Origin of the sequence: Mesorhizobium sp. ES1-6 (genome assembly GCF_020164775.1) — a bacterium.
GTDB lineage: Bacteria > Pseudomonadota > Alphaproteobacteria > Rhizobiales > Rhizobiaceae > Mesorhizobium.
In genome coordinates this window covers 169,080-224,575 of record NZ_JAIUGU010000008.1, presented here as the reverse complement: position 1 = coordinate 224,575, position 55,496 = coordinate 169,080, and the positions used below count along the sequence as shown (strand labels likewise).

At 64.2% G+C, this 55,496-nt stretch carries 55 protein-coding genes, 1 tRNA gene and 1 riboswitch (1 of these 57 only partly in view); of the genes, 33 read left to right on the top strand and 23 right to left on the bottom strand.

Features of this window, described 5'->3' with window-relative positions:
- Both LB564_RS20725 and LB564_RS20720 read left to right on the top strand, forming a co-directional pair.
- Positions 1–1,186: the 3' portion of a lipopolysaccharide biosynthesis protein gene (locus tag LB564_RS20725; protein ID WP_224540511.1), read on the top strand. It extends 215 nt beyond the left edge of the window; only the last 1,186 of its 1,401 coding nucleotides appear in the window; the start codon falls outside the window, past its left edge; the stop codon is at positions 1,184–1,186.
- On the top strand, positions 1,186–2,466 hold the full coding sequence (locus LB564_RS20720) for a GNAT family N-acetyltransferase (RefSeq protein WP_224540509.1): 1,281 nt from the start codon (positions 1,186–1,188) through the stop codon (positions 2,464–2,466). Before LB564_RS20725 ends, LB564_RS20720 begins: the two co-directional genes overlap by 1 nt.
- A gap of 216 nt (positions 2,467–2,682) precedes the next feature.
- Here LB564_RS20720 and LB564_RS20715 read toward each other — a convergent pair.
- Positions 2,683–2,767, bottom strand: a tRNA-Leu gene (locus LB564_RS20715).
- Between the two features lie 275 nt (positions 2,768–3,042).
- Here LB564_RS20715 and LB564_RS20710 point away from each other — a divergent pair.
- Complete coding sequence (locus LB564_RS20710; RefSeq protein WP_140710065.1) at positions 3,043–3,633, top strand: YqaA family protein; 591 nt, start codon at positions 3,043–3,045, stop codon at positions 3,631–3,633.
- Positions 3,634–3,658: 25 nt separating this feature from the next.
- Positions 3,659–4,177, top strand: a complete 519-nt coding sequence (locus LB564_RS20705; protein WP_140710063.1) for a disulfide bond formation protein B — start codon at positions 3,659–3,661, stop codon at positions 4,175–4,177.
- A gap of 260 nt (positions 4,178–4,437) precedes the next feature.
- On the opposite strand, the gene LB564_RS20700 is transcribed toward LB564_RS20705, so the two are convergent.
- Together LB564_RS20700 and LB564_RS20695 are read right to left on the bottom strand one after the other, a co-directional pair.
- Positions 4,438–4,995, bottom strand: coding sequence for an HNH endonuclease (locus LB564_RS20700; RefSeq protein ID WP_027031236.1), 558 nt, complete (start codon positions 4,993–4,995; stop codon positions 4,438–4,440).
- A 190-nt stretch (positions 4,996–5,185) separates the two neighbouring features.
- On the bottom strand, positions 5,186–5,827 hold the full coding sequence (locus LB564_RS20695) for a DNA-3-methyladenine glycosylase family protein (RefSeq protein WP_224540507.1): 642 nt from the start codon (positions 5,825–5,827) through the stop codon (positions 5,186–5,188).
- Positions 5,828–5,902: 75 nt separating this feature from the next.
- Here LB564_RS20695 and gluQRS point away from each other — a divergent pair, with 75 nt between their 5' ends.
- The gene (gene gluQRS, locus LB564_RS20690; protein ID WP_224540505.1) at positions 5,903–6,778 is read left to right on the top strand and encodes a tRNA glutamyl-Q(34) synthetase GluQRS; all 876 of its coding nucleotides are present in this window, start codon (positions 5,903–5,905) and stop codon (positions 6,776–6,778) included.
- A 143-nt stretch (positions 6,779–6,921) separates the two neighbouring features.
- Positions 6,922–7,818 carry a DMT family transporter gene (locus tag LB564_RS20685; protein ID WP_224540503.1) on the top strand — a complete coding sequence of 299 codons (897 nt, stop codon included), beginning with the start codon at positions 6,922–6,924 and terminating at the stop codon, positions 7,816–7,818.
- A 104-nt stretch (positions 7,819–7,922) separates the two neighbouring features.
- Here the strand turns inward: LB564_RS20685 and LB564_RS20680 are convergent, their stop codons facing one another.
- Positions 7,923–8,774, bottom strand: a complete 852-nt coding sequence (locus tag LB564_RS20680) for a YihY/virulence factor BrkB family protein (protein ID WP_027031240.1) — start codon at positions 8,772–8,774, stop codon at positions 7,923–7,925.
- Between the two features lie 59 nt (positions 8,775–8,833).
- Between LB564_RS20680 and LB564_RS20675 the strand changes: the two genes are divergently transcribed.
- The 7 genes from LB564_RS20675 to LB564_RS20645 all read left to right on the top strand — a co-directional run bounded on the left by LB564_RS20675 (position 8,834) and on the right by LB564_RS20645 (position 14,386).
- Positions 8,834–9,700, top strand: coding sequence for an SDR family oxidoreductase (locus LB564_RS20675; RefSeq protein WP_224540502.1), 867 nt, complete (start codon positions 8,834–8,836; stop codon positions 9,698–9,700).
- 26 nt (positions 9,701–9,726) lie between these two features.
- Positions 9,727–9,918 carry a twin transmembrane helix small protein gene (locus tag LB564_RS20670; protein WP_224540500.1) on the top strand — a complete coding sequence of 64 codons (192 nt, stop codon included), beginning with the start codon at positions 9,727–9,729 and terminating at the stop codon, positions 9,916–9,918.
- Positions 9,919–9,942: 24 nt separating this feature from the next.
- Positions 9,943–10,524, top strand: a complete 582-nt coding sequence (locus LB564_RS20665) for a cob(I)yrinic acid a,c-diamide adenosyltransferase (RefSeq protein WP_140708495.1) — start codon at positions 9,943–9,945, stop codon at positions 10,522–10,524.
- 32 nt (positions 10,525–10,556) lie between these two features.
- On the top strand, positions 10,557–11,357 hold the full coding sequence (locus LB564_RS20660) for a rhomboid family intramembrane serine protease (RefSeq protein ID WP_224540498.1): 801 nt from the start codon (positions 10,557–10,559) through the stop codon (positions 11,355–11,357).
- A gap of 234 nt (positions 11,358–11,591) precedes the next feature.
- Positions 11,592–12,341 (top strand): electron transfer flavoprotein subunit beta/FixA family protein, encoded by a 750-nt coding sequence (locus LB564_RS20655; protein WP_140708491.1) that lies wholly within the window; start codon positions 11,592–11,594, stop codon positions 12,339–12,341.
- A gap of 23 nt (positions 12,342–12,364) precedes the next feature.
- Positions 12,365–13,294, top strand: a complete 930-nt coding sequence (locus tag LB564_RS20650; protein ID WP_224540496.1) for an electron transfer flavoprotein subunit alpha/FixB family protein — start codon at positions 12,365–12,367, stop codon at positions 13,292–13,294.
- Between the two features lie 213 nt (positions 13,295–13,507).
- Entirely contained in the window at positions 13,508–14,386 is an 879-nt protein-coding gene (locus LB564_RS20645; RefSeq protein ID WP_140708488.1) for a 3-hydroxybutyryl-CoA dehydrogenase, read from the top strand.
- 64 nt (positions 14,387–14,450) lie between these two features.
- On the opposite strand, the gene LB564_RS20640 is transcribed toward LB564_RS20645, so the two are convergent.
- The 3 genes from LB564_RS20640 to LB564_RS20630 form a co-directional block, all read right to left on the bottom strand.
- Positions 14,451–16,370 (bottom strand): PAS domain S-box protein, encoded by a 1,920-nt coding sequence (locus LB564_RS20640; RefSeq protein ID WP_224540584.1) that lies wholly within the window; start codon positions 16,368–16,370, stop codon positions 14,451–14,453.
- Between the two features lie 217 nt (positions 16,371–16,587).
- Entirely contained in the window at positions 16,588–17,226 is a 639-nt protein-coding gene (locus LB564_RS20635; RefSeq protein WP_224540494.1) for an NrsF family protein, read from the bottom strand.
- Position 17,227: 1 nt separating this feature from the next.
- Positions 17,228–17,764, bottom strand: coding sequence for a sigma-70 family RNA polymerase sigma factor (locus tag LB564_RS20630; protein WP_224540492.1), 537 nt, complete (start codon positions 17,762–17,764; stop codon positions 17,228–17,230).
- 272 nt (positions 17,765–18,036) lie between these two features.
- Here LB564_RS20630 and LB564_RS20625 point away from each other — a divergent pair, with 272 nt between their 5' ends.
- The 3 genes from LB564_RS20625 (at position 18,037) to LB564_RS20615 (ending at position 21,895) form a co-directional block, all read left to right on the top strand.
- Positions 18,037–19,044, top strand: a complete 1,008-nt coding sequence (locus tag LB564_RS20625; RefSeq protein ID WP_224540490.1) for an iron ABC transporter substrate-binding protein — start codon at positions 18,037–18,039, stop codon at positions 19,042–19,044.
- Positions 19,045–19,235: 191 nt separating this feature from the next.
- On the top strand, positions 19,236–20,816 hold the full coding sequence (locus tag LB564_RS20620) for an ABC transporter permease (protein WP_224540488.1): 1,581 nt from the start codon (positions 19,236–19,238) through the stop codon (positions 20,814–20,816).
- Positions 20,813–21,895 carry an ABC transporter ATP-binding protein gene (locus LB564_RS20615; protein WP_224540486.1) on the top strand — a complete coding sequence of 361 codons (1,083 nt, stop codon included), beginning with the start codon at positions 20,813–20,815 and terminating at the stop codon, positions 21,893–21,895. Before LB564_RS20620 ends, LB564_RS20615 begins: the two co-directional genes overlap by 4 nt.
- Positions 21,896–21,992: 97 nt before the next feature.
- Here LB564_RS20615 and LB564_RS20610 read toward each other — a convergent pair whose 3' ends face one another.
- From LB564_RS20610 to LB564_RS20595, 4 genes are all read right to left on the bottom strand, one after another.
- A complete protein-coding gene (locus tag LB564_RS20610) occupies positions 21,993–23,093 on the bottom strand; it encodes a sn-glycerol-3-phosphate import ATP-binding protein UgpC (protein ID WP_224540484.1) in 1,101 nt (366 codons plus the stop codon).
- A gap of 15 nt (positions 23,094–23,108) precedes the next feature.
- Positions 23,109–24,023: an ABC transporter permease subunit gene (locus LB564_RS20605; RefSeq protein WP_140708474.1), complete on the bottom strand. Its 915-nt coding sequence runs from the start codon at positions 24,021–24,023 to the stop codon at positions 23,109–23,111.
- A 7-nt stretch (positions 24,024–24,030) separates the two neighbouring features.
- Positions 24,031–24,915 (bottom strand): carbohydrate ABC transporter permease, encoded by an 885-nt coding sequence (locus LB564_RS20600; RefSeq protein ID WP_140708472.1) that lies wholly within the window; start codon positions 24,913–24,915, stop codon positions 24,031–24,033.
- 106 nt (positions 24,916–25,021) lie between these two features.
- Positions 25,022–26,374, bottom strand: coding sequence for an extracellular solute-binding protein (locus LB564_RS20595; protein WP_224540482.1), 1,353 nt, complete (start codon positions 26,372–26,374; stop codon positions 25,022–25,024).
- 494 nt (positions 26,375–26,868) lie between these two features.
- Between LB564_RS20595 and LB564_RS20590 the strand changes: the two genes are divergently transcribed.
- A complete protein-coding gene (locus LB564_RS20590; protein WP_224540480.1) occupies positions 26,869–29,319 on the top strand; it encodes an EAL domain-containing protein in 2,451 nt (816 codons plus the stop codon).
- A gap of 57 nt (positions 29,320–29,376) precedes the next feature.
- Here the strand turns inward: LB564_RS20590 and tlpA are convergent, their stop codons facing one another.
- On the bottom strand, positions 29,377–30,057 hold the full coding sequence (gene tlpA / locus LB564_RS20585; RefSeq protein WP_140708466.1) for a thiol:disulfide interchange protein TlpA: 681 nt from the start codon (positions 30,055–30,057) through the stop codon (positions 29,377–29,379).
- A 35-nt stretch (positions 30,058–30,092) separates the two neighbouring features.
- On the opposite strand from tlpA, the gene argH reads away from it, so the two are divergent.
- From argH to LB564_RS20555, 6 genes are all read left to right on the top strand, one after another.
- Positions 30,093–31,493 (top strand): argininosuccinate lyase, encoded by a 1,401-nt coding sequence (gene argH / locus LB564_RS20580; RefSeq protein WP_140708464.1) that lies wholly within the window; start codon positions 30,093–30,095, stop codon positions 31,491–31,493.
- 93 nt (positions 31,494–31,586) lie between these two features.
- Positions 31,587–31,793, top strand: coding sequence for a hypothetical protein (locus LB564_RS20575; protein WP_140708462.1), 207 nt, complete (start codon positions 31,587–31,589; stop codon positions 31,791–31,793).
- A gap of 27 nt (positions 31,794–31,820) precedes the next feature.
- Entirely contained in the window at positions 31,821–33,089 is a 1,269-nt protein-coding gene (lysA, locus tag LB564_RS20570) for a diaminopimelate decarboxylase (RefSeq protein WP_224540478.1), read from the top strand.
- Between the two features lie 28 nt (positions 33,090–33,117).
- A complete protein-coding gene (locus LB564_RS20565) occupies positions 33,118–34,059 on the top strand; it encodes a threonine/serine dehydratase (RefSeq protein ID WP_224540476.1) in 942 nt (313 codons plus the stop codon).
- A 213-nt stretch (positions 34,060–34,272) separates the two neighbouring features.
- Positions 34,273–36,861 carry a TIGR02302 family protein gene (locus LB564_RS20560; RefSeq protein ID WP_224540474.1) on the top strand — a complete coding sequence of 863 codons (2,589 nt, stop codon included), beginning with the start codon at positions 34,273–34,275 and terminating at the stop codon, positions 36,859–36,861.
- A gap of 44 nt (positions 36,862–36,905) precedes the next feature.
- On the top strand, positions 36,906–37,277 hold the full coding sequence (locus tag LB564_RS20555) for a glyoxalase superfamily protein (RefSeq protein ID WP_140708454.1): 372 nt from the start codon (positions 36,906–36,908) through the stop codon (positions 37,275–37,277).
- A gap of 2 nt (positions 37,278–37,279) precedes the next feature.
- On the opposite strand, the gene LB564_RS20550 is transcribed toward LB564_RS20555, so the two are convergent.
- The gene (locus tag LB564_RS20550; RefSeq protein WP_224540471.1) at positions 37,280–38,137 is read right to left on the bottom strand and encodes a LysR family transcriptional regulator; all 858 of its coding nucleotides are present in this window, start codon (positions 38,135–38,137) and stop codon (positions 37,280–37,282) included.
- A gap of 219 nt (positions 38,138–38,356) precedes the next feature.
- Between LB564_RS20550 and LB564_RS20545 the strand changes: the two genes are divergently transcribed.
- Positions 38,357–39,304 (top strand): DMT family transporter, encoded by a 948-nt coding sequence (locus tag LB564_RS20545; protein WP_224540469.1) that lies wholly within the window; start codon positions 38,357–38,359, stop codon positions 39,302–39,304.
- On the opposite strand, the gene LB564_RS20540 is transcribed toward LB564_RS20545, so the two are convergent.
- From LB564_RS20540 to LB564_RS20530, 3 genes are all read right to left on the bottom strand, one after another.
- Entirely contained in the window at positions 39,305–39,676 is a 372-nt protein-coding gene (locus LB564_RS20540; RefSeq protein WP_181173781.1) for a response regulator, read from the bottom strand.
- 119 nt (positions 39,677–39,795) lie between these two features.
- Positions 39,796–40,338, bottom strand: coding sequence for a hypoxanthine phosphoribosyltransferase (gene hpt / locus LB564_RS20535; RefSeq protein ID WP_140708446.1), 543 nt, complete (start codon positions 40,336–40,338; stop codon positions 39,796–39,798).
- A gap of 23 nt (positions 40,339–40,361) precedes the next feature.
- Positions 40,362–41,006 (bottom strand): hypothetical protein, encoded by a 645-nt coding sequence (locus tag LB564_RS20530; RefSeq protein WP_224540582.1) that lies wholly within the window; start codon positions 41,004–41,006, stop codon positions 40,362–40,364.
- Positions 41,007–41,196: 190 nt separating this feature from the next.
- On the opposite strand from LB564_RS20530, the gene ftsE reads away from it, so the two are divergent.
- From ftsE to LB564_RS20515, 3 genes are all read left to right on the top strand, one after another.
- The gene (gene ftsE / locus LB564_RS20525; protein WP_027054078.1) at positions 41,197–41,856 is read left to right on the top strand and encodes a cell division ATP-binding protein FtsE; all 660 of its coding nucleotides are present in this window, start codon (positions 41,197–41,199) and stop codon (positions 41,854–41,856) included.
- Positions 41,849–42,835 (top strand): cell division protein FtsX, encoded by a 987-nt coding sequence (locus LB564_RS20520; RefSeq protein ID WP_224540467.1) that lies wholly within the window; start codon positions 41,849–41,851, stop codon positions 42,833–42,835. Before ftsE ends, LB564_RS20520 begins: the two co-directional genes overlap by 8 nt.
- 119 nt (positions 42,836–42,954) lie before the next feature.
- Entirely contained in the window at positions 42,955–43,680 is a 726-nt protein-coding gene (locus tag LB564_RS20515) for a YdcF family protein (protein WP_224540465.1), read from the top strand.
- Between the two features lie 7 nt (positions 43,681–43,687).
- Here the strand turns inward: LB564_RS20515 and LB564_RS20510 are convergent, their stop codons facing one another.
- A complete protein-coding gene (locus tag LB564_RS20510; RefSeq protein ID WP_224540463.1) occupies positions 43,688–44,320 on the bottom strand; it encodes a pyridoxamine 5'-phosphate oxidase family protein in 633 nt (210 codons plus the stop codon).
- A 160-nt stretch (positions 44,321–44,480) separates the two neighbouring features.
- Here LB564_RS20510 and LB564_RS20505 point away from each other — a divergent pair, with 160 nt between their 5' ends.
- Together LB564_RS20505 and LB564_RS20500 are read left to right on the top strand one after the other, a co-directional pair.
- The gene (locus tag LB564_RS20505) at positions 44,481–45,386 is read left to right on the top strand and encodes a LysR family transcriptional regulator (protein WP_224540461.1); all 906 of its coding nucleotides are present in this window, start codon (positions 44,481–44,483) and stop codon (positions 45,384–45,386) included.
- A gap of 77 nt (positions 45,387–45,463) precedes the next feature.
- Positions 45,464–46,252 carry a lysophospholipid acyltransferase family protein gene (locus LB564_RS20500; protein ID WP_224540458.1) on the top strand — a complete coding sequence of 263 codons (789 nt, stop codon included), beginning with the start codon at positions 45,464–45,466 and terminating at the stop codon, positions 46,250–46,252.
- Positions 46,253–46,264: 12 nt separating this feature from the next.
- Here LB564_RS20500 and LB564_RS20495 read toward each other — a convergent pair whose 3' ends face one another.
- The 3 genes from LB564_RS20495 to LB564_RS20485 form a co-directional block, all read right to left on the bottom strand.
- Positions 46,265–46,816 carry a LysE family translocator gene (locus LB564_RS20495; RefSeq protein ID WP_224540456.1) on the bottom strand — a complete coding sequence of 184 codons (552 nt, stop codon included), beginning with the start codon at positions 46,814–46,816 and terminating at the stop codon, positions 46,265–46,267.
- Positions 46,817–46,968: 152 nt separating this feature from the next.
- Positions 46,969–47,916: an aldo/keto reductase gene (locus LB564_RS20490; RefSeq protein ID WP_224540455.1), complete on the bottom strand. Its 948-nt coding sequence runs from the start codon at positions 47,914–47,916 to the stop codon at positions 46,969–46,971.
- Positions 47,917–48,038: 122 nt separating this feature from the next.
- Complete coding sequence (locus LB564_RS20485) at positions 48,039–48,560, bottom strand: gamma-glutamylcyclotransferase (RefSeq protein ID WP_224540453.1); 522 nt, start codon at positions 48,558–48,560, stop codon at positions 48,039–48,041.
- A gap of 153 nt (positions 48,561–48,713) precedes the next feature.
- Between LB564_RS20485 and LB564_RS20480 the strand changes: the two genes are divergently transcribed.
- Positions 48,714–49,712 carry a DUF2125 domain-containing protein gene (locus tag LB564_RS20480; RefSeq protein ID WP_140708426.1) on the top strand — a complete coding sequence of 333 codons (999 nt, stop codon included), beginning with the start codon at positions 48,714–48,716 and terminating at the stop codon, positions 49,710–49,712.
- A gap of 5 nt (positions 49,713–49,717) precedes the next feature.
- The gene (locus tag LB564_RS20475) at positions 49,718–50,644 is read left to right on the top strand and encodes a sugar kinase (RefSeq protein ID WP_140708425.1); all 927 of its coding nucleotides are present in this window, start codon (positions 49,718–49,720) and stop codon (positions 50,642–50,644) included.
- 137 nt (positions 50,645–50,781) lie between these two features.
- On the opposite strand, the gene LB564_RS20470 is transcribed toward LB564_RS20475, so the two are convergent.
- Positions 50,782–51,717, bottom strand: a complete 936-nt coding sequence (locus LB564_RS20470; RefSeq protein WP_224540451.1) for a prephenate/arogenate dehydrogenase family protein — start codon at positions 51,715–51,717, stop codon at positions 50,782–50,784.
- A 66-nt stretch (positions 51,718–51,783) separates the two neighbouring features.
- Positions 51,784–52,902, bottom strand: a complete 1,119-nt coding sequence (gene hisC, locus LB564_RS20465) for a histidinol-phosphate transaminase (protein ID WP_224540449.1) — start codon at positions 52,900–52,902, stop codon at positions 51,784–51,786.
- A 137-nt stretch (positions 52,903–53,039) separates the two neighbouring features.
- Positions 53,040–53,117: riboswitch (SAM riboswitch) on the top strand.
- A gap of 119 nt (positions 53,118–53,236) precedes the next feature.
- Here hisC and metX point away from each other — a divergent pair.
- Complete coding sequence (gene metX / locus LB564_RS20460; protein ID WP_224540447.1) at positions 53,237–54,406, top strand: homoserine O-acetyltransferase MetX; 1,170 nt, start codon at positions 53,237–53,239, stop codon at positions 54,404–54,406.
- Positions 54,403–55,017: a methionine biosynthesis protein MetW gene (gene metW / locus LB564_RS20455; RefSeq protein ID WP_224540445.1), complete on the top strand. Its 615-nt coding sequence runs from the start codon at positions 54,403–54,405 to the stop codon at positions 55,015–55,017. Before metX ends, metW begins: the two co-directional genes overlap by 4 nt.
- Positions 55,018–55,033: 16 nt before the next feature.
- Here metW and LB564_RS20450 read toward each other — a convergent pair whose 3' ends face one another.
- Positions 55,034–55,354, bottom strand: a complete 321-nt coding sequence (locus LB564_RS20450) for a DUF1330 domain-containing protein (RefSeq protein ID WP_224540444.1) — start codon at positions 55,352–55,354, stop codon at positions 55,034–55,036.
- Positions 55,355–55,496: the final 142 nt, after the last annotated feature.

Below are 55,496 nucleotides of genomic sequence, written 5' to 3'. Positions count from 1 at the left end.
GTTCGAATACGGCATTTTCGTCCTGGTCTGGGTGACGATGGTCATCGTCGGCAATCTCGCCTGCCTCGGCTTCCACACATCGGTCATCCGCTTCATTCCCGAATACCGCGAGCGCGGCCTGATGGACGAATTGCGCGGCATCGTCGTGGCCAGCCGGCTGTTCGTGCTGATCGCTTCGACGCTCATCGCCGGCCTCGGTGCCCTTGGCGTCTGGCTGGCCGCGCCCTGGATCGAGAACTACTACGTGATACCGTTCATCCTCGGCGTCATCTGCCTGCCGATGATCGCGCTGTCGGACTTGCTGCAAGGGCTGGCGCGCGCCAATTCATGGGCATTGTTCGCGCTGTCGCCAACCTACCTGATCCGGCCGGTGCTGATCCTGCTGTTCATGGCGCTGATGCTCTGGGCGGGGTACGCCCCCGATGCGCGGACGGCGATCTTCGCCTCGATCGCGGCCACCTACGTCACCACGCTGTCTCAGCTGATCGGCGTCACCCAGCGCATGGAAAGGCAGATTCCGGCCGGCCCGATGAAAGTGCATTTCGCGCAATGGTTCGTCGTCTCGCTGCCGATCTTCCTGGTCGAGAGCTTCTTCTTCCTGCTCACCAATGCCGATGTGCTGATGGTCGGTGCCTATATGGATCCCAACGACGTCGCCGTCTATTTCGCCACGGTCAAGACGCTGGCGCTGGTGCATTTCGTCTATTTCGCGGTCAAGGCCGGCGTCGCCCAGCGCTACGCGCAGTTCACCCATGGCGAGCCGGAAAAGCTCGCCGCCTTCGCCCGCGAGACGGTGTCATGGACCTTCTGGCCCTCGCTCTTGATGGCGTTCCTGGTGCTGGCGCTGGGAAGACCGATGCTGGTGCTGTTCGGCCCGGAATTCACGTCGGGCTATCCGCTTCTGTTCCTGCTCGTCTTCGGCGTTGTGGCGCGCGCCGCCGTCGGGCCCTGCGAAAGCCTGCTCACCATGAGCGGCAACCAGAATGTCTGCGCCGCCGTCTATGCCATGACACTGGCCTTCAACATCGGGCTCAACGTTGTGCTGATCCCGCTTTTCGGCCTGTGGGGCGCGGCCATGGCCACCGCCTTCGCCATGATCTTCGAGGCGAGCGCCCTGTCCTTCACGGTCTGGCGCAAGCTCGGCATCGTCATGGCGATCTTCGTGCCCGTCAAAGGAACCGCCTGATGGCCGCCATCCCCCTGCTCGAGGAAACCAGCGGCGGTCCCGCCGGCGCCATGGTGTCCGGCCTTGCCGGCCTGGCGCGCGACGCCGACCCCGCCCATATCGAGATTCTCGCCAACAACCGGCCCGAGCGCAAACTCGCCATCTACCCGGCATCGGCCGGCTTCGACCTGGTCGAGGAACTGGACTATCTCTGCGCCCGCACGATCGAGCCGAACGTCTTCTTCAACCCGCGTTTCCTGGCGCCGGCCATGCCCCGGCTGGAAGACCGCGAGGTGCGTCTTGCCGTGATCCGCGACGGCGATGAATACCGCAACCGGCTGCGCCTGCTGGTGCCGATCTCGGTGGAACGGCCCGTGGTGCCGCTCGGTGTGCCGGTCATGCGCACATGGTCGAGCCCATTCGGCCCGCTCGGCACGCCGCTGATCGACCGCGACGATCCGGTTGGCGTGGTCGAGGATTTCTTCTCGATGCTGTCGCGGCCGCATCTCAAGCTGCCGAAAGTCCTGGTCCTGCCCGACATCAGGCTCGACGGCCCGGTGGCGAGCCTGATCGGCACCGTGGCCGAGACGCGCGGCTTGACGCTGGTCACCACGGGCCAGACCTCGCGGCCCGTGCTGGAGAGCGAACTCGACGGCGACGATTATCTGAAAGCTTCGCTGCGCGCCCACCATTATCGCGAGTTCCGCCGCCTGAAGCGGCGCCTTGGCGATCTCGGCGTGCTCGAGCATGTCGTGGCACGCGGCCCCGAGGAAATCCGCCACGCCATCGAGAGCTTCCTGACGCTGGAAGCATCCGGCTGGAAAGGCCGCGAGCGCACAGCCATGGCCATCGACCGCTTCCGCGCCGCCTTTGCCCGCGAGGCCGTGCATCGGCTGGCCGAACAGGACATGTGCCGCATCCATTCGCTGACACTGGGCGGGCGCACCATCGCTTGCCTGATCGTCTTCGTCGAAGCCGGCGTCGCCTATACCTGGAAGACGGCCTATGACGAGACGCTGGCCGCCTATTCGCCCGGCACGCTGCTGATGATCGAGGTCACCAGGCAGCATCTCGACGACCCCAACATCATGATGACCGATTCCTGCGCCGTGCCCGACCACCCGGTGATGAGCCGGCTATGGAGCGAGCGCAAGCCGGTCGGCACGCTGGTGATCGGGCTGACCCGGGATGCCGACCGCCTCGCCCGCCAGGCCGCCTCCCAGCTGCATCTCTATCGCGAAACCCGCAACATGGCGCGCCTGCTGCGCAACCGGATGAAGAGTTTGCTGCGGCGGCGGTAAGGATAGGCCGCAGCGCCCGGCCACATTCGATCAGCCTGCGTTCTGGATTGTCCGGCTGCATGGAGCGCCATGAAATCCGCGTCCTTGATGAGTGGCGAGCACGAGAGCCGGCCCGCCTGCTGTCACCTGACGGACATCCCCATTGTCATCGGACAGCCATGGCCTCACCGAGCTCGCCTGGACGATCCGCGAGCAAGCGATGGTGAAGCATGGAAGTGGTGCCCCTAGCCGGGATCGAACCAGCACTCCTTGCGGAACTCGATTTTGAGTCGAGCGCGTCTACCAATTCCGCCATAGGGGCTCAGGCCGGGCGGCCTGGATGGGCGCGGACTATACGGTCGGAGGCCTGTTCGTCAACGGCCAATTCTCGCGATCGTCCGGATGCGACCAATCTTCGCCTTTCGATTTCGCGACGGGGCTGCCATTGTGCAGCGCGGAAAATCTTTCTAGACAGGCGGCGCATCAAAGCGCGGCGCGTCTGGAGACGTGGACGCGGCGCGCTTTGCGTCCTTGTTTGATCCATGCCTTTGTCCAGCGCGGCCGCGCGGTTTTGGGCCACATGCACTAGGAGAGCCGATGCTTCGCGGATTGTACGACTGGACCTTGTCGCTGGCAGCGCGAAAGTCGGCCGAGTGGTGGCTGGCTTTGATCGCCTTCGTCGAAAGCTCGGTGTTCCTGGTGCCGGCCGACGTGCTCTATCTGCCGATGGCGCTGTCGCGGCCGGATCGCGCCTACCGCTACGCGCTGATCGCCACCGTCGCTTCGGTGCTGGGCGGCGTCGCCGGCTGGTTCATCGGCCATTACGCCTATGAGGCTGTCGCACGGCCGATTCTCGAATTCTACGGCAAGTATGACGAGTTCGAACAGTTGCGCACCTCGTCCGGCATCGGCTTCATCATCCTGATGCTGATCACATCCGGTGCCGCCCATTTGCCGCCGATCAAGGTGGTGACCATCCTGTCGGGCGTCATCGGCGTCAATCTGCTGCTGTTCATCGGGCTGGCGATCGTCGCGCGCGGCGCCCGTTTCCTGCTGCTGGCCTGGCTGCTGCGCCGCTATGGCGAATCGATCAAGGAATTCATCGAAAAGCGTTTGGGGTTGATCGTCGGCGCCGGCGCCGTTGCCCTCATTTTGCTCTATATCCTCGTCAGATACGCCCACGGATAGCAGCGCAACCAAACGGATCCCCGAGATGACATCGACCATGACCGCCGGCACCGGAAATCCGCGGACGCGCGCAGCGCTCTTTCTCGCCGTCGCCATGGCTGCGACGGTCGGCTCCGCGCTCGCCTTCCAGTACATTGGCGGCTATATCCCCTGCCACCTCTGCCTGGAACAGCGCACGCCCTATTACATCGGCGTGCCCTTGATGCTGCTGGCGGTGATCGCATCGATGCTGCGCGCGCCCGCATGGCTGACGCGCGGCCTGCTGGCCATCGGCGGCCTCCTGATGCTCTACGGCCTCTATCTCGGCGTCTATCACTCCGGCGTCGAATGGCAGTGGTGGGCCGGCCCGACCGACTGCACGGCGGGCGCCGGACCGGTCGACACCGGCGGCAAGGGCGTGCTCGACGCGCTCGACAAATTCGTGCCGCCCTCCTGCGATAAGGCCGCCTTGCGCATTCTCGGCCTGTCGCTGGCCGGCTGGAACGCCATCGCCAGCCTGATCCTCGCCGCCGTCGCCTTCCGTGGCGCGCTTTCTCGCGACTGACGACTCAGTCGGCACGAAGCAAAACTCGCGCCGCCCTGCATGCGTCGGCGCCGCCCTTCATTGTCCTACCGGACGTTTCTCCCCGTATATGACGGGGAGAAAGATTCCGTCGTCAATGGTTTCGCCAATCATCGACGTTGCAGAACGGTGCCGGCGTCGCGGACAGTTCCCTTCTCCCAGTCACTATACGGGGAGCGGCAGCCGGATGAGGGGCAGCACCGGGATCGACAATTTGCGTGGCTGACCGATCGCGTCGAACTCTACGGCTCCAACTCCACATCCCAGTAGAGATAATCCATCCAGCTTTCATGCAGATGGTTGGGCGGGAACAGGCGGCCGTTATTGTGCAGATCATGCACCGTCGGCTGGTAGGGTTTCTGCAGGGGAAACATCTTGGCATGCGCCGGCATCATGCCGCCTTTCCTCAGATTGCAAGGCGAACAGGCGGCGACGACATTCTCCCACGTCGTCGCACCGCCTCGATGGCGGGGGATGACGTGATCGAAGGTCAGATCCTCTGGCGTGCCGCAATACTGGCACTGGAAGCGGTCGCGCAGAAACACGTTGAAGCGGGTGAACGCCGGGTGCCTCGACGGCTTCACGTAGGCCTTCAGGCTGACCACGCTCGGCAACTTCATCGAGAAGGTCGGCGAGGACACCGCATGCTCGTATTCGGCGACGATATTCACCCGGTCAAGAAAAACCGCCTTGATGGCGTCCTGCCAGGACCAGAGCGACAAGGGGTAATAGCTGAGCGGACGGTAATCCGCATTCAGCACCAGCGCTGGAAGCCCATCCGGAGATACGGCAACCGTCACCTTGTTGACCTCCTTGGTTCGCACACGCCCTCGAAAATCGAAATTTCGACTCTCGCAAAGGACCGCGTGCAGCTTCAAAAGCCCGACCGTTCGGCGCGGATACTGTAAGCCTGACATGACAGGGATGTGAAGCGGATTGTCACTCGCCCTCACTGCGAAAAACGCATGATTTTCATGCTTTTTTGCGGATTCAGGCTGGCGGCGCGGCGTCCCTGCCCCTGGTTTCGCGATAATAGGACCAGAAAAGCCGCGATGCGACACCTCGCCACGGGCTCCATGATTCGGCCAAGGCGATCAGTGTTTTCTCCGCTGGGCGCGGGTCGATACCGAGCGCATGGCCGACAGCGCTCTGCAGGGCGACGTCCCGCGCCGGGAAGATGTCGGGGTGTCCGGCGGCGAACAGTAGGTACACTTCCGCCGTCCAGGGACCGATGCCGGGCACCGCGGTCATTGCCGTGATCGCCTCCCCGGCGTCGAGCGAACAGAGGTGATGCAGGTCGAGCCCGTCGACCACGGCCTGGGCGACCGCGCTCAGGCCGCGCTGCTTGGGCCGCGACAGGCCGGCCTCGCGAAACATGTCCTCGCCGGCGGCCAGGATCGCCTGTGGTGTCAGCGGATCGACCAGTTTCGTCAGCCGGCCGAAAATGGCATCGGCGCTGGCGCGAGACACCTGCTGCGAGACGATGATCGAAGCCAGGCTCCTGAAGCCGGGCTCCGAGAGCCGCAGCGGCACCTCGCCGGCCATGCCGCGCACCTTTTCCAGGCGGGGATCGATGATGCAAAGCGCATCGAGCCCGCGCTCAACGTCGTCCAGTGTGGCGATGCGCAGCATGGTATCCTTGTCCGCGAATGTGCCGCAAAGTAGCAACCGCCAAAACCACAGCACAACCCGATTGCCGCCCGAGACATGACGCTCCTGACATTCCGCTTCGCGCCCAGCCCCAACGGCCAATTGCATCTCGGCCACGCCTATTCGGCGCTGCTCAACCAGAAGCTGGCAAAGGCGTCAGGCGGCCGCCTGCTGCTGCGCATCGAGGATATTGACATCACGCGCTGCACGCCGGAGTTCGAGGCGGGCATGCTCGCCGACCTGAAATGGCTCGGCCCGGCCTGGGAAGAGCCGGTGCGCCGGCAATCGGAGCATTTTGCGGAATACGGGACGGTGCTCGAGCGCCTGATCCGCGAGGAACTGGTCTATCCCGCCTTCATGAGCCGTGGCGAGATCAGGGCTTTCATCGCCGACACCCCAGCGCGCGGCCGCGACTGGCCGCGCGACCCCGACGGCGTGCCGCTCTATCCCCCGGCCGACAAGGCGCTGCCGATGAAGGAGCGGAAGCGGCGGATTGCCGGGAACGCGCCGTTCGCCTGGCGGCTGGACGTCGGCGCCGCCATGGCGCGTGCCGGCAAGGACCTCACATGGACCGAATTCACCGATGAGACGCTTTCCGCCACGCGCTCCATGGAGGCCCGTCCGCAGGACTGGGGCGACGTGATCGTGGCGCGGCGCGACATCCCGACCAGCTATCACCTCGCCGTCGTGATGGACGACGCGCTGCAAGGCGTCAGCCATGTCGTGCGTGGACAGGATCTGTTTTCCGCGACCGGCGTGCAGCGCCTGCTCCAAGACATTCTGGGTTTGCCGCGGCCCGCCTATTTCCATCATCGGCTGATCCTCGGGCCGGACGGACGAAAACTGTCGAAGAGCCTCGGGGCTACCGGCCTCGCCGCCTTGCGCGATGCGGGGGCTTCGCCGGACGATGTCGAAAGGATGGTGGGGTCTTGACCGCCACGTCAGGAAACCGCCTGTCGTTCGCCACCAATTCAATTCCCATGACCCATGGATCAATCGTTTCGTTTTGCGCGGCGGGCTGAACGGGACTAGAGCATCGCCACGGTCAGTTCTCACCAGTGTGGCGGTCCCGGAACATGCACAGCCTCAAGCGGTTCATCCCCGCCACCTTCGTCGTCCTGTGGGCGACCGGCTTCATCGGCGCGCGCTATGCCATGCCGTGGGCGGAGCCGTTCACCTTCCTCGCCGTGCGCTTCGTCATCGCCGCCGTGCTGCTGGCCCTGCTGACGCTTGTGCTGGGCTCGAAGCGAGCCACAAGCAAGGAGGCGCTGCACGCCACCGGCGCCGGCGTGCTGATGCATGGCGTCTATCTCGGCGCCGTCTTCTGGGCCATTCATCGGGGCATGCCGGCCGGTTTTTCGGCCCTGATCGTCGGCCTGCAGCCGCTGATCACCGCGGTGCTTGCGGGCAAGTTTCTAGGCGAGGCCATCCTGCCGCGCCACTGGCTTGGCCTGGGCATCGGCCTGGTCGGCATCGTCATCGTGCTGTGGCCAAAACTTGGGGCGCTCGGCGGAGGCGTGACGGCGGCGACGCTGACCGCCTCGCTGGTTTCGGTGCTCGGCATGAGCGCCGGCACCATCTGGCAGAAGCGTTTTGCTTCCGGCGGCGACCTCGTCGCCGCGACCATGTGGCAATATGTCGGCGGCGCCTCGCTGATGATCCTGGCCGCGCTTGCCTTTGAAACGCACACCGTCGTCATCAATGGCGAACTGATCTTCGCCATGGCCTGGCTGGTGCTGGTGCTGTCGCTCGGCGCCATCTTCCTGTTGATGGTGATGATCCGCGACGGCGAGATGTCGAAAGTGGCCTCGCTGTTCTATCTGGTGCCCGCCGTCACCGCCCTCATCGCCTGGGCCCTGTTCAACGAACAGCTCAACGCCTTGCAGATCGTCGGCATGGCGATCACCACCTTCGGCGTCGGGCTGGCGACAGCGCGACAGGCCAAGGGGAGAACTGAGGAATTGAGGAATTGAGGAATTGAGGAATTGAGGAATTGAGGAATTGCAGCCATCTGGTGCCGGCGTGCAATTCCTAATTTCTCCAGTTCTTCAATTCTCCAATTCCTCAATTCGGCCGGTCATCCAACCCGCGCACGCGCCTCCAGATACCGGCTGATCGCGGCATTGAGCTCGCCGCCGAGGATGAAGATCGCCGAGACGATGTAGAGGAAGACCACCGCGATCATGATCGAGGCGAGGCCGGCATAGGTCGTCACATAGGACGAGAAATGGTCGAGATAGGTGGCAAACATCGTCGAGCCGATCAGCCATGCCGCCAGCGTGAAGATGATGCCCGGCACCAGCGAGACGAAACGGCGCTTGCCGGCCGGCAGCCAGTAATGGACGGCAAACAGGCCGCCGATGATGACGGTCGAGGCAATGACGTAGCGCCACAAAGTGATCGTGCCGGTATAGGGTTTGATCCACTCGAAATGGGCTTCCGCCAGCCGCGCCAGCAACGGCGCGAACACCAGGAGCACGCTGATCGCCAGGAACCCCGCGGTCGCGATCAGCACGAAAAAGATGCTCTGCACCCGGCGATAAATGATGCCGCGCGTCTCCGTGACCCGATAGGCACGGTTGAGCGATGTGCGCAGCGCCTCGATGCCGTTCGAGGCAAAGTAGGCGGCAAGCAGCACGCCGTAGGTCAACAGGTCGGTGCGCCTGACGGTCAGCACGTTGAGCACCTCATGCGCGATCGGCTTGGCGATCTGGTCCGGCCAGGTGTCGAAGACCAGATGCACGGCCGTGTCGGCGAAGGCCTGGGCGCCGAGGAAGCTGCCCAGCGTCGTGGCGAAGATCAAGAACGGAAACAGCGCCATCAGCGAGGTGATCGCCAGATGGCTGGCCATCGCCCAGCCGTCATCGGTGTTGAAATGGCCGAGCGCGTCGTAGAGCACGCGGCGCAGGGCGACAATATTCCGCAGCAAGAACGCGCGCTCCCCTTCGATTGTCTCGACGCCGCGAATATGGGAAGGGAATGCGGCAAATGGCAACCCTTCGTCAAACCACGAATTCGCAAGCAGCAGAGTTGCGCGCCATCATCGTCACCGGTGCTTCTTCCGGCATCGGCGCCTATTGCGCCCGTGCTTTGAAGGCCGAAGGCTGGCGGGTGTTCGCGACGGCGCGCAAGCCGCAAGACATTGCCGCGCTCGAAGCGGACGGCATCGAGGCTTTTTACCTCGACTATAGCGAACCGGATTCCATCGCCGCCCTGGTGGCGGCGGTGCTCGACCGCACCGGCGGCAGGCTCGACGCGCTGTTCAACAACGGTGCCTATGCGCAGGCCGGCGCCGTCGAGGATCTGTCCGTTGCGGCGCTCAAGGAGCAGTTCGAGGCCAATTTCTTCGGCTGGCACGACCTGACCCGCCGGCTGGTTCCGGTGATGCGCCGCCAGGGTCATGGCCGCCTCGTCCATTGCTCCTCGATCCTTGGTCTGGTGCCGGTGCGCTTTCGCGGCGCCTATTCGGCGTCCAAGCATGCGCTCGAAGCTCTGATGCTCTGCCAGCGCCAGGAACTGGCCGGCAGCGGCGTCCATGTTTCACTGATCGAGCCGGGGCCGGTAAAATCCAGGATCGCCAGCAACGGCCTGCCCTGGTTCCTGAAAAACATCGACATCGAGAATTCCGTGCACAGCGCCGACTATGCCGCGCAACTGGAGCGGTTGCGCGCCGGCGGCAGCCAGTCGGCGCTGAAACCCGGGCCTGAGGTGGTCTACAAGGTTCTGCGCCATGCACTTCTGTCGCGGCGCCCGCGTCCGCACTATGTGGTAACAGTGCCGGCCAGGATCGGCGCTGCGCTCAAACGCATCCTGCCGGCATCGATACTTTACCGCCTGATGGCCAAACGCGCCTGAACGCGAAAACAACTGGAAACGCAACAATGGCAACCGTCTTCAACATCCTCGCCATTCTGGTCATGGCCGCCGTGGTGATCGTGCTGGTCCGGGGCCTCATCAACATGATGCGCGGCGGTTCCGGCGTCACCTCCAACAAGCTGATGCAGGCACGCGTCATGCTGCAGGCCGTGGCGCTGGTGCTGATCCTGCTGGCCGTGTATTTCACCCGCAAGTGAGGATGTCGGCAGCGGGGAGACGACGTGGTCAAGCTCAACAAGATCTACACCCGCACCGGCGATGACGGCACCACGGGCCTCGGTACGGGCGAGCGGCGGCTGAAATCCGACCTCAGGGTGGACGCCTACGGCACGGTCGACGAAGCCAATGCCTGTATCGGCCTGGCCCGGATCCACACGGCGGACGGCCATCCGGCGATCGACGCCATGCTGTCGCGCATCCAGAACGATCTCTTCGACCTCGGCGCCGATCTCGCCGTGCCCGATGACGGCAAGCCGCTCGGTTACGAGCCGCTGCGGATCACGCCGGCGCAGACCGACCGCGTCGAGAAGGACATCGACCTCCTCAACAAGGATCTGCGGCCGCTCAAATCCTTCGTGCTGAACGGCGGCACACCGGCCGCCGCCGCCCTGCATCTCGCCCGTACGGTGGCGCGGCGCGCCGAGCGGCTGATGGTCGCCCTGGCCCAGGACCCTACCGAACACGTCAACCGCGACGGGCTGAAATACATCAACCGCGTCTCGGATTTCCTGTTTGTCGCCGCCCGGGCGGTCAATGACAATGGAAATGCCGACGTGCTATGGGTGCCCGGCAAGAACCGCTGAACGAACCGGAAAGCGGAGGGGACCAGCGACCGATGTTCATCCCGCTTTACGACACCAACAGGCTGCGCCACATCAGGCTGCAATATGTGACGATCGGCCTGATCGTCGCCAACGCTGTGGTCTATTGCGCAACAGCGCTCGGCGGCGAGAATTTTACCAACGCCGCCGTGCTCGGCCTCGGCTTCATCCCCTCCGTCGTTCACGACACGGCCGAACTCGACCCTCGCTTTGTCATCATCCCCGAGAGCCTGAGCTACCTAACCTACTCGTTCCTGCATGCCGATATTTTCCATCTCGGCGGCAACATGCTGTTCCTCTGGGTGTTCGGCGACAATGTCGAGGACGCGCTCGGCCATATCCGCTACCTGATCTTCTATCTTCTGTGCGCCGTCGCCGGAGCCGCCTTCCAGGGGCTCGTCGCCTGGGATTCGCAAGTTCCGCTGATCGGCGCCTCAGGCGCCATTGCCGGCGTGGTCGTCGCCTACCTCATTCTCTATCCCAGGGTGAAGGTGTGGGTGCTGGCCTTTGCCCGCATCCCCTTGCGCATTCCGGCCTTCATCCCGCTCATCCTGTGGGTGGCGTTCCAGGTCGTCATGTTCGCGGCCGGCGGCGAGGATCAGATCTCCTGGGCCTGCCATATCGGCGGCATCATCGCCGGCGCGGTTCTGGTGCTGGTCCTACGCAGCCGCGGCGTGCCGCTGTTTGCCCCTGCCGAAGAGGACCCCGTGGTTCCCACGCCGGACCAGCCGCCGGTTGCCGCTGAACCAGCCGCGTCCGAACCGTCGGCCACCACGACGCGCTGGGGCCGAGGAAACCCTTCTGGCCCAAACTGAACCGATTTGAGCCGCTTTCTGCGTATTGACGTCAAGGGTTGCCCCAACTACGGAAACGTCTCCGTCCGAGCCCGAGGCTGTTAAGGAGCGGTCCACGATGGGCAAAGGCCAGAATTTCCATCCTGCCAGAATTCCGTCTGGCCGGAATTCAGTCAGGAATGTCGGCTTTCGACAACTCAGCAAGGGCGCAGGCTGCTATAGCGCGCCCAACTAGCGTGAAGAGGTGACAGGCAAATGAAGATCCTTGTGCCCGTGAAGCGGGTTGTCGACGCGAACGTCAAAGTGCGCGTGAAGGCCGATGGTTCGGCGGTGGAGTTGGCCAACGTCAAGATGGCGATGAACCCGTTCGACGAGATCGCGGTCGAGGAAGCGATCCGGATCAAGGAAGCCGGCAAGGCCGAAGAGATCATCGTCGTGTCGATCGGTCCGCAGCAGGCACAGGAAACCCTGCGCACCGCGCTTGCCATGGGCGCCGACCGGGCCATCCTGGTCAAGACCGATGAACAGACCGAGCCGCTGGGCGTCGCCAAGGTGCTGAAGGGCGTCGTCGACGCCGAACAGCCTGGCCTCGTAATCCTCGGCAAGCAGGCGATCGACGACGACTCGAACCAGACCGGCCAGATGCTGGCCGCGCTGCTTGGCTGGGCGCAGGGCACCTTCGCGTCCAAGGTCGTGCTCGAGGGTGACCATGCCAAGGTGACGCGCGAAGTCGACGGCGGCTTGCAGACGGTGGACCTGAAGATGCCGGTGATCGTCACCGCCGACCTTCGCCTCAACCAGCCGCGCTATGCCTCGCTGCCCAACATCATGAAGGCCAAGAAGAAGCCGCTCGACGAGAAGACGCCCGCCGACTACGGCGCCGACGTCAAGCCGCGCCTGAAGGTCATCAAGACCGAGGAGCCGAGCGGCCGCAAGGCGGGAGTCAAGGTCAAGAGCGTCGCCGAACTGGTCGACAAGCTGAAGAACGAAGCCGGCGTTTTGTAAGCGATCGGGAAAGGAACAGACATATGGCAATTCTCCTCATCGCCGAACACGACAACGCCACCCTTTCCGACCAGACCGCCAAGGCGCTGTCGGCGGCGCTGCAGATCGGCTCGGACGTTCATGTGCTGGTGGCAGGCAAGGGCGCCAAGGCCGCCGCCGACGCCGCCGCCAAGCTGAAGGGCGTCGGCAAGGTGCTGCTCGCCGACGCTGACGAACTGGCCGAGCGTCTCGCCGAGCCGACGGCGGCACTGGTCGTCTCGCTGGCCGGCGCCTACGACACCATCATCGCCCCGGCGACATCAGCCGGCAAGAACGTCGCGCCGCGCGTCGCGGCTCTGCTCGATGTCGCGCAGGTCTCCGAGATCATCGAAGTGGTGTCGCCTGACACCTTCAAGCGCCCGATCTATGCCGGCAATGCCATCCAGACCGTCCAGTCGACCGACACCAAGAAGGTGATCACCGTGCGCACGGCTTCCTTCCAGGCGGCGCCCGAGGGCGGCTCGGCCTCGGTCGAGACCGTCCAGGTGGCGGCCAATCCTGGCCTGTCCACCTTCGTCGAGAACAAGCTCTCGGAGACCGATCGTCCCGAACTGACCTCGGCCAAGATCATCATTTCGGGTGGCCGTGCACTTGGCTCTTCCGAAAAGTTCCAGGAGGTCATCCTGCCGGTCGCCGACAAGCTCGGTGCCGCGGTCGGCGCCTCGCGCGCCGCCGTCGATGCCGGCTATGCGCCGAACGACTGGCAGGTCGGCCAGACCGGCAAGGTCGTCGCTCCCGATCTCTACATCGCGGTCGGCATTTCCGGCGCCATCCAGCACCTTGCCGGCATGAAGGATTCCAAGGTCATCGTTGCCATTAACAAGGACGAGGAGGCACCAATCTTCCAGGTCGCCGACTACGGTCTCGTCGGCGATCTCTTCGTCATCCTGCCGGAGTTGCAGAAGGCGCTTTGACGCTTCCGAGCAAACTGTATTAAATTGCGAGGGGTGGGGTAGACGAAGTCGCCCCGCCCTTTTAGTTTGCACCGCACAATAAGCAGGCCACAAAAGGCTTAAAGCAATTCCAGCAGCAGTGCGCAGGGGTTTTTGCGCCGGGAATTGCAGGAAAACAAAAGAGATGGGGCGGTTCGCTTTTCCAGCGAAAAACGCTCCGGACGGGATCGGGTAATGAGCAAGATCGAGACGATCGGCATCATTGGTGCGGGCCAGATGGGCGGCGGCATTGCCCACGTCTCCGCGCTTTCGGGCTACAAGGTCCTGATCTACGATATATCGCCCGACCGCATCGAGAAGGGCATTGCCACCATCAGCGGCAACATGGCCCGTCAGGTGGGGTCCGGCAAGCTCGACGAGAAGCTGCGCAACCAGGCGATGGCACGCATTGCCTCCGCGCCCACGATGGCCGATCTGGCAGGCGCCGATCTGGTGATCGAGGCGGCGACCGAGGACGAGACCGTCAAGCGCAAGATCTACGCGCAGCTCTGTCCGCAGCTCAATCCCGAAGCCATACTGGCAACCAACACCTCGTCGATCTCGATCACGCGGCTCGCCGCGCAGACCGACCGGCCGGAGCGTTTCATCGGCATACATTTCATGAACCCGGTGCCGGTGATGAAGCTGGTCGAGCTGGTACGTGGCATCGCCACCGAGGATCAGACCTTCGAAGCCGCCAAGACCTATGTGAAGCAGCTCGACAAGACGATCACGGTCTCGGAGGATTTCCCGGCCTTCATCGTCAACCGCATCCTGCTGCCGATGATCAACGAGGCGATCTACACCCTCTATGAGGGGGTCGGCTCGGTGGATGCGATCGACACCGCCATGCGGCTTGGCGCCAACCATCCGATGGGGCCGCTGCAGCTTGCCGATTTCATCGGCCTCGACACCTGCCTGTCGATCATGCAGGTGCTGCATGACGGCCTGTCGGATTCGAAGTACCGCCCTTGTCCGCTGCTGGTCAAATATGTCGAGGCCGGCTGGCTCGGCCGCAAGACCGGGCGCGGCTTCTACGATTATCGCGGCGAGCATCCCGTTCCGACGCGCTGACGGGGTCTCAGCACAGGGTTCGGCGTTTCCGTCAGCCGATGAACCGTGCTGACGTGATTGCCCCTCACGAGGCCGCGGCGAGCGGCTCAGGCGGTTCTGACCGGTCGTCGGTGATCCTGCCGTCCGGCGCCACGCAAACGCATCCGCGGCCGGCGGCCTTGGCCGCATAGCAGGCGGTGTCGGCCCTTGCGATGATCTCGTCGGCTTCGCCGCAATCGGCATTGATCGCCGCCAGTCCGATACTGGCGCCGATCACGTGCGGCCGGCCATCCCAGGTGAAGTTCAGGCCGGCTATCGCATCGATGATGGAGCGTGCCGCGATCCGGGCGCCGGCCGTCGAGCCGGATTTCAGGATGACCGCGAATTCGTCGCCGCCCAGACGCGCGACGATGTCTTCGGGACCAAGTACGCCGCGCACGGCCTCGGCGACCCGCTTCAGCAAGGCATCTCCGGCGGCGTGGCCGCCCGTGTCGTTGACCAGCTTGAAATGGTCGAGGTCGATGAACATGAACTGATGGCCGCCGCCTGCCGTCATGCCGTCCTTGCGCGCCTGGCCGACAAGGTCCTCCATGATGCGGATGAAGCTCGAACGATTGGCCAGCCCGGTCAGCGCGTCATGCGCGGCGGCATGGGCGAGCTGCCGCTGCAGGGCGCGCGCATCGGTGAAGTCCTGGAACACGATGACCAGGCCGCAGAATTCGCCGCGCTCGTTCACGATCGGCGACACCACCTGGCGGATGCTGCAGCGCGTGTCGTCGCGCCGGATCAGCACCGCACGGCTGTTCTGGTCGGAGGGCACCCCGGCGCCGATCGATGTGCGCGCCACGCCTATGCGCTGCCCCGTCTCCTCGTCGACAGCCCAATAGACATGACCGAGCGTCTTGCCGAGTGCCTCGTCGCCACAAACGCCGGTCAGCTTCTCGGCCACCGGATTCATGAAGGTGACGCGGTTCGCGGCATCGGTGCAGATGACGGCGTCGCCGATCGATTGCAGCGTCACCTTCAGCCGCTCCTTCTCGTCGGCCAGCAGCGCCGCCGAGACGGTGAGCCGTTCTTCGGCCTGCTTGCGTCGGGTGATGTCGGTCAAGCTGCCGATCGCTCTGATCAGCTGCCCATCCGAGTCACGCTCGATGGCCTTGCCGCGGTCGAGGATCCAGATCCAGCGGCCATCCTTGTGGCGCATCCTGAACTCGGCCTCGAAGAATTCCGTCTCGCCCTCGAGATGGGCGCGATCGGCCTCCGCGACGGCGGCGCGGTCGTCCGGATGGATCATGGTCAGCCAGCGGTCGGGGTCGCCATCCAGCTCGCCGTCCTCAAAACCGAGCATCTTGACCCAGGTGGAGGAATAGGTGGTGCCTCCCTTGCGTATGTCGAGGTCCCAGACACCCTGACCGGCGCCGGCCAGCGCGAAGTTCCAGCGCGTTTCGGCCTCGGCGATGCGTGCCTCGGCCTGCTTGCGCGCGTCGATATCCTCGATCTGCGAGACGAGATAGAGCGGGCGTCCGTTCTTCTCATCGCGAATGACGGAGCCGGCAAGTTGGGCCCAGACGGGTGTACCGTCCTTTTTGAGATAACGCTTCTCGAAATGGAAAGCATCGACGGTGCCGGCCTTCAGGCCGGCCATCGTTTCGCGTCCGATCTCCAGATCGTCGGGATACGTGATCTGGAAGAAGGTCAGCGCCTCTATTTCCTCGCGGCTGTAGCCGAGCATGGTGGCGAACGCGGGGTTTGTCTGCAGTATACGCCCGTCGAGGCTGACAATGGCGATGCCGATGGCCGAGTCCTCCATGACCCGGCGGAACCGCTGTTCGTTCTCGGCAACCTGCCGGCGGTCGCCGGGGATGCGCGCGATGAACAGGGCCGCGAGCATGAGCGCGCCGGCCGTCAATGCGAACGACACCTGAAGGCAGAGCTCGAGCGCCTGTGCGCCAAAGTCCAGCTTCGGCAACATGACCGAGGCCGCCGCCACGGCAAGACCGGCCACGGCCAAGGACAGCGCCGCATGTCTGTGAGGCCTGATGAGTGCTCGTAATCTCACGATTTATGCCACCCCCGTGGGCAATCGCTTTTTCCCGTCAAAACCCTGAAGGATCGATTTTAAGGAAAGGTTGCGCCCGAGGTACCGGCGATATGGGAAACCGGCAAACAATTGCCGGCATGATTAAGGATCGGTGTGCACGGCGTATGATCCCGGGCTGGCGCTACCAGCGCACGAAAAACCGCCCGCCGAGCGCGCCTAGCAAAGCGAGTGCCGCGATGGCGATCGTGTACCAGGTGGCAACGAAAAGCGGCGAGTCGTCGAAGCAGTGCGCGGCATAGAAAGTCGCCGCCAGCCCGCCGGCAAGCAGCCCGGCGACCGTGCCGGCAAGCACCGGCCGTGTCGGCGCGCCATAACGCAGCATCCACAGGAAGATGGCCAGCGGGCCGATGCCGATCAGCGGGATGAACCCCATGCAGATCATCATGTTGGAGCCGACCATGCGCGTGCCCCACAGCGCCTGCGGCACCATGAACAGCTCAAGAGCCACCGCAACAGCCACCAGCAGGGGCGCCGCGGCCATCCAGGCCAAGGCCCGCGCCGTCGAGGCGCCAGGCGTCGACAGGACGCGTATAAGAGCGAAGGCGCTGGCGGCGAGCTCCATGGTGAAAACGAATTTTGCCAGGAAGCGCATCGTATGCACGGCCGCCATGAAATCGGGGCGCGGACCGATGGTCATCCAGAAGACCGCGGCCGCGACCACAACGGCCATACAAGCCGCCAGCCACCAGGCCGAACGCAGCGGCATTGCCTTGCTGCTGATATCGGCGTCGAGTGCCTTGATGAGATCTTCGGTTCTCATGTCACTGCCGTCCAAACCGCTTGGCTATCGCGGCAAGCCCGCGGTGCAGCGACACCCGCACCGCTGTTTCGCTGATGCCGAACTTGGCCGCCGTCTCCCCGATCGAGTGGCCCTCGACCGATATGGCCGAGACCACCGAACGCTGCGCCGGCGGCAAGGTGTCGAGCGCCCGGTTGACGTCGCGCTCGCTGACCGTCTCGCTCTCCGGCTCGGCGAAAGTCTCGGCGATGTCGTCGACATCGATCTCGATGCGCCGTCCGCGCCGCCGGAATGCGTCGATCAGCTTGAAACGGGCAATCGCATAGACCCAGGGCAACACCGGCGCGTCCTGGCGCCAGGTATGTCGTTTCACATGAATGGCCAGCAAGGTTTCCTGCACGACATCCTCGGGATCGACTCCGCCCTGCACGATCTTGCGCCGGACAAAGCCGCGGATCAGCGCGGCAATCCGGTGGAGAAAGTCGGCATAGGCCTTTTCATCTCCCGCGATCGCGGCCCGCATCAGCCGGGAAAGCTCGGCCTCGTCCTTGCCGCTCACAAGAGTTCACTCCCCCGATCTTCGCGCCTCGGCACTGATTTGTTACGTGGCCGGCGAAATAATGTCCAAGCCAATCTACGGGCAAATCACGAAAGTTTGCGGGATGGGCCACGAAATTCCCTGACGGATCCTCTGGTCCCCATATCGGGCGATGCCATCGGCGTCCGACACGCGAAACCGTGATGGAGTCGAGCACCTTTCAATCTTGACTAACCCATTCATGAATTGCTACTCGGACGCACCCGCAGTGCGGGCAACCCGAGGAGTCCCTTATGAAATCCCCTTTTCTTGCCCTGGCCAGCGTAGCGGCGCTTGCAATCAGCCTCGCCGCCGGTCCGGCGACGGCCGAAGATGCCGGCATTATCGTCTATAACGCCCAGCATGAAAGCCTGGCCAAGGAATGGGCCGAGGGGTTCACCAAGGAAACCGGCATCAAGGTCACCTTGCGCAATGGCGGCGACAGCGACTTCTCCAACCAGATCGTCGCGGAAGGCGGCTCCTCGCCCGCCGACGTCTTCCTGACCGAGAATTCGCCCGCCATGGCGCTGGTCGAGGCCGCGGGCCTGTTCGCGCCGGTCGATGCCGGGACGCTGGCCCAGGTTCCGCAGGACTACCAGCCGTCGAGCGGCAAGTGGGTGGGCGTGGCCGCGCGCAGCACCGTCTTTGCCTACAACAAGGACAAGTTGAAGGAAGACCAGTTGCCCAAGTCGCTGCTCGACCTTGCCGATCCGAGCTGGAAGGGCCGCTGGGCCGCCTCGCCTTCGGGCGCCGATTTCCAGGCGATCGTCAGCGCCCTGCTGCAGCTCAAGGGCGAGGCCGCCACGGCCGACTGGTTGAAGGCGATGAAGGAGAACTTCACCGCCTATAAGGGCAACAGCACCGTCATGAAGGCGGTCAATGCCGGCGAGATCGAGGGCGGCGTGATCTACCACTATTACTATTTCGGCGATCAGGCCAAGACCGGCGAGAACTCCAAGAACGTGGCGCTGCATTATTTCAAGAACCAGGATCCGGGCGCCTTCGTATCGGTCTCCGGCGGTGGCGTGCTCGCCGCGAGCAAGCACCAGAAGGAGGCCCAGGCTTTCCTGAAATGGGTGACCGCCAAGGGTGGCCAGGACGTGCTGAAGGACGGAACCTCCTTCGAATACGCGGTCGGCAAGGACGCGCAGTCCAATCCCAAGCTGGTGCCGCTGGCCGATCTGCAGGCGCCGAAGGTTGACGCCGCGACGCTGAACTCCAAGAAGGTCACCGACCTGATGACCGCAGCCGGCTTGCTTTAGTTGGCTTTCGTCCTAATGGCTTGCTTTAGTTGGCTTTCGTCCTAATAAGGACACCGACCGTGCTCCCGCGGTAATCCCGCGGGAGCGTTTTGTTTTTGAGACCTGTCGATGACGACATGCTCCCTGTCCGGCCGCGATCGCGGCCGCTCGATTGCCGCCGCAGCGGCAGCAACGGCCTGGCGTCTCGCGTGATGCAGTCCGCGGTAGACTTTGCGCGCACGGACCTGTCGCCGAAAATACGCCGCCGGGCGCATCGTCGGGTCGCGCCGTGGATTGTCATCGCGGCCATGTCAGTCTCGCTGCTCGCCCTGGTGCCGCTCGCCTTCATCATCTGGATCGCGGTGCAGACCGGCTGGGAGACCGTCTCGGCCCTTGTCTTCCGGCCGCGCGTCGGCGAACTCCTGGTCAACACCGGACTGCTGGTGCTGCTTTCCGTGCCCATCGCCATCCTCCTGTCGGTGACGCTGGCCTGGCTGACCGAGCGCAGCGACCTGCCCGGTGCCCGGTTCTGGTCCTGGCTCTGCGTGGCGCCGCTCGCCATTCCGGCTTTCGTGCATTCCTATGCCTGGATCACCCTGGTGCCGGGGCTGCACGGCCTCTGGGCCGGCGTACTGGTCTCCGTCATTGCCTATTTTCCTTTTCTCTATCTGCCGGTTTCGGCGGCACTTCGCCGCCTCGATCCTGCCTTGGAGGACGCCGCGGCGGCCCTTGGTCTCGGACCCTGGCGCGTGTTCTGGCGTGTCGTGTTGCCGCAGCTCAGGTTAGCGATATGCGGCGGCTCGTTGCTGGTCGGACTGCACCTGCTGGCCGAATACGGTCTCTACGTCTTCATCCGCTTCGACACCTTCACGACCGCGATCGTCGACCAGTTCCAGTCGACCTTCAACGGCCCGGCCGCCAACATGCTGGCCGGCGTGCTGGTGACATGCTGCTTCATTCTTCTCGGCCTCGAAGTGCTGGTGCGCGGCGAGGAGCGTTATGCCCGCGTCGGCTCCGGCGCCGCGCGGTACCAGCGGCGGATCAGCCTCGGCCGCGCCACCCTGCCCAGCCTGCTGTTGCTTGTCGTCACCACGGTGCTGGCGCTTGGCGTTCCGTTCGTGACCATCGGACGCTGGCTCGCCGCCGGCGGCGCCGACGTCTGGCGCTTCGATGAAATCGGCCTGGCGCTAGGCCAGACGCTGTTCCTGTCGCTCGCCGGTGCGCTGCTTGCCACCGTCGCGGCGATGCCGATGGCCTGGATCTCGATACGCGCGCCCGGACCGTTGCAGCGCCTGCTCGAGGGCTGCAACTATATCGTCGGCTCGCTGCCGGGTGTCGTCATCGCGCTGGCACTGGTCACCATCACCGTGCGCATCGCGCTGCCGCTCTACCAGACCCTGTTCACCATCCTTGTCGCTTATGCGCTGATGTTCCTGCCGCGTGCCCTGGTCAGCCTGCGCGCGTCCATCGCCCAGGCGCCGGTGGAACTCGAACGCGCTGCGTCGAGCCTCGGCCGGCATCCGCTCAACGCGCTGTGGTCGACGACAATCCGCCTGTCGGCGCCCGGAGCCGCGGCCGGCATGGCGCTGGTGGCGCTCGGCATCATGAACGAATTGACCGCGACCCAGATGCTGGCGCCGAACGGCACCCGCACGCTGGCCATGGCATTCTGGTCCTACAGCGGCGAGATCGATTATGCCTCGGCGGCCCCTTACGCCTTCATCATGGTGGCGATGTCGCTGCCCCTGACCTGGCTGCTCTATGTCCAGTCGAAGCGGATGGCCGGACGATGAGCTTTCTGGAATTCGGCAATCTGCACAAGCATTATGGCCCGGTCGCGGCCCTTGCCGGCGTTGACCTGAACGTCGCCAGCGGCAGCCGCACGGCCATCGTTGGACCTTCCGGCTGCGGCAAGACGACCTTGCTGCGGCTGATCGCCGGCTTCGAGGCGCCGGACCAGGGCCGCATCGTGCTTGACGGGCAGGTGCTGGCCAATGGCGGCGCCGCTGTCCCTGCGCATCGCCGCGGCATCGGCGTGGTGGCGCAGGACGGCGCTCTGTTCCCGCATTTGACGATCTCGGACAATATCGGCTTCGGCATGGGACGGAACGACGACAAGCGCGCCGAGCGCATCGTCGAACTCGCCTATATCGTGGGCCTGGACAAGGCGATCCTGAAACGTCGTCCGCACGAACTGTCCGGCGGCCAGCAGCAGCGCGTGGCACTGGCCCGTGCCATGGCGATGAAGCCCAGGCTGATGCTGCTCGACGAACCGTTCTCGGCCCTCGACACCGGCCTGCGCGCCTCGATGCGCAAGGCGGTGGCCGAACTTCTGGAGGCGGCCGGCATCACCACCATCCTGGTGACTCACGACCAGGCCGAGGCATTGTCTTTCGCCAGCCAGGTGGCGGTGATGCGCGATGGAAGATTTTCCCAGGTCGGCACGCCGCGCGAACTTTATCTCAAGCCAAAGGACAGGATGATCGCCGAATTCCTCGGCGATGCCATCATCCTGCCGGCGAGCATTTCGGGCGGCTTCGCCAACTCGCCGCTCGGCCGCATCGCCGTCGACACGGCCGACAGCCGCGATATCGCCCGCATCATGCTGCGGCCGGAGCAGATCGGGCTCAAACGCACTTCGCGCGAGGGCATGTCGGGTACCCCTGACATGTTGTTCGGCGAGGTGACGGAATGCGAATTCGCCGGCTCGACATGCACGGTCGCGGTGCGGCTTCTGAACAATGCCGATCCGCCGGACGCCGCCGCGATCGGCGGCACGCCGCTGATCCTGCGCAAATCCGGCATGGACGCGCCGGCTGTCGGCGAAATCGTGCGGCTGACCGTGTCGGGCAAGGCGCACGTCTTCGCCTGAAGATCTGACGGTGCCGCACCCGGGCTGCGATGGCGAGACGCGTTTTTCGGATTCGGCCGCGTAGAGCGGCCACTGCTCAACGAGGCTAGCTAGAAAATCAAAGCGCCGGCTCGGGCATTGAAGCCTTGAACACATCGAGACGGGTACCCGTCTCCGACGAGAAGAAGTGCATGTCGTCTGGCGAGATCTTCAGGCCGACGGTGCTGCCCGGCTCGGGGTGCACGGCCTCCGAGGTCATCACCGAGAACGGCGCGCCGTCGAGGTCGACATAGATCACCCGCCCCGCGCCCAGTTCCTCGACCAGATCGACAGAGGCATCGAGCGCGCCCGGCGTTCCCGGTGCCACCAGCCGGACGGCTTCCGGCCTGATGCCCATCGCAACCTTGGTGCCGACCGGCAGGCCGGCGCGAACCATCGCCAGGCGCCGGCTGCCGCCGAGCAGCGACAGCCCGTCGAGTTCGACAGTGCCTTCAAGGATGTTCATCGCCGGCGCGCCGACGAAGGTGGCGACGAAGCGGCTGGCGGGGCGGGTGTAGATCTCACCTGGCGTGCCGACTTGCTCGACGCGTCCGCCATTCATCACCACCAGCCGGTCGGCGAGCGTCATCGCCTCGACCTGGTCGTGGGTGACGAAGACGGAGGTGGCGTTCAGCCGGCGGTGCAGCTTGCGGATCTCCGAGCGCATCTGCACGCGCAGCTTGGCGTCGAGATTGGAAAGCGGCTCGTCGAACAGGAAGACTTTCGGCTCGCGGATCATGGCGCGGCCCATGGCGACGCGCTGCCGCTGGCCACCGGAAAGCGCCATCGGCTTGCGGTCGAGCAGATGCTCGAGCTCTAGCGTGCGGGCCACCGCCTGGATGCGCTGGTTGCGCTCCGCCGAGGGAACGCCTGATACCTTCAGTGAATAGCCGATGTTCTGCGCCACGCTCATATGCGGATAGAGCGCGTAGTTCTGGAACACCATGGCGCAGCCGCGCTCGCGCGGCTCGAGCTTGTTGACGACGGTGCCGTCGATGGCGATCGTGCCGTCGGAAATCTCCTCCAGCCCGGCGATCATGCGCAGCAAGGTGGACTTGCCGCAGCCGGACGGCCCCAGGATGACGACGAATTCGCCAGAGGCGAAGTCGAGATCGACGCCATGCACGACCTGCGTCTTGGCGTAGTTCTTCTTGACGCCGCGTATTGTGATGGAGGCCATTTTTCTGTCTCCCTGCTATTTCTCGGTGGCGATCAGGCCGCGCACGAACCAGCGCTGCATCAAGACCACGACAATCATCGGCGGCACCATGATGATGAGCGTTCCGGCCATGGCAATGTGCCATTCCGGGGCGCCACCGACGTTGGGGATCAGTTGCTTGAGCTCGGTCACCGCCATCGCATGCGACTGGTCGGTGGTGATCAGCAGCGGCCACAGATATTGATTCCAGGCCCACAGGAACATGATGGTTCCGAGCGCGGCCATGTTGTTGCGCGACAGCGGCAGCAGGACGTCGATGAAGAACCGCAGCGGGCCAGCACCGTCCATGCGCGCGGCCTCGGTCAATTCGTCCGGCACGGTCAGGAAGAACTGGCGATAGAGGAAGGTTCCGGTGGCGGTGGCGACAAGCGGCAGGATCAGGCCGCTATAGGAATTGAGCAGCCCAAGGCTCATCGAGACCCGCACCCCCGATACTTTCTCGATCAGCCAGGAAAGCCCGGTCAGGTCCAGAATCGTCTGATAGGGCTCGAGCACGTTGGCAACCACCGCGTAGGTCGGCACGATGCGCACTTCGAGCGGCAGCATCAGCGTGATGAAGATCAGCCAGAAGATCAGCATGCGGCCAGGATAGCGGAAGTACACGAGCGAGAAGGCGGTGAGCGCCGAGATGATCACTTTGCCCGCCGCGACGCCGAACGCCATGATGAAGCTGTTGAGCAGCTTGGGACCGAGATCGGCGGTCACCCAGGCCGTCTTGATGTTGACCCAGAAGTCACTGCCCGGCAACAGCGACATCGGCACATCGTTGACGTCCTTGAGATTGTGCGACGCGGCGATCGCCACGATGGCGAACGGCGCGACACAGAAAACGAAGCCGGCGAACAGGATCAGATGGGTGAAGAAGTTGAGGAACGGGGTGCGCTCGACCATGTCAATCTCACCTGTAATGCACGCGCCGCTCGATGAAGCGGAACTGGACGATGGTGAGGGCGACGATGAGTACCATCAGGATGATGCTCTGAGCGGCCGCGCCCGAATAGTCGAGGCCTTTGAACCCGTCGGAGTAGATCTTATACACCATCAGATTGGTCGCATTCGCGGGTCCGCCTGATGTCATGATGTCGACGATGCCGAAGGAGTCCTGGAAGCTCTCGGTGATGTTGATGACGAGCAGGAAGAAGATCGTCGGCGTGATCAGCGGGAACTGGATATCCCAGAAGCGCCTGAGGACACCGGAGCCGTCCATCGCCGCCGCCTCCATCAATGAGCGCGGGATGGCCTGGAAGGCGGCGAGGAAGAAGATGAAGTTGTAGCCGACATATTTCCAGGAGAAGGCAACGATGATCGAGGCCATGGCGTCGGCGCCGTCGAGGCCTGGATCCCAGAAGCCGGGCCAGACCCGGTTGACGACGGCCATGAAGCCGGCTTCCGGCGCCAGGATGAAACGAAACGCCAGCGCCAGCGCCGGAGCGGCGATGCCATAAGGCCAGATAAGCACCACGCGATACAGCCACGAGCCGGCAAGCTGCCGATCGGTCAGGGCGGCTAGCACCAGAGCGATGACCATCGCCAGGCCGGTGCTGATGGCCGCGAAAATCAGGCTGGCGGTGATCGAGTTCCAGTAGTCGGCGTTGGACAGGATCGAGCGGAAATTGTCGAGACCGACCCAGATGTTGCCGCCGCCCCAGGGCTGCTGCAGCGTCAGCGACCAGTACACCGCCTGGCCGGCCGGCCAGTAGAAGAAGGTGAAGATCAGGAGCAACTGCGGCACCGCGAACAGGATACCGATCGTCGATCTGCTGAAGGTAACGCGTTTTTCCATCGGTCCGCCGAGGCCGCGGAACGGCCAGCCTAGAGCAAGATGAGATTAATACATGAAACGGCCGCCCGTCGAATCTCGCCGGGCGGCCTCGGTATAAGCTTCGCGATCAGGGCAGCGTCTTGCCCGGATAGGTCTGCTGGAAGCGGTCCAGGATGGCGTCGCCATTCTTGACCAGCGTGTCGAGGCCTTCCTGGACGCTGACCTTGTTGGCGAAGATCGCCTGCATCTGCGTGCCGAACTCGGCGCGGATCTGGGTGAAGTTGCCCAGGCGCACGCCGCGAGTGATTTCGGTCGGCTCGGACGCGGTCAGGCTGGCGATCGCGGTTTCGCGGCCCTTATAGGGAGCCTTGTCGTAGAAACCCTGGGACTTCAGGTATTCGAAGCCCGACTTGGTGACCGGGATGTAACCGGTGTTGGTCGACCAGAACAAAGCCGTCTTGGGGTCGTGGATGAAGTTGAGGAACGCGGCCGCGCCCTTGTATTCGGCGTCCGACTTGCCCGAGAGCACCCACAGGGAAGCGCCACCGACGAGCGAGTTCTTGCGCTCGGTTCCGGCATAGACCGGAAGTTCGGCGACATCCCAGTTCATGCCTTCCTTCTGCGTCTTGCCGACCGTGCCGTGATCGCCGACCGAGGTCATGATCACCTGGCAGGTGCCGGTCGCGAAGGCCTGGACCATGTCCTGGCCGAGATCCTTGGACTTGATCTTGATCAGGCCGGAATCATACCACTTCTTGAGATCGGTGACGTACTGGACGAATTTGGTCTTGTTGACTTCCAGACGCGCGTCGAGGCCGTCATAGCCGTTGTTCTTGGTCGCGATCGGCTGGTTGTGGATGGCCGAGAACTGCTCCATGATCTGCCAGCTTTCGTTGGCGGAGATGTTGATCGCCATCGGGCACTCGTAGCCGGCGTCCTTCAACGCCTTGAGGTCGGCGCCGACATCTTCCCAGGTCTTCGGCGCCTCGGTCTTGCCGATCTTGGCGAAGGCGTCCTTGTTCCAGTACATCAGCGGGGTCGAGGAATTGAACGGGAAGGACAGCATCTCGCCCTTCGAGGTCGCGTAGTAACGGGCAATGCCGGGGAAATAGTCGGCGTAGTCGATCTTGTAGCCGTTTTCTTCCATCAGCTTGTCGGCGGGCTTGTAGGCGCCCGACAGCATCATCGTGGCGGTGCCGACGTCATAGACCTGGACGACGGCGGGCTGCTTGCCGGCGCGGAAGGCGGCGATGGTGTTCTGCAGCGTGGCGTCGTAATTGCCCTGGCTGGTGCAAACGACTTCATAGTCCTTCTGCGAGGCGTTGAAGTTCTTGCACAGCGTGTCGACGACGCGGGCGAGGTCGCCCGAAAGGCCGAACCAGAAATCGAATTTTACCGGCTCCGCGAAGGCAGGAATCGCCAGCGCGGTGCTGAGCGCGCCTGCGGCAAGGGCAGCGAGGCCCCGCTTGATGATCGTCATGGTTTCTTCCCTCTTGAATGACTGTTGACAAGGGTCTTGCGCAAGTCCTTGCCCGCTCTCTTAGAGAAGGTATGTGACAGTTCTGTTGTGGCCTCCCGGGCCTTCTGCCAGTTGGTCTTTCCTCCCCCTCGGCGGTGGCCCCGGCATGAAAACGTCACGCCGGCGCCTTAGGTAGCTAGGGCGGCTGTCATGGACGTAAAGGTCGTCATGGTTAGCCGGCTAAAGGACGATGAAACGCTGATGCGGCAGCTGACGCACATGCCCATCGCCGACAGGCAGGCGATGCGCGGCGGCCCTCGCGACTGCGCCATATATCCGCGGCACGGGTCTCACGCGCCGCCTCGCGGCCAGCCCCTCCCGGCACTCAAAGCCAGCGGCCATTCTGCCCCAGGAAGGCACGCTATGGTTGCAGGCGGCTTTATCGATCCTTCAACGGCCAAGCCTTAATCAGTCATATTTCCTTTTTTATTTCCTATGGGCTAGGGGGAAATAAGGTGTTGACTGTCTATAATTGCATCGTGAACCAGCACGACTTGAGACTGGTCGTACTCGCCGCGCTTATTTGCGGGATTTCCTGTTTTTCTGCTGTGAACCTGCTTCACCACATCAGCCGCTCGACGGACCGCCACCGGTTGGTCTGGCTGATGATATCGGCGACGTCGACCGGGTTCGGAATCTGGGCCACGCATTTCATCGCCATGCTTGCCTTCACGCCGGGCATCCCCAGCGCCTACGATCCGGGGCTTTCCGTGCTCTCGCTGGCCGCCTCGGTCGCACTGACGGCGGCTGGCATGTGGATCGCCACCTTGCGGGACGAGATCGATTACCATCTCGTCGGCGGCGCCGTTCTGGGTGGCGGCATCGCAGCCATGCACTATGTCGGCATGGCGGCGTTCGAGGTCCAGGGCCGGATCGAATGGAACCTGCTGCTTGTCGCCGTGTCCTTGCTGGCCGGTGCGACGCTTGCGGCAATGGCGCTGCACGTCGTTCTGCGCCGCCCTTCCCTGTCGGCCACATCGGCCGGCGCCGTACTGCTGACACTGGCGATCTGCACCTTGCATTTCATCGGCATGGGCGCCGTCTCGATCTTTCCCGATTCCTCTATCGTCATATCCGAATACACGATCGAGCCGATGTCGCAGGCTTTCGCGGCCGCGGCCGCCACGCTGGTGATCCTGGTGCTGTCGGCATCGGCGCTGTGGATCGATCTGCGCTTCCGGCGCCAGAAACTCGAGGTCGACCGCATGCACGGCCTGGCCAATGCGGCCGTGGAAGGCCTGATCGTCTGCGACGGCAGCCGCATCGTCAGCGCCAATGACAGCATGGGCAAGCTGACCGGCACGCCGGCAACGACGCTGAACGGTATGGAACTGGGCGAACTTTTCGACGAACGCGCCGCATTCGACGCGACCAGTCTGGAGGGCCAGCCGCGGGAAGTGGAGCTGAGGGGCCGCGATGGGACCAGAATCCCCGTCGAATTGATCGCCAGGAGCATCGACTATTGCGGCAAGCCGCACAACGTCATCGCCGTGCGCGACATACGCGAACGCAGGAAGGCCGAAGAGGAAATCCTTCGCCTTGCCCATTTCGATCCGCTGACGGGCCTTGCCAATCGCCGCTCCTTCTCCAGCCGTCTCGACGCGGAAATCGCGTCCATGAACCGGGTCGCAAAAGCCGACGCAGGCGCCAAAGGCCGGCATCTTGCGCTTCTGCTGCTCGACCTCGACCGCTTCAAGGAGGTGAACGACCTCTACGGCCACGGCGCGGGCGATGCCATGTTGCAGAAGGTGGCAAGCTGCGCGTCCGGTGTTTTGCGCCACGGTCAGATGCTTGCACGCCTGGGCGGCGACGAATTCGCCATCATCGCCCCCAACCTCCCGGACCCGCAGGCGGCGGGCCGCATCGCCAATGCGGTGCTTGCCGCCATGCGCGAGGAAAACCGGGCAGCTGTCGGCGGCGGTCTGGTCTCGGCCAGCATCGGCATCGCGGTCTATCCGCTCGATGCCGAAGACCAGACGAGCCTGATCAGCCATGCCGATACGGCACTCTACCGGGCCAAGACCGAAGGCAGGGACACCTATCGCTATTTCGAGGCCTCGATGGGCGCCGAGGCCCGCGACAAGCGCGTGATGGAACATGAATTGCGCCAGGCCGTCGTGCGCGGTGAATTCTACCTCGTCTACCAGCCACAGAAGGAGATCAGCAGCGGCAGGATGGTTGGCTTCGAGGCCCTGATCCGCTGGCGTCATCCTGAGCGTGGCGAGGTTTCCCCGGCCATCTTCATCCCGGTGGCCGAGGACAGCGGCGCGATCGGCCAGATCGGCGATTGGGTGCTCGAAGCGGCCTGCGAGGAAGCCGCGCGCTGGGAAAACCCGCTGACGGTCGCCGTCAACGTCTCCGCGGTCCAGCTCCACAATCCCAATTTCAGCCGCAAGGTCCACGAGACCTTGATGAAGACAGGCCTTGCTCCGACCAGGCTGGAACTCGAGATCACGGAGACCGCGCTGGTGAAGGACATGCCGCGTGCGCTGGCAACCTTGCGGCAGGTCAAGTCGCTCGGCGTGCGCGTGGCCATGGATGATTTCGGGACCGGCTATTCCTCCCTCTCCAACCTGCGCGCCTTTCCCTTCGACAAGATCAAGATCGACGCCTCCTTCATCAAGGCGGTCGACACGAACGGCCAGGTCGCGGCGATCGTGCGCGCGGTGCTTGGGCTGGGGCGCGGCCTTGGCCTGCCGGTTCTGGCCGAAGGCGTCGAGACGCTTGGCGAGTTGAAGTTCCTGGACGCCGAGGCTTGCGAGATCGGCCAGGGCTACTACCTCGGCAAGCCTGCGCCGATCGAAGCGTTCGACGACCTGACCGGCCACGGCAAGCCCACTCCGGTGCGTGCCGGCCGCCAGGATGGCGGTCTCGTGCTGCTCAAGCCAAAGGTGCGCTCGGCCTAGCCTGGGGAAAGCGCTACGCGCTTTTCCTGCATTTGCGTGTCCTGCCTTTGCTTGGGTTTACGATCCGAGCGCCGTCTCGACCAGCCGCTTGGCGTCCGGCCCCGACCATTCGGCCGGGCCGTTCATATGGGCGATCAGGCAGCCCTCGCCGTCGATGAGCATGGTGACGGGCAGGCCGAGCGCCAGCCCGCGCGTCTTGAGCTCGTTGAACAGCGTCATCGTCGAATCCCGGTAGTAGCCGAGCGTGTGCACACCGGTATCGGCGAGAAACTTCTTCGGCTTCACGTCGTCGCCGGCATCGACATTGACGGCGACGACCTGAAAGGCGTCGCTGCCTTTCTCCTTCTGCAGCGCATCGAGCGCCGGCATTTCGGCACGGCATGGCGCGCACCATGTCGCCCAGAGATTGAGCAGCACCGTCTTGCCGGCATGATCGGCGATCGTCATCGGCTTGCCGTCCGGACCGTTGAAGGCAAGGCTTCGCATCGACTGCGGCGGGTCGGCCGGCAAAAGCGCCGCGACCTCACCGGTGGCCGCGGCCGCGACCTTCTTGGCGCGCTCGCTCTTGGCGGTGCAGGCGACATCGTCCTTGCTCTCGCCGGCGGCCGCCTGGGCCGGTGCGTTGTTGCCAGACCGGCTCTCGCTGACATATACCGCGACCGCGCCGGCCAGCGCTCCCGCCACCAAAGCGGCGAGGATCAGGCGCGGGGCCGGGAAAAATCTGTTTCCGTCTGCCATTTTCTCAAAACTGCTCCGAAGCACGGGTTATAGCCATGAGCGACAAGAAGACCAGCAACCAGATGTGGGGCGGACGATTTGCCTCGGGTCCGGCCGCGATCATGGAAGCGATCAACGCGTCGATCTCGTTCGACCGCAAACTCTATGCCCAGGACATAAGAGGCTCGATCGCCCATAGCGAGATGCTGGCGCAAACGGGCATTATTTCGGCGGCCGATCAAGAAAAAATCGCGCACGGGCTGAACACGATCCTGAAAGAGATCGAAGCCGGCAGCTTCGAGTTTTCGACGAAGCTGGAAGACATCCACATGAATGTCGAGGCCCGCCTCGCCGACCTGATCGGTCCTTCTGCCGGCCGGCTTCACACCGCCCGCTCGCGCAACGACCAGGTGGCTGTCGATCTGAGGCTCTGGGTCAAGGACGAGTGCTTTCGCGTCGCCGAAGCCCTGAAAGGGCTGATCCAGGCCCTGCTGGAACGGGCCGAGGAACATGCGGCAACCGTGATGCCGGGCTTCACCCATATGCAGGCGGCCCAGCCGGTGACTTTCGGCCACCATTGCATGGCCTATGTCGAAATGTTCTCGCGCGACCTCTCGCGCGTCCGGGACGCCATCGAACGGATGGACGAGAGCCCGCTGGGTGCTGCCGCCCTCGCCGGCACCAGCTTCCCGATCGACCGTCATGCGACCGCCAAGGCGCTTGGCTTCCGCGAGCCGATGCGCAATTCGCTGGACAGCGTCTCCGACCGCGATTTCGCGCTGGAATTCCTCGCCATGGCCGCGATCTGCGCCACGCACCTGTCGCGGCTGGCCGAGGAAATCATCATCTGGTCGACGCCGCAATTCGGCTTCATCAGGCTGTCGGATAGTTTTTCCACCGGCTCCTCGATCATGCCGCAGAAGAAGAACCCGGACGCCGCCGAACTGGTGCGCGGCAAGACTGGCCGCGTCAACGGCCATCTGGTCGGCCTGCTGACGGTGATGAAGGGCATGCCTTTGACCTATGGCAAGGATATGCAGGAAGACAAGGAATCGGTCTTCGACGCCGCCGAGACGCTCGACCTGATGCTGGCCGCGACGACCGGCATGGTCTCGGACATGACGGTCAATGCGGCGGCGATGAAGAAGGCCGCCGGCTCCGGCCACGCCACCGCCACCGACCTCGCCGACTGGCTGGTGCGCACGCTCGGCCTGCCATTCCGCGAGGCGCATCATGTCACCGGCCGCGCGGTGGCGCTGGCCGAAGACAAGAGGGTGAGCCTGGAGAAGCTTTCGCTGGAGGATCTGCAATCGATCAACCCAGGCATCACGCCAGACATTTTCTCGGTGCTGGCCGTGCAGAATTCGGTCAAGAGCCGCACCAGCTTCGGCGGCACCGCGCCGTCGGAAGTGAGGAAGCAGATCCGCGCCTGGAAAAAGCGTATCGCCAAGGCCTAATGCCCGATATTGCGATCGGCAATATCCGGGGTGCAATACGCCGAGAACTCGGCTAAAAGCGGCGGCTGGCAAAAGTTTCGGACGGATGGATCGATGACCGGAAGCAGGATTTTGGTGACGCTGACGCTTCTGGCTGCGATGGCCGCTGTGACCGCCTGCGGCCGCAAGGCTGGTCTCGACACCCCCTACGAGGCTGCCGTCCAGGCGCGCAAGGACGCCGAAAAGGCCCACCAGCCGGTGCCGCCGGAACCGGAAAAACCGGTCGTGGACAAGAAGTTCATCCTCGACCCGCTGATCTAGCGCCCGCCAACTTCCGGAACCACTCTCGTGAACCATTTCGACTACCGCGACGGCGTGCTGCATGCCGAGGACGTGGCAATCCCTGATATCGCCGCGCGGGTCGGCACGCCGTTCTACTGCTATTCGACGGCGACCCTGACCAGACACTACCGTGTCTTCACCAAGGCCTTTGCCGGTCTCGACACGCTGGTCTGCTACGCCATGAAGGCCAATTCCAACCAGGCGGTGCTGCGCACCCTGGCCAAGCTTGGCGCCGGCGCCGACGTGGTCTCGGAAGGCGAATTGCGCCGGGCACTGGCCGCCGGCGTCCCGGCCGGCAAGATCCTGTTCTCGGGTGTCGGCAAGACGGCGCGCGAAATGGACTTCGCGCTCGAGGCCGGCATCCTCTGCTTCAACGTCGAATCCGAGCCGGAGCTCGAGTTGCTCTCGGCCCGCGCCTCGACGCTCGGCAAGGTGGCGCCGGTGTCGCTGCGCATCAATCCCGATGTCGACGCCAGGACCCACAAGAAGATCTCAACCGGCAAGGCCGAGAACAAGTTCGGCATTCCGTGGCAGCGGGCGCGCCAGGTCTATGCCCGTGCGGCAACGCTCCCGGGTATCAAGATCACCGGCATCGACACCCATATCGGCAGCCAGATCACGGAACTGCAGCCTTTCGACGACGCTTTCGCCTTGCTGGTCGACCTGGTCGGTGCGTTGCGCGCCGACGGCCATGCCATCGACCATGTCGATCTCGGCGGCGGCCTCGGTATCCCCTACCGCGTCGACAACAACCCGCCCCCCTTGCCCGACGCCTATGCGCAGATCGTGCGCAAGCATGTCACCAAGCTGGGTATGAAGGTGATGTTCGAGCCGGGCCGGCTGATCGTTGGCAATGCCGGCATCCTGGTCTCGGAAGTCATTTTCGTGAAGGAAGGCGACGCCAAGAACTTCCTCGTCGTCGACGCCGCCATGAACGACCTGATTCGGCCGACGCTCTACGATGCCTTCCACGAGATCAGGCCGGTCGTGCAGCCACCGGCCGACACGCCGCGCATGATGGTCGATGTGGTCGGCCAAGTCTGCGAGACCGGCGACTATCTCGGCCTCGACCGCGACCTGCCGAGACTGAAGGCCGGCGATCTCGTCGCCGTTTCCACCGCCGGTGCCTATGGCGCGGTCCAGGCCGGCACCTACAACACCCGCCTGCTGGTACCCGAGGTGCTGGTCGACGGCGACCGTTTCCATATCGTGCGTCCGCGGCTGACCTATGACGATTTGATCGGGCTGGATTCGATGCCAGACTGGCTGGCATAAGCCGGTATCTCTACACGAGGAGAAAGTCATGCCGCACGGCAGTCCCGTCACACGCGAGCGCATTGCCGCGATGGAACCGCGCATCCGCCCCTATATCAGGCACACGCCGGTGCTGCGCGTCGACATGGCCGATTTCGATTGCCCGCCTCTGGCGGTCGATCTCAAGCTCGAATGCCTGCAGCATTCCGGCTCGTTCAAGGCGCGCGGCGCCTTCACCAATCTCCTGGAGCGGCCGGTTCCCGAGGCCGGCGTCGTCGCCGCGTCTGGCGGCAACCATGGCGCCGCCGTCGCCTATGCCGCCATGCGGCTTGGCCATAAGGCGACCATCTTCGTTCCTGAAGTGAGCCCGCAGGCCAAGCTGGACCGCATTCGCGGCTATGGCGCCGACCTCGTCGTCGGCGGCGCCCGCTATGCCGAGGCGCTGGCCGCCAGCGAGCGTTTCGCCGAGGAAACCGGAGCTTTGCAGATCCACGCCTTCAACCAGCAGGAAACGCTGGTCGGCCAGGGCACGCTTGGGCTCGAGATCGAGAACGACCTGCCTGAGATCGACACGCTGCTGGTCGCCGTCGGCGGTGGCGGCCTGATCGGCGGCATCGCCGCCTGGTATGCCGGCCGCATCCGCATCGTCGCCATCGAACCCGAGGGCGCGCCGACGCTTCATCGCGCCTTCGAGGCCGGCCATCCTGTCGACGCGCCGGCCGAAGGCATCGCCGCCGATTCGCTGGCGCCAAAGCGCGTCGGCGAAATGATGTTCCCGATCGCCGAGGCCTTCGTGGAACGCTCCATCCTGGTCAGCGACGACGACATCATCGCCGCCCAGAAGGCGCTCTGGAACCGCGTGCGCATCATCTCGGAGCCGGGTGGTGCCGCGGCCTTCGCCGCGATCCTGTCCGGCCGCTACGCGCCGGCGCCGGGCGAACGGGTGGCCGTGCTGGTCTGCGGCGCCAACGCAAACCCCGCCAATTTCTGATCGCAACCATTGCGGCCGGCTTCACGTTTTTTCAAACCGCCTCGCCTTTGCCGTGTTTGCTGGTATTCTTCGAGTCGCGGGGTTTGGGCTATCCTGCCCGCCCTACGGCATGATCCCGAAAAATGGTATCCCGTTTACGGGAACGGATCATGCCCAGAAAAGATAGAGCCCCATCCCAGGGTTTCGGGATGGAACCGGCTCTGGGAAGGGCCGATGACGCAACGACCCATCTTCAGCAACGACCGCGGCCTGGCCGGACGCCTTGCCTTGAGCCGGCTGGCGACGCGGGTCTCGATGACGGTCGAGCGTGGCTGGCCGCTGCTGCTCCCGCTCATCATTGTCGTCGCTCTCTTCCTCAGCGCCTCCTGGTTCGGCATTTTCCCCCGGCTGCCGGATGTCGTGCGCATCGGCCTCGTCGCCCTGTTCGGCCTCGCAGGGCTGGCCACGCTCTATCCGCTGCGCTTTTTCCGCGTGCCTGCCGCGGCCGAGATCGATCGCCGCATCGAGGCCGCCAACAAACTGCTGCACAGCCCCGTACAGGTGCAGGGCGACCGGCCCAGCGGCCAGGAAAGCAGTTTCTCGCAGGCGCTCTGGCGCGAGCATCAGAAGCGCATGGCTGGAAAACTCGACAGTCTCGGCGCCGACCTGCCGCGCACGCGCGTGCCCGAGCGCGACCCCTGGGGACTGCGCGCCGTGGCGGCGCTGCTGCTCGTCACCGCCTTCGCCTTCTCCTTCGGGCCGACCGGTGGCCGGCTGAGCGATGGGTTCAGCGCGCACGGCAGGCTCGACATCCTGCCGCCGCGCATCGACGCCTGGGTGACGCCGCCGGCCTATACCGGCAAGCCGCCGGTTTTCCTGACCGCCGATGCCAACCAGGCGACGCCGACCTTCACCATTCCGGAAGGCAGCGATGTGTCGCTACGCGTGACCGGTGGATCGGGGGAAGAAACGCTTTCCTATGCAGACAAGGACGGCAACGCACGCGCCATCGACCCGTCCGTCCCGCAAGCCGCCGCCACGGCCAAGCCGGCCGCAAGCCCGACACCGTCCAATGTGCGCCAATTCACCGGCAAGCTGACTGGCGACGGCACGCTGACGCTGAAATCGGGCGACGATCAGCTTGGCCGCTGGGCCTTCGCCGTGCTGCCGGACAAGCCCCCGCAAATCCGCTTCGTCGGCGAGCCCAAGCGCGCCGCCAACGGCGCCTTCGAGCTCAACTACCAGATCGACGACGACTACGGCGCCGCCACCGCCAAGGCGGTCTTCGCGCTGGCCGATCCGCAGGCGCCAGGTGCTCATCCGCTCTATGGCCCGCCCGAGATGCCGCTGTCGCTGCCGCGCCGTGGCGGCAAGTCGAACGCCGCCAAGACCACCAAGGACCTGACCGAGCATGTCTGGGCCGGCAGCAGCATCAAGCTGACGCTCGTCGCCACCGACGACGCCGGACACACCGCGTCCAGCGAGACCAAGACGCTCGTAATGCCCGAGCGCCCGTTCGCCAACCCGCTGGCGCGCGCGGTGATCGAACAGCGCCGCCTGCTGGCGCTCGACGCCAACGCCAAGCCGCGCGTGCTCGACCTGATGGATGCCATCACGCTGCGGCCGGAAGATACGTTCGACAATATGTCCCATTATCTCGCCATCATGAGCGCGATGAGCCGGCTGAAACTGGCCGGGAATGACGATCAGTTGCGCGGCGAGGTTGCCTATCTCTGGGAAATCGCGCTCGGCATCGAGGAGGGCAACCTGTCGGCGGCCGAAAAGCGGCTGCGCCAGGCGCAGCAGGCGCTGCAGGATGCCATCAAGAACGGCGCCAGCGACGCCGAGATCGAGAAGGCGATGAAGGAACTGCGCGAGGCGATGAACCAGTTCCTGCAGGAATTCGCCGAACGCGCCAAGCAGAACCCGAATGCACCACAGATGCAGCAGAATGGCCAGGAACTGCGCCAGAGCGACATCGACCGCATGATGGACCAGATCGAGAACCTGGCGAAATCGGGCGATCGCGACAAGGCCCAGCAATTGCTGTCGCAACTGCAAGACATGATGAATAACCTCCAGGCCGGCCGCCAGCAGCAGGGCGGTGAGCAGGACAGCCAGATGCGCCAGCAGATGGACAAGCTCGGCGAGATCCTGCGGCGCCAGCAGGAAATGATGAACGACACCTTCCGCATGGACCAGATGCAGCGCGGCGAGCGCCAGCGTGGCCAGAATCGCGACGAGCAACTTGGCCAGAACGGTGAGCAAGGCCAATCGGGCGAAAACGGCAAGCCTGGCGAGAATGGCGAACCAAAGCCGATGACGCCGCAGGAATTCGCCGATGCGCTGAAGCAGCTGCAGGAAGGCCAGGGCCAGCTGAAAGGCGATCTCGAGCAGCTGAAGAAAGGCCTCGAAGGCATGGGCATGGAACCCAATGAAGGATTTGGCGAGGCCGGCAAATCCATGGGCAGCGCCGAACAGGCGCTTGGCGAGGGCCAGGGCGACGAAGCCGTCGGCCACCAGGGCCGGGCGCTCGAGGCGCTGCGCAAGGGCGCCAAGGACATGATGAAGCAGATGCAGGCCATGCAGGGCGACCAGGGCGGCAGCCAGCAAGGCGGCCGCCAGCAGGACGCCGATCGCGACCCGCTCGGCCGGCCGCGCGCCAGCCAGGGTCCTGATTTCGGCGACTCGGTGAAAGTGCCCGACGAGATCGACGTCCAGCGCGCGCGCCAGATCCTGGAAGCGATCCGCAAGCGGCTGGGCAACGCGCTCAGCCCCGATATCGAGCGCAGCTATCTGGAACGGCTGCTGGAGCTGAAGTAGCGATCGCCGTCCCCCATCCGCTACTCCCGAACGGTTGCAACACCATGCCGAAACTTGGTCCTGTCACGCCCATCCTGCGCATCTTCGATATTGCCAAGGCGCATGAATTCTACGTCGGATTTCTGGGATTCGAGGTGCAGTGGGAACATCGCTTCGACGACGGCGCACCGCTTTACACAGCCGTCGCCCGCGACGGCTGTGTCCTGCATCTGAGCGAACATCATGGCGACGGCACGCCGGGCTCTCACATCCGGATCGAGACGGCCGACATTGCTGGGCTGCACCACGAGTTGACCGCCAGGAAATACCGCTTTGCCAGGCCGGGTTTGGAGCAGACACCCTGGAAGACCAGGGAGGTCACGGTCGGCGATCCGTTCGGCAATAGCCTGACTTTCTATGAGGATGCGGGGGACTGACCCTACCGGTTGACAAATGCCTCGCGGATCGCTTCCTGCATGCCATCGATCGCTTCCCCTGACGCATTCGGGTTGCGGTGCATCACCACATTCGAGGAATCGATATCGCCGAACCCGTCGGCGGGGGTGAGCTCCCGGTAACCGTCCGGAATGTTGCTGCGCGAGATCGGCGCGATCGCCAGTCCCGAGGTGACGGCAAGCTTCAGGCCGCCGGTGGTGTCGCTGGAATAAGCGACACGATAGGCAAGCCCGCGTTGTTCCAGGGACCTGATGGCGAAGTCCTTGCACCAACTGACCCGGTTGTAGAGCGCGATGGGCACGGGACGCTCCTCGTGCATACGGTGCAGTGCCGACGTCACCCAGACGGTCGGGTCGTGCATCAGCACTTCGCCGCCCAAAGGATCCTGCCATTCGAACACCACGCAGAGATCGAGTTCGCCGGCGGCGAGCGCGGCGATCTGCGCCTCCGAATGCGCGTACCGCACGGTGACCTCGACCTTGGTGTGGCGCTTGGCGAATGCGCCGAGCGCGCGCGACAGGATGGCGTGGCCGTATTCCTCGGGAATACCGATGCGCACCGGCCCGCCCAGCGGCGCCGCCGCCATCGATGCAGCCGTCTCGTCGAGCAGCGCGACGATGCGGCGGGCATTGACGATCAGTTCGCCGCCGCGCCGCGTCAGTGCCACGCCGCGCGAGCCGCGCTCGAACAGGCTGTCGCCGACCAACTCTTCGAGCTTCTTCATCTGCATCGACACGGCCGATTGGGTGCGGCCGGCCTGCTCGGCCGCCCTGGTGAAATTGCCGGCTTCGGCGATGGCCACGAAGGTGCGCAGGAGATCGCTGTCGAGGGTTGGGCGCATGGAGTCCGCCATAAGAAAATCTGATTGCTGGCATCATTCCAATTCGTTTGCAACATGTCAAACGCCAGTGGATAGTTGCCGCACCCATTGGATATGCGACCGCGAAATCGGCCGCGGACCAATCAAAGAGTCCTCACTCGTGCCCGCTACCCGAAACGGTGGCGGGTTCTTTTTGATCTGGAGACGTTCGCCGGATCGTACGCACGGGAGCCTGAACGCATGCAGGATAGGATGGTGCGCGGCGTCCTGAGCCTGTGCCTGGGCGTGCTGGTGTTCTCGTTGCAGGATCCGCTCGTCAAAGCCGTGTCGAGCGGCTATCCGGTGACCGAGGTGATGGCGATCCGTTCGATCGTCGCCTTGCCGATCCTGATCCTTCTCGTCCACGCCGACGTCGGGCTGCCGGCCATCCTGTCGCGGCGCTTCGGCCTGCTGACGATACGCGCCTTCATCCAGTTCACCTCCTACACGGTGTATTATCTGGCCATCGCCGCCCTGCCGCTGGCCGACGCCGTGGCGCTCTATTTCATGGCGCCGTTGTTCATCATGGCACTTGCCGGGCCGTATCTTGGCGAACGCGTCTCCTGGCGGACGCTGGCGACCGTGCTGATTGGACTGCTCGGCGTGGTCGTGATGGTGCGTCCAGGCGCCGGGCTGTTCGATTGGGCGGCCTTGCTGTCGCTGGGCGCGGCGGCGCTTTACGGCTTCTCGCAAGTGATGGCCCGCAAGATCGGCGACACCGAATCGTCCACCGTCATGGCCTTCTATCAGAACGGCGCCTATCTGGTCGGCGCCGCCGTGGTCGCCGGCTCGTTCCATCTTGCCGGCATAACTCACGCCGTCCACCCCAGCCTCGAATTCCTGGTGAGGCCGTGGATCTGGCCGACACCGCCGGATTTCCTGAAGATGGCGGCGTGCGGTTTCGTCGCCTCCGCGGGCATGATCCTGCTCTCGCAGGGCTACCGGCTGGCGCCGGCCAACCGCGTCGCCACTTTCGAATATACTGGCATCCTGTGGTCGCCGTTGTGGGGCTTCCTGTTCTTTGCCGAGGTGCCCAGGTCGACGACGGTGATCGGTGCGGCCCTCATCATAGGCGCCGGTCTGCTGGCGCTCAACACTGGGCGGCGCGGGAGCGCGGCACCCGTGCTTGTCGCCAGGGATCCGGCCTGATCAGGCGAAGCAGATCAGCGCCTGCTCGACACGCGAACGGATCTCGGCCAGCGTGAAGGGTTTTTGCACGACATCGAGGATGATTCCGTTCAACTCCTCGGCGCGCTCGCGCTGGTCGGCATAGCCGGTCATCAGCATGATCTTCATCGCCGGGAAAAGTGCTGCGGCCGCAATCGCCATCTCGATGCCGTCCATCTCGGGCATGCGGATATCGGAGACGACGAGATCGTATCCGCCGTTCGCGGCCCGGATCAGCGAAAGCCCCTGGGCGCCGTCGGCGGCGATATCGATTGCGTGGCCGGCGCGTTCGAGCGCGCGGGCTGCGAGGGTACGGACGGACTCATCGTCCTCGACGATCAGAAGCTTTGCCATGGCCGGCATTCTTGGCGGCCAAAAGTTGACTTTTCCTGAAAACCGCGGCGCTAGGCCAGGCTAATTTTCCTGAAACCGTTAAGGCCTTTTTCAGCATTCACCGGTGCGGAGTGCTGGCCTCACACATCGCCTTTCACGACACCCACGAACGGCAATTCCCGGAAGGCGTGCGCGACGTCCATGCCGTAGCCGACGACGAAATAGTCGGGGCAGTCGAAGCCGACATAGTCGGCGTTGAGCGCGGTCTGGCGGCGCATGCGCTTGTCGAGCAGCACGGCGATGGAGCAGCTTTTCGCGCCGCGCGACAGCATCAGGTCGCGGGTGAAGCTCAGCGTCTTGCCCGATTCGAGGATGTCGTCGATCAACAGCACATCACGGCCGGCAACCTCGTTGTCGATGTCGCGCAGCACCCTCACCTCGCCGCTGGTGGTGCCGGCGCCATAGCTGGAGATGAAGATGAACTCGACTTCCGGCGACAGGCCGACATCGTGCATGGCGCGGATCAGATCGGCGGCGAAGATGAACGAGCCTTTCAGCACCGAAATCACCAGCAGATCATGGTAATCGTGTTCGGCGATCTCCTTGGCGAGTTCGAGATTGCGGCGCGCGATCGCCGACGCGGAAAACAGGACTTCGATGTCCTTGTCGCGTACGATGGGCATTGCTGGTCTTCCCCAGTGGTCGCCTACTCGGCGAAAGTGACCAAAACGGTCTTGACCCCGTTCTTAGGCACGTCGAGCCGGCTGGCAAAGCCGAATCTTTCGCCCGATGCCAGCGAACGGCCGGATGTCCCCAACGTATAGCGGATTGTTTGCCCGTCATTGCCCGTCACCCGGATTTCGAGCGGCGGCATGGTCGCGAGGCCGGTTCCGTCATTGGCGGCCTCGCCATCGACGAACAGCACCGGCTTAGGGCCCGAGGCGTCGACGCGGGAGGTGACGCCTGAAATGGTCAGCGCCGACGCTTGCGCGCCGCCCAGGAACGGTGCCTGGCGCACCAGCGCATGGCCGCCCGAGACCCAGAAGGCGGCAAGGGCGGCACCGACGCCGGCGATCCAGAAGATCGGACCGCCGCGCGAGGCCGGCGGCCTCTCCGCCGGCGCTTCCGGCTTGCGCAGCATGTCCATGCCCTCGATGGGAGGAGTGACAATCTGGCGCGGCGGTGGCGAAGCGTTTTCCACCGGCGGGACGGGCCGCGACATCACGACATAGTCCGCGTCGATGACATCGACCGCCGGACCGCGCACGATCCGCTCCGCCATGGCAATTGCCGACGGTTCGGTCATGATTTCGCCGGAAACCGGGCGCGCGGTTCGTCCCTCAGCCATGATGGCCCCAGCATTGCAGCACGTTCGCTTTTCGTTTCTTTTGCGTAAACACAAATGGTTAACGCTTCCCCACCGGAGCCCTCGTGAAGAGCCGAAACAACCCAGGAATTAACCGCCGGTTAACCATGCGGGCCGATGGTCTTTTTCCAGAACAGGCTGGCTCGCCGCCACCCGGAATCTCAGGTCGTCGAAATTGATTCGCTTTGAAAATGTCGGCCTCCGCTATGGCATGGGTCCGGAAATCCTCCGCGACATCTCCCTGCACATACCGGAGCGCTCCTTCCAGTTCCTGAGCGGGCCTTCCGGCGCCGGCAAGACGACGTTGCTGCGCCTTTTGTTCATGTCGCTGAAGCCGACGCGCGGACTGATCACCATCTTCGGCAAGGACCGCTCGCGCATCTCACGCACCGAACTGCCGCACCTGCGCCGCCGCATCGGCGTGGTGTTCCAGGATTTTCGCCTGCTCGACCACATGACCACCTACGAAAACGTCGCGCTGCCGCTGCGCGTGCGCGGGCGCGAGGAAACGAGCTACCGCACCGACGTCACCGAGCTGTTGAAATGGGTGGGGCTGGGCGAGCGCATGCATGTGCTGCCGCCGGTGCTGTCGGGCGGCGAGAAGCAGCGCGCCGCGATCGCACGCGCGCTCATCGAGCAGCCCGAGATCCTGCTCGCCGACGAGCCGACCGGCAATGTCGACCCACCGCTGGCGCGGCGCCTGCTCAGGCTGTTCATCGAGCTCAATCGCCTCGGCACCGCTGTGGTGATCGCGACCCACGATCTTGGCCTGATGGAACAGGTCGACGCGCGCCGCATGATCCTGGCCGGCGGAAGGCTGGATATCTATGACTGACCTGTCCGCCGACCATTTCGAAGAGCAGGACGCCGAGGCGGTGGAGGCAAGGCCGCGCGCACAACGCCGCATGGCGCCGATCGTGCCGGCGCAGAACATTGCCGGTCGCGCTTTGGTGCTGGTCATCGCCATCATGACCTTCCTGTCCTGCCTGACCTTCGGCGCGGTGACGCTGGTGCGCGACACCGCCTCGGTGTGGGAGAACCAGATCTCGCGCGAGGCGACGATCCAGATCAAGCCGGCCGACGGCCTCGACATGGAGGCAACGCTTACCCAGGCCTCGCAGATCGCAGGCGAATTTCCCGGCGTGAAGTCGACCCGGATCATCGACCGCGAAGCGACCGCAAGGTTGCTGGAGCCGTGGCTGGGCTCGGGCCTCAACATCGACGACCTGCCGGTACCACGCCTGATCATCGTCACCATCGACGAGAACAGTCCGCCGGACTTCGCCGCCATGCGCGCCGCGATCACGCCGAAACTGCCGAGCGCATCGCTCGACGACCACCGCACCTGGGTCGACCGGCTGGTGGCCATGGCCCGCACCACGGTGACCATCGGTATCGCCGTTCTGGCCCTGATGCTGTCGGCGACCGTGCTGACGGTGGTTTTCGCGACCCGTGGCGCCATGGCCGGCAATGGCCATATCATCGAGGTGCTGCATTTCGTCGGCGCCGAGGCGGCCTTCATCGCGCGCGAATTCCGCCGCCATTTCCTGGTCACCGGCATGAAGGGCGCGGCCGCCGGCGGCGCTGCGGCGGTGCTCGTCTTCATCGTGTTTTCCTGGTGGTCGTCGCGCAACATGGCAACGCCGCAGGCCGATCAGGCAACGGCTTTGTTCGGCAATTTCGCCATCGGCTCGGCGGGTTACGCGGGTGTCGTCCTGATGGTGCTGGTAATCGGCGCGCTGACGGCGGCGACCTCGCACGCCACGGTCGTCGCCTATCTCAGCGACATTGACGTTCGCCAGCCCGACGCATGAAAAGAGGCCCGTTCTTCATTAGACGGCGTCGATGAAAAGGGAGCGATCACGGATGGAGAATTCGCGTAACGCAAAGTGCATCTTTCACCTATCAAAGGCCGTATTTCGGGATTAACCATATGGTCATGGACGTGCGGGATTCGACCGGAACGGCTGGACAGATGCCAGTGGTGGTTGCCCGTTGGCGCGGCCATCCCCGGATTAGCCGTCTAAAGACCGTTCTGCGGATATCCGCTCTATCACTCCTCATCCTCGCGACCTTGTTTGCCGGTGGCTTTGGCTGGTTCGCCAACAAGGTCAGCCATCTGGCCACGCCCACCAATCCGGCCAAGGCCGATGCCATCATCGTGCTCACCGGCGGGCAATCGCGCCTCGACGCCGCGATGGAGCTGCTGGCGTCCGGCAAGGGCGCGCGGCTCTTGATCAGTGGTGTGCATCCTTCCGCCAGCCGCCGCCAGCTTCAGGCGGCGACCGGCGGCGACAAGAAGCTGTTTTCCTGCTGCGTCGACATCGATCGCGCCGCGCTCGACACGATCGGCAATGCCGAGGAAAGCGCCAAATGGGTGGAAAACCATGCCTATGGCACGGTGATCCTCGTCACCAACAACTATCACATGCCGCGCAGCCTGCTGGAGATGGGCCGACTGCTGCATGGTGCCAAGCTGGAGCCCTATCCGGTGGTCAACTCCAACCTCGACAATGGCGGCTGGCTGACCAAGCCGCAGGCGTTGCGCGTGCTGTTCACCGAATACACCAAATATCTGCTGGCGCTGGCACGTGGCATCGTGCCGGTGAAGCCGACGCCCGACGGCATCGCGCTGGCCGAAACCGCGGCCGGCGGCTGATCCCGCGTCATTCCTTGGCGGCAGCCCCCGAGATTCCCTTGAGACGTGCGATCTCCTGCTCGAGGTGCTGAATGCGCCGGTCGCGCTCGCCAAGTGCCGCTGCCACGTCGGCTGCCTCGAAACGCCGCGGTATGTGCTGCGGGCAATTGGCATCCCAGGCCGAGACGGTCAACAGGATGACCTGCTCCGGCCGCGCTCTGTAGTCCTGAGGCATCAGCCTCGCCGTCAACTCAGGGTCATCCTCGACGACACGGGCCGTACCCCAGATCTTGATGCGCTGGCGCGTCATATAATCGATCAGGAACAGGAAGGCCCTCGGATTGTCGGCCAGATTGCCCTGGGTGATGAACTGCTTATTGCCTAGAAAATCCGCGAAGCCGATCGTCTTTTCATCCAGCACCCTGAGAAAGCCGGCAGGCCCGCCACGGTGCTGGATATAGGGCTGACCATCGCCATTGGCGGTCGACAGGAAGACGCTGGTCTGCATTTCGATGAAAGCGGCAAGGTCCGGTGTGATCGCCGATTGCCAGCCGCCGCGCTCCTCGACGCGGGCATAGGACTGGCGCGAACCCTTGCGCGCCTGGATCGCCTTGATCGTCGGCGTGAAGGCGACATCGCTGGCAAAGGCGTGCATGTTCATCGAAACCTCCTGGCATGCGACATCCCCGGAGCCCGAGCTCCGACGACGCGAATCATCGCTCGCCCACTGGCGGCGTTTGCACCCCACCCATATGCGACCTTCCATATTGCGAATGTAGATGTCATACTCGCAACCCTCCCTTCCATTTTCCGGAAGAATGATGGATCGCCTCGAAGCCATGTCCCTTTTCGTCGCGGCGGTGGAAGATGGCAGCCTTTCCGCTGCCGCACGCCGTTCGGGCGTTCCGCTTGCAACGGTCAGCCGCAAAGTCTCCGAACTGGAGCGGCATCTGAGGACCCGGCTGTTGAACCGTACGACGCGGCGGCTGACGCTGACCGACGCGGGCCACGCCTATCTCGCGGCCTGCCGCCGCATTCTCGACGAGGTCGGCGACGCCGAACGCACCGCCGGCGGCGAATACAGCGCCCCGACCGGAGAACTGATCATCACCGCGCCGATCGTCTTCGGCCGCCTTCACGTGCTGCCGGTCGTCACCGAATTCCTCGCCGCCTATCCCCTGGTGGATATCCGCCTCACGCTCGGCGACAGGATAAGCCAGCTGGCCGAGGATCATATCGACCTCGCCGTTCGCATCGGCAGGCTGCCGGATTCGCGCATGGTCGCCATCAGGGTCGGCTCGATCGGGCATGTCGTCTGCGCAAGCCCGGCCTATCTGGCCGCGCACGGCATTCCCCGGGTCCCGGGAGATCTCGAGACCCATAGCTGCATCGCCTTCGAAAGCCTTGGCTCACCCGCTACCTGGACCTTCGCCGTGGACAGGGCTGATCTTGCCGTGCCGGTCCGCTCGAGGCTCAGGGTCAACACCGCCGAGGCGGCGATCGATGCGGCGATCAACGGTGTCGGATTGGCGCGGGTGCTCTCCTACCAGATCGTCGCGGCAGTACGATCAGGAACACTGCGCCCCGTGCTCAGGGAGTTCGAAGCCGAGCCCTGGCCGGTAAACCTGGTGCATGAGGGCCAGGGCCGGCTGCCGGTGAAACTGCGCGCCTTCCTCGACTTTGCCGCCCCACGCCTGAGGGAACGCCTGGCTCGCGCGACCTGGTAGGATGGGCAGCATCGCACCGTTTCCTTTTTCTGCGCGCTTGGTGTAACCAACGCACACCTCCTCACCGGACCTCCCCCATGCTCTATGTCAGATCGCTGGCGTTCAATTTCGTCTTCTACGTCAATCTGATCGTCCAGATGATCCTCTGGACTCCCTACTATTTCCTGTCGCCGCGCCATCGCGCCTGGTTCGTGCCGAAATTCTGGTCGCGCACTTCGATGTGGCTCTACGACAAGATCGCCGGCACCAAGAACGACATCACCGGACAGGAAAACCTGCCCGAGGGGTCCTTCATCCTGGCGCCGAAACATCAGTCGTTCTGGGACGCGATCGCCTTCTTTCCTTTCCTTCAGGACCCGCTCTACATCCTGAAGCGCGAGCTGACCTGGATCCCGTTCTTCGGCTGGTACATCCTGAAGATGCGCATGATCCCGGTGCATCGCGGCAGCCGCTCCAAGGCGCTGAAAGCCGTGGTCGCCGCGACCAAGGAAGAGATGGCGCGCAACCCGCGCCAGCTGATCATCTATCCCGAAGGCACGCGCCGGGCACCTGGCGACGAACCGGCCTACAAATACGGCATCGTCGAAATCTACGCGCAGCTTGGCGTGCCGGTGGTGCCGGTGGCCCATGTCGCCGGCCTCTATTGGCCGCGCCGCAAATTCCTGCGCTATCCCGGCACCATCAAGGCGCGGTTCCTGCCGCCCATTCCGCCAGGTCTGGGCAAGGACGAGTTCATGGCGCGCCTGATCGGCGAGACCGAGGCTGCCTGCGACCAGCTTCTCGTCGAGGCATCGCGCGCACCAAACCCACCGGCCTTGCCACCGACCGCGGTCAAGCGCCTTCGGGAGCTCGGCGCGAAGACCTGAAGGCCCAGGCCGTCAACCGTACACCGCCAGCACCGTGGTCAGCACCAGCGTCGCCGCGAAGAAGAGGTTGATGATCCGCGAGGCGACGGGCCTGCGCAGGAAGCGCGCGAACGCCGCACCGGCAAGAAGCCACACGGCGTGGATGACGACGATCATCGCCGCGAGAACCGTCAGTTTCGTCCGCGCGTCGAGTTCGACACCGCCGTCTCTCGACGAGGCGCCGGCGAACACGGCGGCGATCGCCACATAGGCCTTGGGATTGGCGACCGCCAGCAGAAACCCGGCCAGCCATGTCGGGCGCGAACCCTCGGCGGCACGTGCCGCCAGCGGCGGCGCCGTGGCGATCTTGAAAGCGAGATAGAGGATGTAGGCCGCGGACGCGACAACCAGCAACGGCGCCAGCTTCGGCATGGAGGCAAGCGCCGCCATGACCCCGGTCGCCACCACCAGCAGCACGGCGATCGTGCCCACGACGATGCCGCCGGTGTAACGCAGCGAATCGCGCAGGCCGAAGGCGGCGCCGACGGCGGTGACGCTTATCGTCGCCGGCCCCGGACTGCCCATGACGACAGCAGCAACGCGAGCAGTTGGCGCCAAAGCTCGGGTTGCGAAACAAGCAGGCCGGCCATCCGATCCTCCGCCCATGAGCCTTTCGTGCGAAGGACGGTATGGCAGGGCGTGAGGATCGTCTTGGACGTTCGTGCGTGCTGTCGGCCTCAGCCGCTGGCTTTGTCGAGTTCGGCCATGTCGTCGGCGCTCAACTTCAACGACACGGCCTTGATCAGGCTGTCCATCTGGCTGGGCGTGGTGGCGCTGGCGATCGGCGCGGTGACGCCAGGCCGCGCGATGGCCCAGGCAAGCGCAACCTCAGCCTGCTTTGCCTGGTGCCTCGCCGACACCGCATCGAGCGCCGTCAGGATGCGCATGCCCCGCGCATTGAGGTAGTCTTTCACCCCGCCGCCGCGCTCGCTTTGGCCGAGATCGGCCTCCGTGCGGTACTTGCCGCTCAAGAAACCCTTGGCCAGGCTGAAATAGGTGATGACGCCGATATCCTCGGCCACGCAGAGGTCGCGCAGCGGCCCATCGAAGGAGGAGCGGTCATAGAGATTGTATTCCGGCTGCAGCACCTCGTAGCGCGGCAGGCCGCGCAGGCTCGCCACATCGAGTGCCGCACGCAACTGGCCGGCATCGAGGTTGGAACAGCCGGCATAGCGGATCTTGCCCTTGGCGAGCAGCTTCTCATAGGCGCCGAGGGTTTCCTCGTAAGGTGTCGCCGGATCCGGCCAGTGCGACAGATAGAGGTCGATTGCGTCGGTCTGCAGTCGCTTCAGCGAGGCGTCGACGGCCTTCTCGATATAGGCGGCGGAGAGGTCCTTGTGGCCCTGCCCCATATCCGAGCCGACCTTGGTGACCACGACGACCTTGTCGCGGTTTCCCCGCTCCTTCATCCACTTGCCGATGATGCTTTCCGATTCGCCGCCCTGGTTGCCTGGAACCCAGCGCGAATAGGCGTCGGCCGTGTCGATCGCATTGAGGCCAGCCCCGACGAAGCGGTCGAGCAGGTCGAAAGAGGTTTTCTCGTCGGCGGTCCAGCCGAAGACGTTGCCGCCCAGAACCAGCGGCGCGATGGAAAGGTCGGTGCGACCGAGACGGCGTTTCTGCAAGACGGATCTCCGTGATGATTGGGGCCGGGCGATGCCGCCCGTTGGCTGGGTTCGGAGCCTAACCTAGGTCTTGCCAGATCGACGTCAAAGGCCTGGCCGCCTTTTTCCGCAAAGCCAGCGCTTCACAAAGGCGCTATCCGGCGCGCCACATCCTCCAGCCAGTGGTCGCGGATCCCGAGCGCCTGGAGATGTTCCAGCGTGCTCAGCACATAGTCCTCGTTGTTGCCGGATCGGCCGACGGCGCCGCGCACCACGGCCGCCGCATCAGCCGCATCCAGCGCCCCGGCATATTGCTCATGCTTGCGGTCAACGATGTAGGCCACCGCCTCGACCGCGCCGCCGCCGTCCAGACGAACCTTCAGCGTCCGTTCGAGATAGACGCTGGTCACCAGCTCGCGCTCGCGCAGATAGGCGATGACCTCGCCGCGCACTTCGCCCGGCACACGGAAGGCAAGACCGATGCAGGAGCCGCCATGGTCGAGGCCAAGCACCAATCCGGGCCGCTGGCGCGTGCCCCGGTGCACGAAGGAATAGACACAAAGCGAGCGGCGGTAGCCATGCAGGTGGGCGCGCCGTGTCTCGACATGCGCGAAACCCGGCCGCCAGATCAGCGAACCATAACCGAACACCCAAAAATCGCCCATATCGCCGCGCCTGATTGAAAAAGAATGGCAACACCCCACCGGAAACCGGTGTTTTTTCCGTCCGTCCCCGGCTACCTATTCGTCACCGTCGACCTCTGTTGTCGCAACCCGAGAATCCGTACACGACATCCCTGCGTTAATGAGAGCCAAAGCATGACGTCAAGTGACGAACGCCAACCGGGTAACCGTCGCCGCCTGTGGTGGCTTGCCGCGTTCATCCTCGTGCTGTTCGCCATTTACAGCGCCGGCTGGTTCTATCTTGCCGACAAGGTCAGGTCAGAGGCCGATAAGACCGTTGCCACGCTCAACAAGAACGGCATCGAGGCCGGCTGCGCCAATCTCAAGGTCAGCGGTTATCCTCTGAGCTTCACGGTTTCCTGCGACAACCTTGCCTACGAGGACGATGCCAAGAACATTGCCGCCTCGGCCGGTTCCTTCAATGCCGTCGCCCAGATCGTCCAGCCCCTGTCGCCGGTCGCCAATCTGCGCGGTCCGCTCAGAACCTCCGTTCCGGGCATGACGCCGCTCTGGATCGACTGGGACAATCTGCAGGCCAATGTCAAATTGTGGTACCCGCTGCCGCGGCGTATCGCGCTGCAGGCCGAAGGGCTGTCGGGCCAGACCGACCCGGCCGACGACACCGACCCGGTCGAGCTGTTCAGCGCCGGCAAGGCTTCTGGACAATTGCAGCCCAACAACGGCGATCTCGACTATGTCGGCAGCTTTGGCGATCTCGAGATCGATGCCGACGCGATCGGCGGGCGCGTCCTGCCGGCGCTCGATGCCAGCGGCGACGTGTCCCTGAAGAACGGCGTCGCGCTGGTCGGCACGCAGGTCAAAAGCCTGCGCGGCCAGAGGATCGAAATCCGCAACCTCGATCTGTCGTCGGGGACGGCGCGTGTCACCCTTTCCGGGCCGCTATCGGTTGACGTGGACGGCCTGGTCGACGCCGATCTGATGATCAAGATCAAGGATCCCAAGGCCGTGGCATCCATCCTTGCCGGCGCCATACCCGAGCAGAAGAATGCGATCGAGCAGGGTTTTGCCGCCCTGGCGCTGCTCGGCAGCGAACCGTCGATGCCGCTGAAAGTGGTCAAGGGCAAGGCCTCGCTCGGCTTCATTCCGCTGGGCAAGATCAAGCCGGTGCAATAGCACCCATGGCAAGATCGGCGAGGCTCCTGAGTGTTGGCGCGCTGACGCTGGACACGATCCTACGGGTCGACACATTGCCCCACCATCAGGGGAAATTCATCGCTTCCGAAGGCGTCCAGATCGCCTCGGGCATGGCCACCAGCGCGGCCTGCGCCGCGCATCGCCTGGGCGCCGAGGTGTCGCTATGGGCGAGCGCCGGCGACGATCCGGTCGGCGACCAACTGATTGCCGGAATAGGAGCCGAGGGCGTCGATTGCAGCCATGTGCGCCGCGTCAGCGGCGCGCGCTCGGCACTGGCCTCGATCCTGGTCGACGCACATGGCGAGCGCATCATTGTGCCCTTCTACGACCCGCGCGCGCAGGCTGATCCCGCGGCTTTGCCGTTTCCCGACATCACGGCATTCGATGCCGTGCTGGCCGATGTGCGCTGGCCGGGTGCCGCGGCACTTGCCCTGAAGGCGGCGCGCGCGGCCGGCCGGCCGGCGATCCTCGATGCCGACACCGCGCCGCTGACGGTGCTGGAGCAGCTGTTGCCGCTGGCCTCGCACATCGTCGCTTCCGAGCCGGCGGTCCGCATCGTATGCGGCCACGCGCTGGATCTGCAGACCGCCTGCACCGAACTCGCTTCCCGCACCGATGCCTTCGTCGCCGTCACCGGCGGCGCGGCGGGCACATGGTGGTTCGATCGCAAGGCGGGATCATCCCGCCATGTCGAGGCCCCGAGGATCAAGGCGGTCGACACGCTGGCGGCGGGCGATGTCTTTCACGGCGCCTTTGCCGTCGGGCTGGCGGAAGCCATGCCGGTCGAGCAGGCGCTGCGCTTTGCAAGTGCCGCCGCCGCGCTCAAATGCCTGCGCTTCGGCGGCAGGCTGGGCGCACCGGATCGGGCGGAGACGCTCGCCATGATGGCAGTGACCTGGCCGACACTCTAACAACGCTAAGGGAGTTGAGATTCAGGTCAGGCCGAGTCGAAAATGGCTGATGCCGAGAACCGGAGCGGAGCGTACCTTTGTACGTGAGCACCGGAAGCGCAGGTATCAGCCATTTGCAGGCCGGCCTCACCTGAATATCAGCTCCCTTTGGGATGCTCGACCGCCTGGCGGCCAAAGTCGGGTACGTCGATGTCCTGCCCGGCCTCAATGATCGAGCGGCGCACGGCTCGGGTGCGGGTGAACAGGTCAAAGAGCTTGTCGCCGTCGCCCCAGCGGATCGCGCGCTGCAGGAACGCCAGGTCTTCCGAAAACCGCGCCAGCATTTCCAGGATGGCATCCTTGTTGTGCAGGCACACATCGCGCCACATGGTCGGGTCGGAGGCAGCCAGGCGCGTGAAATCGCGAAAACCGGAGGCGGAATATTTGATGACTTCCGTCTTGGTCACCGATTCCAGATCGTCGGCGGTGCCGACGATGTTGTAGGCGATGATGTGCGGCAGATGCGAGACGATGGCGAGCGTCATGTCGTGATGCTGCGGGTCCATCGTGTCGATGTTGGCGCCGCAGCGGCGCCAGAATTCCGACAGCCTTTCCAAGGCACCCGCATCGGTGCCCGGCACCGGCGTGAAGATGCACCAGCGATTGTCGAACAGGTCGGCAAACCCGGCATCCGGGCCGGATTTTTCGGTACCCGCCAGCGGATGGCCGGGAATGAAATGGACGCCATCGGGCACATGCGGCTGCATCTGCGCGATGACCGAGGCCTTGGTCGAGCCGACATCGGTGAGGATCGCTCCGGGCTTCAGCGCCGGCGCGATCTCCTGCGCCACCGCCCCGGATGAGCCCACCGGCACCGAGACGATGATCAGATCGGCATCGCGCACCGCTTCCCTGGCGTCGGTGGTGTAGGAATCGCCGAGCCCCAATTCCTCGGCCCGCTTGAGCGTTGCCGCGCTGCGGGTCGAGATCGCGACATGGCGAGCCAAGCCTTCGCGGCGGATGACACGGGCCAGCGACGAGCCGATCAGGCCGATGCCGACAAGCGCGATCTTTTCAAACATCGGTGATGTCATGGCGTTCCAGCTTCTCGGACGTTCTAGCTTTTCAGGCGTTCTGGATTTTTCAGGCGTTCTGGCTTTTCAGGCGTTCTGGCTTTTCAGGAATGTCGCGAGCGCGGCGACGACACCGCGATTGGCCTCCTCGGTGCCGACGGTCATGCGCAGCGCGTTGGGAAAGCCGTAGCCTGAAACGCGCCGCAGAATATAGCCGCGCGCGCTCAGATAATCGTCCGCCGCCGCCGCTGAATGCTTCTGGTCGTCGGGAAAATGAATGAGCAGGAAATTGCCGACGCTCGGCGTCACGCGCAGGCCGAGCCTGGTCATCTCCTCGCTCAGCCAGGTGAGCCAGGTGTCGTTATGCGCCACGCTGCGCTCGACATGAGCGCGGTCGCGGATCGCGGCGATGCCGGCCTCGATCGCCGTCGCATTGACGTTGAAGGGACCGCGCACGCGGTTGATCGCGTCGACGATGTGCATGGGACCATACATCCAGCCGATACGCGCTCCGCCGAGGCCGATCTTGGAGAAGGTGCGGGTCATCACCACATTCTCGGCGCTGCCGGCCAGCTCGATGCCGGCCTCATAATCGTTGCGGCGGACATATTCGGCATAGGCCGCGTCGAGCACCAGCAGCACGTTTTTCGGCAGTCCGGCATGCAGGCGGCGCACCTCCTGGAACGGCACATAGGTGCCGGTCGGATTGTTGGGATTGGCCAGGAACACGATTTTCGTGCGCGGCGTCACCGCCGCCAGCATCGCATCGATGTCGGCGCGCTCGTCGGTCTCCTTGACCACGACCGGAGTGGCGCCCGCCGACTGGATGTAGATCTTGTAGACCATGAAGGCATGTTCGGTGAACATGGCCTCGTCGCCGGGCGCGAGATAGGTCTGCGCCAGCAGCCCGAGGATCTCGTCGGAACCGTTGGAACAGATGATGTTCTGCGCGTTGAGGCCATGCACCTCGGCGATCGCCTCGCGCAACCGCCTCGCGGTGCCGTCGGGATAGATGTCGAGTTTGGCGGCTACCTCACGCGCTGCCTCGATCGCCTTGGGCGAAGGCCCAAGCGGATTCTCGTTTGACGACAGCTTGTAGACCTTGGCGACACCGGCCGGTGCGGCGCTCTTTCCCGGCACGTAGGCGTCTATCTCCATGATGCCCGCACGCGGGGTTGGACGTGCCTGATCCGATATCTGGTTCATGTCTTGCAAAATCCGTCGAAAGCGCCTCCATCCGGAAGCCGCAGCGGAGATACAAGCCATGGCCGGCAATGTCGAGAGCCGGCTGTGGTGGCAGTGGCCGCCATTGACGGCGAGCCGGGCGGGTTCTAGAAGAACGATGACAGTTCCGTGGTGATTTGGCCGGTCGGCTTGCAGCCACGTTAAACAATTCGCTAAAGGGCCGTTTGCGTGACGTAACCGGCTTTGCGAAGGCAATGCCGGTTTTTTATTGTCCGCTCCCGGCCGGACGACCGCATCGGCGCCGCGAAAACAAGCGGCGACTTCGCAAGAAACGATGCAGCAAGAGAGATTGAGAATGGCCGCTCCGCGCGCAGCAAGGACCAACAACGAGGTCGACAATCCGTCGAGCCTGGTGTTGCGTTTCGGACCCGACAAGCCGCTCAAGCTCGATGCCGGCACACTGCTGTCGCCGTTCCAGATCGCCTACCAGACCTATGGCGTTTTGAACGACGCGCGCTCCAATGCCATCCTCGTCTGCCACGCGCTGACCGGCGACCAGCATGTCGCCAACACCAATCCGGTGACCGGCAAGCCGGGCTGGTGGGAAGTGCTGATCGGCCCGGGCAAGATCATCGACACCAACCGCTTCTTTGTCATCTGCTCCAACGTCATCGGCGGCTGCCTCGGTTCCACTGGGCCGGCCTCGACCAACCCCGCCACGGGAAAGCCCTATGGCCTTGACCTTCCTGTCATCACCATCCGCGACATGGTACGCGCGCAGCAGATGCTGGTCGACCATTTCGGCATCGAGAAGCTGTTCTGCGTGCTCGGCGGTTCGATGGGCGGCATGCAGGTTCTGCAATGGGCGTCGAGCTATCCCGAACGGGTCTTTTCGGCACTGCCGATCGCCACCGGCGCGCGCCACTCGTCACAGAACATCGCCTTCCACGAGGTCGGGCGCCAGGCCGTGATGGCAGATCCGGACTGGCATGGCGGCAAATATTTCGAGCACGGCAAGCGCCCGGAAAAGGGGCTGGCGGTGGCGCGCATGGCAGCCCACATCACCTATCTGTCGGAAGCCGCCCTGCACCGCAAATTCGGCCGCAATCTGCAGGACCGCGAAGCGCTGACCTTCGGCTTCGATGCCGATTTCCAGATCGAGAGCTATCTGCGTCACCAGGGCATGACCTTCGTCGACCGTTTCGACGCCAACGCCTATCTCTACATGACGCGGTCTATGGATTATTTCGACCTTGCCGCCGACCATGGTGGCAGGTTGGCGGACGCCTTTGCCGGCACCAGGACCCGTTTCTGCCTGGTGTCCTTCACGTCGGACTGGCTTTTCCCGACCGAGGAGAGCCGCTCGATCGTGCACGCGCTCAACGCCGCTGGCGCCTCGGTGTCCTTCGTCGAGATCGAGACCGACCGCGGCCACGATGCGTTCCTGCTCGACGAACCGGAACTGTTTGCCGCCATCAACGGCTTCATCGGCTCCGCCGCGCGCGCCAGGGGACTCGCATCATGAGCGTCAACGGCAGCCAGCGTGTCGACCTCGAGGTCGTCGCCAATCTCATCCCGCCGCAATCGCGCGTGCTCGACGTCGGCTCCGGCGACGGCTTGCTACTCGAATTGCTGCAGGAAACCAAGCAGGTCGACGGGCGCGGCCTGGAACTGTCGCAGCGTGGCGTCAACGAATGCGTTGCGCGCGGGCTAAGCGTCATCCAGGGCGATGCCGACACCGACCTCGAATTCTATCCCGACAAGGGTTTTGACTTCGTCGTCCTGTCACAGACCCTGCAGGCGACCCGCAACCCCAAGCTGGTGCTCGACGAACTGCTCAGGATCGGCAACCGCGCCATCGTCTCGTTCCCCAATTTCGGCCATTGGCGGGTACGCCTGTCGCTGTTCGTCGAGGGCCGCATGCCGGTGACCAAGGATCTGCCCTATTCCTGGTACGACACACCCAACATCCACTTCTGCACCATCCGCGACTTCGTCAATCTGTGCGATGAGCTTGGCGCGACGGTGGAAAAGGCGACCGCGCTCGACGCCAACGGCCAGAAGATCGGCCTGTCGATGCCTTGGTGGTTCTGGAATTTCTTCGGCCAGCAGGCGGTGTTCTTGCTGAAGCGGTAGGGCTGCCAGCCCAATCCTATCCCAGGACATCCGTCGCCTTGTGCGGATGTTCGACGCCGTCGGCGAACACCACATCCGACAGCGAATTGTTGGTCCGCAGCGCCAGGATCGCCCGATAGGCCGGCGAAGCATACCACTCGCGCACATCCGCCCTGTCAGGGAATTCGATGATGATGAGGTGGCCCGGCCAGTCGTTCTCGACCACCTCCAGATTGCCGCCGTGGATCAGGAAACGGCCGCCGAAAGGTTCCAGCGTGGCATCGATCCTGTGCAGGTACTCGACGATCTCAGGACCCATCGTGGTTTGACGCATATGGGCAACGGCGTAAGCGGTCATGGACGAAACTCCTTTCGATCGAAGCTGAGTTGCCAGCTTCACGATCGCAAATTGCCAAGGAGCACGACGCAATTCGATTACTTCCGAGATAATAAGAACGACATATGCGAATCAGCGTCGATCGTGCGGGCTTTGCAGGTCT

What these genes read in the sequence shown, in the direction of transcription:
- LB564_RS20720 (WP_224540509.1), top strand. Translation starts at nt 1,186, where the DNA reads ATGGCCGCCATCCCCCTGCTCGAGGAAACCAGCGGCGGTCCCGCCGGC.
- LB564_RS20710 (WP_140710065.1), top strand. Translation starts at nt 3,043, where the DNA reads ATGCTTCGCGGATTGTACGACTGGACCTTGTCGCTGGCAGCGCGAAAG.
- LB564_RS20705 (WP_140710063.1), top strand. Translation starts at nt 3,659, where the DNA reads ATGACATCGACCATGACCGCCGGCACCGGAAATCCGCGGACGCGCGCA.
- LB564_RS20695 (WP_224540507.1), bottom strand. Translation starts at nt 5,827, where the DNA reads ATGCTGCGCATCGCCACACTGGACGACGTTGAGCGCGGGCTCGATGCG.
- gluQRS (WP_224540505.1), top strand. Translation starts at nt 5,903, where the DNA reads ATGACGCTCCTGACATTCCGCTTCGCGCCCAGCCCCAACGGCCAATTG.
- LB564_RS20685 (WP_224540503.1), top strand. Translation starts at nt 6,922, where the DNA reads ATGCACAGCCTCAAGCGGTTCATCCCCGCCACCTTCGTCGTCCTGTGG.
- LB564_RS20675 (WP_224540502.1), top strand. Translation starts at nt 8,834, where the DNA reads ATGGCAACCCTTCGTCAAACCACGAATTCGCAAGCAGCAGAGTTGCGC.
- LB564_RS20670 (WP_224540500.1), top strand. Translation starts at nt 9,727, where the DNA reads ATGGCAACCGTCTTCAACATCCTCGCCATTCTGGTCATGGCCGCCGTG.
- LB564_RS20660 (WP_224540498.1), top strand. Translation starts at nt 10,557, where the DNA reads ATGTTCATCCCGCTTTACGACACCAACAGGCTGCGCCACATCAGGCTG.
- LB564_RS20655 (WP_140708491.1), top strand. Translation starts at nt 11,592, where the DNA reads ATGAAGATCCTTGTGCCCGTGAAGCGGGTTGTCGACGCGAACGTCAAA.
- LB564_RS20650 (WP_224540496.1), top strand. Translation starts at nt 12,365, where the DNA reads ATGGCAATTCTCCTCATCGCCGAACACGACAACGCCACCCTTTCCGAC.
- LB564_RS20645 (WP_140708488.1), top strand. Translation starts at nt 13,508, where the DNA reads ATGAGCAAGATCGAGACGATCGGCATCATTGGTGCGGGCCAGATGGGC.
- LB564_RS20635 (WP_224540494.1), bottom strand. Translation starts at nt 17,226, where the DNA reads ATGAGAACCGAAGATCTCATCAAGGCACTCGACGCCGATATCAGCAGC.
- LB564_RS20625 (WP_224540490.1), top strand. Translation starts at nt 18,037, where the DNA reads ATGAAATCCCCTTTTCTTGCCCTGGCCAGCGTAGCGGCGCTTGCAATC.
- LB564_RS20620 (WP_224540488.1), top strand. Translation starts at nt 19,236, where the DNA reads ATGCAGTCCGCGGTAGACTTTGCGCGCACGGACCTGTCGCCGAAAATA.
- LB564_RS20615 (WP_224540486.1), top strand. Translation starts at nt 20,813, where the DNA reads ATGAGCTTTCTGGAATTCGGCAATCTGCACAAGCATTATGGCCCGGTC.
- LB564_RS20610 (WP_224540484.1), bottom strand. Translation starts at nt 23,093, where the DNA reads ATGGCCTCCATCACAATACGCGGCGTCAAGAAGAACTACGCCAAGACG.
- LB564_RS20605 (WP_140708474.1), bottom strand. Translation starts at nt 24,023, where the DNA reads ATGGTCGAGCGCACCCCGTTCCTCAACTTCTTCACCCATCTGATCCTG.
- LB564_RS20600 (WP_140708472.1), bottom strand. Translation starts at nt 24,915, where the DNA reads ATGGAAAAACGCGTTACCTTCAGCAGATCGACGATCGGTATCCTGTTC.
- LB564_RS20595 (WP_224540482.1), bottom strand. Translation starts at nt 26,374, where the DNA reads ATGACGATCATCAAGCGGGGCCTCGCTGCCCTTGCCGCAGGCGCGCTC.
- tlpA (WP_140708466.1), bottom strand. Translation starts at nt 30,057, where the DNA reads ATGGCAGACGGAAACAGATTTTTCCCGGCCCCGCGCCTGATCCTCGCC.
- argH (WP_140708464.1), top strand. Translation starts at nt 30,093, where the DNA reads ATGAGCGACAAGAAGACCAGCAACCAGATGTGGGGCGGACGATTTGCC.
- LB564_RS20575 (WP_140708462.1), top strand. Translation starts at nt 31,587, where the DNA reads ATGACCGGAAGCAGGATTTTGGTGACGCTGACGCTTCTGGCTGCGATG.
- LB564_RS20565 (WP_224540476.1), top strand. Translation starts at nt 33,118, where the DNA reads ATGCCGCACGGCAGTCCCGTCACACGCGAGCGCATTGCCGCGATGGAA.
- LB564_RS20560 (WP_224540474.1), top strand. Translation starts at nt 34,273, where the DNA reads ATGACGCAACGACCCATCTTCAGCAACGACCGCGGCCTGGCCGGACGC.
- LB564_RS20555 (WP_140708454.1), top strand. Translation starts at nt 36,906, where the DNA reads ATGCCGAAACTTGGTCCTGTCACGCCCATCCTGCGCATCTTCGATATT.
- LB564_RS20550 (WP_224540471.1), bottom strand. Translation starts at nt 38,137, where the DNA reads ATGCGCCCAACCCTCGACAGCGATCTCCTGCGCACCTTCGTGGCCATC.
- LB564_RS20545 (WP_224540469.1), top strand. Translation starts at nt 38,357, where the DNA reads ATGCAGGATAGGATGGTGCGCGGCGTCCTGAGCCTGTGCCTGGGCGTG.
- LB564_RS20540 (WP_181173781.1), bottom strand. Translation starts at nt 39,676, where the DNA reads ATGGCAAAGCTTCTGATCGTCGAGGACGATGAGTCCGTCCGTACCCTC.
- hpt (WP_140708446.1), bottom strand. Translation starts at nt 40,338, where the DNA reads ATGCCCATCGTACGCGACAAGGACATCGAAGTCCTGTTTTCCGCGTCG.
- LB564_RS20520 (WP_224540467.1), top strand. Translation starts at nt 41,849, where the DNA reads ATGACTGACCTGTCCGCCGACCATTTCGAAGAGCAGGACGCCGAGGCG.
- LB564_RS20515 (WP_224540465.1), top strand. Translation starts at nt 42,955, where the DNA reads ATGGTCATGGACGTGCGGGATTCGACCGGAACGGCTGGACAGATGCCA.
- LB564_RS20510 (WP_224540463.1), bottom strand. Translation starts at nt 44,320, where the DNA reads ATGAACATGCACGCCTTTGCCAGCGATGTCGCCTTCACGCCGACGATC.
- LB564_RS20505 (WP_224540461.1), top strand. Translation starts at nt 44,481, where the DNA reads ATGGATCGCCTCGAAGCCATGTCCCTTTTCGTCGCGGCGGTGGAAGAT.
- LB564_RS20500 (WP_224540458.1), top strand. Translation starts at nt 45,464, where the DNA reads ATGCTCTATGTCAGATCGCTGGCGTTCAATTTCGTCTTCTACGTCAAT.
- LB564_RS20495 (WP_224540456.1), bottom strand. Translation starts at nt 46,816, where the DNA reads ATGGGCAGTCCGGGGCCGGCGACGATAAGCGTCACCGCCGTCGGCGCC.
- LB564_RS20485 (WP_224540453.1), bottom strand. Translation starts at nt 48,560, where the DNA reads ATGGGCGATTTTTGGGTGTTCGGTTATGGTTCGCTGATCTGGCGGCCG.
- LB564_RS20480 (WP_140708426.1), top strand. Translation starts at nt 48,714, where the DNA reads ATGACGTCAAGTGACGAACGCCAACCGGGTAACCGTCGCCGCCTGTGG.
- LB564_RS20475 (WP_140708425.1), top strand. Translation starts at nt 49,718, where the DNA reads ATGGCAAGATCGGCGAGGCTCCTGAGTGTTGGCGCGCTGACGCTGGAC.
- LB564_RS20470 (WP_224540451.1), bottom strand. Translation starts at nt 51,717, where the DNA reads ATGACATCACCGATGTTTGAAAAGATCGCGCTTGTCGGCATCGGCCTG.
- hisC (WP_224540449.1), bottom strand. Translation starts at nt 52,902, where the DNA reads ATGAACCAGATATCGGATCAGGCACGTCCAACCCCGCGTGCGGGCATC.
- metX (WP_224540447.1), top strand. Translation starts at nt 53,237, where the DNA reads ATGGCCGCTCCGCGCGCAGCAAGGACCAACAACGAGGTCGACAATCCG.
- metW (WP_224540445.1), top strand. Translation starts at nt 54,403, where the DNA reads ATGAGCGTCAACGGCAGCCAGCGTGTCGACCTCGAGGTCGTCGCCAAT.
- LB564_RS20450 (WP_224540444.1), bottom strand. Translation starts at nt 55,354, where the DNA reads ATGACCGCTTACGCCGTTGCCCATATGCGTCAAACCACGATGGGTCCT.